The sequence below is a fragment of the Aminivibrio sp. genome, assembly GCF_016756745.1.
Taxonomy (GTDB): domain Bacteria; phylum Synergistota; class Synergistia; order Synergistales; family Aminobacteriaceae; genus Aminivibrio.
Genome location: NZ_JAESIH010000064.1, coordinates 1 through 55486 on the forward strand (window position 1 = coordinate 1; position 55486 = coordinate 55486).

At 61.8% G+C, this 55486-nt stretch carries 58 protein-coding genes, 2 pseudogenes and 1 riboswitch (1 of these 61 cut by a window edge); of the genes and pseudogenes, 14 read left to right on the forward strand and 46 right to left on the reverse strand.

Annotated elements, in window-relative coordinates:
- The 11 genes and pseudogenes from JMJ95_RS10935 to JMJ95_RS10985 form a co-directional block, all read right to left on the reverse strand.
- A pseudogene (locus JMJ95_RS10935) lies at positions 1–374 on the reverse strand (hypothetical protein); the annotation flags it as partial.
- A gap of 145 nt (positions 375–519) precedes the next feature.
- On the reverse strand, positions 520–2409 hold the full coding sequence (gene dnaK, locus JMJ95_RS10940) for a molecular chaperone DnaK (RefSeq protein WP_290685264.1): 1890 nt from the start codon (positions 2407–2409) through the stop codon (positions 520–522).
- 378 nt (positions 2410–2787) lie between these two features.
- The gene (gene phoU / locus JMJ95_RS10945; protein WP_290685266.1) at positions 2788–3540 is read right to left on the reverse strand and encodes a phosphate signaling complex protein PhoU; all 753 of its coding nucleotides are present in this window, start codon (positions 3538–3540) and stop codon (positions 2788–2790) included.
- 21 nt (positions 3541–3561) lie between these two features.
- Complete coding sequence (locus tag JMJ95_RS10950; RefSeq protein ID WP_290685267.1) at positions 3562–5160, reverse strand: Na/Pi symporter; 1599 nt, start codon at positions 5158–5160, stop codon at positions 3562–3564.
- The gene (locus JMJ95_RS10955; protein WP_290685269.1) at positions 5157–6650 is read right to left on the reverse strand and encodes a tripartite tricarboxylate transporter permease; all 1494 of its coding nucleotides are present in this window, start codon (positions 6648–6650) and stop codon (positions 5157–5159) included. The genes JMJ95_RS10950 and JMJ95_RS10955 overlap by 4 nt, the downstream gene beginning before the upstream one ends.
- A gap of 15 nt (positions 6651–6665) precedes the next feature.
- Positions 6666–7259: a tripartite tricarboxylate transporter TctB family protein gene (locus JMJ95_RS10960; protein ID WP_290685271.1), complete on the reverse strand. Its 594-nt coding sequence runs from the start codon at positions 7257–7259 to the stop codon at positions 6666–6668.
- An 84-nt stretch (positions 7260–7343) separates the two neighbouring features.
- A complete protein-coding gene (locus JMJ95_RS10965; RefSeq protein WP_290685273.1) occupies positions 7344–8300 on the reverse strand; it encodes a tripartite tricarboxylate transporter substrate binding protein in 957 nt (318 codons plus the stop codon).
- Positions 8301–8368: 68 nt separating this feature from the next.
- Positions 8369–9283: a Ppx/GppA phosphatase family protein gene (locus tag JMJ95_RS10970; RefSeq protein WP_290685274.1), complete on the reverse strand. Its 915-nt coding sequence runs from the start codon at positions 9281–9283 to the stop codon at positions 8369–8371.
- A 4-nt stretch (positions 9284–9287) separates the two neighbouring features.
- Positions 9288–9875: a hypothetical protein gene (locus JMJ95_RS10975; RefSeq protein ID WP_290685275.1), complete on the reverse strand. Its 588-nt coding sequence runs from the start codon at positions 9873–9875 to the stop codon at positions 9288–9290.
- 220 nt (positions 9876–10095) lie between these two features.
- A complete protein-coding gene (locus JMJ95_RS10980; protein ID WP_290685276.1) occupies positions 10096–10227 on the reverse strand; it encodes a hypothetical protein in 132 nt (43 codons plus the stop codon).
- A 130-nt stretch (positions 10228–10357) separates the two neighbouring features.
- Complete coding sequence (locus JMJ95_RS10985; protein ID WP_290685277.1) at positions 10358–10834, reverse strand: DinB family protein; 477 nt, start codon at positions 10832–10834, stop codon at positions 10358–10360.
- A gap of 234 nt (positions 10835–11068) precedes the next feature.
- On the opposite strand from JMJ95_RS10985, the gene JMJ95_RS10990 reads away from it, so the two are divergent.
- Genes JMJ95_RS10990 through JMJ95_RS11010 form a run of 5 tightly spaced genes read left to right on the forward strand, consistent with a single transcriptional unit; the run spans position 11069 to position 14259 of the window.
- Complete coding sequence (locus JMJ95_RS10990; RefSeq protein ID WP_290685279.1) at positions 11069–12073, forward strand: ABC transporter substrate-binding protein; 1005 nt, start codon at positions 11069–11071, stop codon at positions 12071–12073.
- The gene (locus JMJ95_RS10995) at positions 12074–13006 is read left to right on the forward strand and encodes a betaine/proline/choline family ABC transporter ATP-binding protein (protein WP_290685281.1); all 933 of its coding nucleotides are present in this window, start codon (positions 12074–12076) and stop codon (positions 13004–13006) included. It abuts the gene before it with no gap.
- Positions 12996–13847, forward strand: a complete 852-nt coding sequence (locus tag JMJ95_RS11000; RefSeq protein ID WP_290685283.1) for a proline/glycine betaine ABC transporter permease — start codon at positions 12996–12998, stop codon at positions 13845–13847. Before JMJ95_RS10995 ends, JMJ95_RS11000 begins: the two co-directional genes overlap by 11 nt.
- A gap of 8 nt (positions 13848–13855) precedes the next feature.
- Positions 13856–14086, forward strand: coding sequence for a hypothetical protein (locus JMJ95_RS11005; protein ID WP_290685285.1), 231 nt, complete (start codon positions 13856–13858; stop codon positions 14084–14086).
- Positions 14083–14259, forward strand: coding sequence for a hypothetical protein (locus tag JMJ95_RS11010; protein ID WP_290685286.1), 177 nt, complete (start codon positions 14083–14085; stop codon positions 14257–14259). The genes JMJ95_RS11005 and JMJ95_RS11010 overlap by 4 nt, the downstream gene beginning before the upstream one ends.
- Before the next feature lie 42 nt (positions 14260–14301).
- Here JMJ95_RS11010 and JMJ95_RS11015 read toward each other — a convergent pair whose 3' ends face one another.
- A complete protein-coding gene (locus tag JMJ95_RS11015) occupies positions 14302–15453 on the reverse strand; it encodes an iron-containing alcohol dehydrogenase (protein ID WP_290685287.1) in 1152 nt (383 codons plus the stop codon).
- A 499-nt stretch (positions 15454–15952) separates the two neighbouring features.
- Here JMJ95_RS11015 and JMJ95_RS11020 point away from each other — a divergent pair, with 499 nt between their 5' ends.
- A complete protein-coding gene (locus JMJ95_RS11020) occupies positions 15953–17239 on the forward strand; it encodes an FAD-dependent oxidoreductase (RefSeq protein WP_290685289.1) in 1287 nt (428 codons plus the stop codon).
- Between the two features lie 37 nt (positions 17240–17276).
- Here the strand turns inward: JMJ95_RS11020 and JMJ95_RS11025 are convergent, their stop codons facing one another.
- The 6 genes from JMJ95_RS11025 to JMJ95_RS11050 form a co-directional block, all read right to left on the reverse strand.
- Positions 17277–18797: a tripartite tricarboxylate transporter permease gene (locus JMJ95_RS11025; protein WP_290685290.1), complete on the reverse strand. Its 1521-nt coding sequence runs from the start codon at positions 18795–18797 to the stop codon at positions 17277–17279.
- A 12-nt stretch (positions 18798–18809) separates the two neighbouring features.
- Complete coding sequence (locus tag JMJ95_RS11030) at positions 18810–19274, reverse strand: tripartite tricarboxylate transporter TctB family protein (RefSeq protein WP_290685291.1); 465 nt, start codon at positions 19272–19274, stop codon at positions 18810–18812.
- 69 nt (positions 19275–19343) lie between these two features.
- Positions 19344–20390, reverse strand: coding sequence for a tripartite tricarboxylate transporter substrate binding protein (locus tag JMJ95_RS11035; RefSeq protein ID WP_290685292.1), 1047 nt, complete (start codon positions 20388–20390; stop codon positions 19344–19346).
- A 311-nt stretch (positions 20391–20701) separates the two neighbouring features.
- Positions 20702–21442 (reverse strand): acyl-ACP thioesterase domain-containing protein, encoded by a 741-nt coding sequence (locus JMJ95_RS11040; RefSeq protein ID WP_290685293.1) that lies wholly within the window; start codon positions 21440–21442, stop codon positions 20702–20704.
- 26 nt (positions 21443–21468) lie between these two features.
- Complete coding sequence (locus JMJ95_RS11045) at positions 21469–21672, reverse strand: hypothetical protein (protein WP_290685294.1); 204 nt, start codon at positions 21670–21672, stop codon at positions 21469–21471.
- A gap of 33 nt (positions 21673–21705) precedes the next feature.
- Positions 21706–22188, reverse strand: coding sequence for a ferritin family protein (locus JMJ95_RS11050; protein ID WP_290685295.1), 483 nt, complete (start codon positions 22186–22188; stop codon positions 21706–21708).
- Between the two features lie 132 nt (positions 22189–22320).
- Between JMJ95_RS11050 and JMJ95_RS11055 the strand changes: the two genes are divergently transcribed.
- Entirely contained in the window at positions 22321–22854 is a 534-nt protein-coding gene (locus tag JMJ95_RS11055) for a LysM domain-containing protein (protein ID WP_290685297.1), read from the forward strand.
- On the forward strand, positions 22818–23336 hold the full coding sequence (locus JMJ95_RS11060) for a murein hydrolase activator EnvC (protein ID WP_290685374.1): 519 nt from the start codon (positions 22818–22820) through the stop codon (positions 23334–23336). Before JMJ95_RS11055 ends, JMJ95_RS11060 begins: the two co-directional genes overlap by 37 nt.
- A 218-nt stretch (positions 23337–23554) precedes the next feature.
- Here JMJ95_RS11060 and JMJ95_RS11065 read toward each other — a convergent pair whose 3' ends face one another.
- Genes JMJ95_RS11065 through nuoE form a run of 7 tightly spaced genes read right to left on the reverse strand, consistent with a single transcriptional unit; the run spans position 23555 to position 30688 of the window.
- Positions 23555–24019 carry a hydrogenase maturation protease gene (locus JMJ95_RS11065; protein ID WP_290685299.1) on the reverse strand — a complete coding sequence of 155 codons (465 nt, stop codon included), beginning with the start codon at positions 24017–24019 and terminating at the stop codon, positions 23555–23557.
- Positions 24016–25449 (reverse strand): Ni/Fe hydrogenase subunit alpha, encoded by a 1434-nt coding sequence (locus tag JMJ95_RS11070; RefSeq protein WP_290685301.1) that lies wholly within the window; start codon positions 25447–25449, stop codon positions 24016–24018. The genes JMJ95_RS11065 and JMJ95_RS11070 overlap by 4 nt, the downstream gene beginning before the upstream one ends.
- A gap of 15 nt (positions 25450–25464) precedes the next feature.
- The gene (locus JMJ95_RS11075; RefSeq protein ID WP_290685303.1) at positions 25465–26004 is read right to left on the reverse strand and encodes an NADP oxidoreductase; all 540 of its coding nucleotides are present in this window, start codon (positions 26002–26004) and stop codon (positions 25465–25467) included.
- Between the two features lie 2 nt (positions 26005–26006).
- The gene (locus JMJ95_RS11080; RefSeq protein WP_290685305.1) at positions 26007–27995 is read right to left on the reverse strand and encodes a molybdopterin-dependent oxidoreductase; all 1989 of its coding nucleotides are present in this window, start codon (positions 27993–27995) and stop codon (positions 26007–26009) included.
- A gap of 18 nt (positions 27996–28013) precedes the next feature.
- Positions 28014–29801 (reverse strand): NADH-quinone oxidoreductase subunit NuoF, encoded by a 1788-nt coding sequence (gene nuoF / locus JMJ95_RS11085; protein ID WP_367153798.1) that lies wholly within the window; start codon positions 29799–29801, stop codon positions 28014–28016.
- Positions 29802–29824: 23 nt separating this feature from the next.
- The gene (locus JMJ95_RS11090; protein WP_290685307.1) at positions 29825–30199 is read right to left on the reverse strand and encodes a (2Fe-2S) ferredoxin domain-containing protein; all 375 of its coding nucleotides are present in this window, start codon (positions 30197–30199) and stop codon (positions 29825–29827) included.
- Positions 30200–30217: 18 nt separating this feature from the next.
- On the reverse strand, positions 30218–30688 hold the full coding sequence (gene nuoE / locus JMJ95_RS11095; RefSeq protein WP_290685309.1) for an NADH-quinone oxidoreductase subunit NuoE: 471 nt from the start codon (positions 30686–30688) through the stop codon (positions 30218–30220).
- A 545-nt stretch (positions 30689–31233) separates the two neighbouring features.
- Between nuoE and JMJ95_RS11100 the strand changes: the two genes are divergently transcribed.
- Complete coding sequence (locus JMJ95_RS11100) at positions 31234–32256, forward strand: molybdopterin-binding protein (RefSeq protein ID WP_290685311.1); 1023 nt, start codon at positions 31234–31236, stop codon at positions 32254–32256.
- The gene (locus JMJ95_RS11105; RefSeq protein WP_290685313.1) at positions 32253–32681 is read left to right on the forward strand and encodes a Fur family transcriptional regulator; all 429 of its coding nucleotides are present in this window, start codon (positions 32253–32255) and stop codon (positions 32679–32681) included. Before JMJ95_RS11100 ends, JMJ95_RS11105 begins: the two co-directional genes overlap by 4 nt.
- Here the strand turns inward: JMJ95_RS11105 and JMJ95_RS11110 are convergent.
- The 3 genes and pseudogenes from JMJ95_RS11110 to JMJ95_RS11120 all read right to left on the reverse strand — a co-directional run bounded on the left by JMJ95_RS11110 (position 32636) and on the right by JMJ95_RS11120 (position 34338).
- Positions 32636–33601: a 2-dehydropantoate 2-reductase gene (locus JMJ95_RS11110; protein WP_290685314.1), complete on the reverse strand. Its 966-nt coding sequence runs from the start codon at positions 33599–33601 to the stop codon at positions 32636–32638. The two genes, JMJ95_RS11105 and JMJ95_RS11110, sit on opposite strands and share 46 nt — an antisense overlap.
- A 35-nt stretch (positions 33602–33636) precedes the next feature.
- A pseudogene (locus JMJ95_RS11115) lies at positions 33637–34194 on the reverse strand (peptide-methionine (S)-S-oxide reductase MsrA); the annotation flags it as partial.
- 12 nt (positions 34195–34206) lie between these two features.
- Complete coding sequence (locus JMJ95_RS11120; protein WP_290685316.1) at positions 34207–34338, reverse strand: hypothetical protein; 132 nt, start codon at positions 34336–34338, stop codon at positions 34207–34209.
- A 311-nt stretch (positions 34339–34649) separates the two neighbouring features.
- Here JMJ95_RS11120 and JMJ95_RS11125 point away from each other — a divergent pair, with 311 nt between their 5' ends.
- Both JMJ95_RS11125 and JMJ95_RS11130 read left to right on the forward strand, forming a co-directional pair.
- Entirely contained in the window at positions 34650–35432 is a 783-nt protein-coding gene (locus JMJ95_RS11125) for an EFR1 family ferrodoxin (RefSeq protein WP_290685318.1), read from the forward strand.
- Between the two features lie 99 nt (positions 35433–35531).
- Positions 35532–35774, forward strand: a complete 243-nt coding sequence (locus JMJ95_RS11130) for a hypothetical protein (protein ID WP_290685320.1) — start codon at positions 35532–35534, stop codon at positions 35772–35774.
- A 35-nt stretch (positions 35775–35809) separates the two neighbouring features.
- On the opposite strand, the gene JMJ95_RS11135 is transcribed toward JMJ95_RS11130, so the two are convergent.
- On the reverse strand, positions 35810–36175 hold the full coding sequence (locus JMJ95_RS11135) for an MliC family protein (protein ID WP_290685322.1): 366 nt from the start codon (positions 36173–36175) through the stop codon (positions 35810–35812).
- A gap of 312 nt (positions 36176–36487) precedes the next feature.
- Here JMJ95_RS11135 and JMJ95_RS11140 point away from each other — a divergent pair, with 312 nt between their 5' ends.
- Both JMJ95_RS11140 and JMJ95_RS11145 read left to right on the forward strand, forming a co-directional pair.
- Positions 36488–36697, forward strand: a complete 210-nt coding sequence (locus tag JMJ95_RS11140) for a TOBE domain-containing protein (protein WP_290685324.1) — start codon at positions 36488–36490, stop codon at positions 36695–36697.
- Positions 36698–36798: 101 nt separating this feature from the next.
- Positions 36799–37143 carry a hypothetical protein gene (locus JMJ95_RS11145; RefSeq protein ID WP_290685325.1) on the forward strand — a complete coding sequence of 115 codons (345 nt, stop codon included), beginning with the start codon at positions 36799–36801 and terminating at the stop codon, positions 37141–37143.
- A 78-nt stretch (positions 37144–37221) separates the two neighbouring features.
- Here JMJ95_RS11145 and JMJ95_RS11150 read toward each other — a convergent pair whose 3' ends face one another.
- The 17 genes from JMJ95_RS11150 to JMJ95_RS11230 form a co-directional block, all read right to left on the reverse strand.
- On the reverse strand, positions 37222–38487 hold the full coding sequence (locus JMJ95_RS11150) for a hypothetical protein (protein ID WP_290685326.1): 1266 nt from the start codon (positions 38485–38487) through the stop codon (positions 37222–37224).
- A 369-nt stretch (positions 38488–38856) separates the two neighbouring features.
- A complete protein-coding gene (locus tag JMJ95_RS11155) occupies positions 38857–40161 on the reverse strand; it encodes a DVU_1553 family AMP-dependent CoA ligase (RefSeq protein WP_290685328.1) in 1305 nt (434 codons plus the stop codon).
- Positions 40158–40409 (reverse strand): hypothetical protein, encoded by a 252-nt coding sequence (locus JMJ95_RS11160; RefSeq protein WP_290685330.1) that lies wholly within the window; start codon positions 40407–40409, stop codon positions 40158–40160. Before JMJ95_RS11160 ends, JMJ95_RS11155 begins: the two co-directional genes overlap by 4 nt.
- 34 nt (positions 40410–40443) lie before the next feature.
- On the reverse strand, positions 40444–40905 hold the full coding sequence (locus tag JMJ95_RS11165; protein WP_290685332.1) for a DVU_1555 family C-GCAxxG-C-C protein: 462 nt from the start codon (positions 40903–40905) through the stop codon (positions 40444–40446).
- Complete coding sequence (locus tag JMJ95_RS11170; protein ID WP_290685333.1) at positions 40905–41120, reverse strand: DVU_1557 family redox protein; 216 nt, start codon at positions 41118–41120, stop codon at positions 40905–40907. The genes JMJ95_RS11165 and JMJ95_RS11170 overlap by 1 nt, the downstream gene beginning before the upstream one ends.
- Complete coding sequence (locus JMJ95_RS11175) at positions 41117–43393, reverse strand: pyridine nucleotide-disulfide oxidoreductase/dicluster-binding protein (RefSeq protein ID WP_290685335.1); 2277 nt, start codon at positions 43391–43393, stop codon at positions 41117–41119. The genes JMJ95_RS11170 and JMJ95_RS11175 overlap by 4 nt, the downstream gene beginning before the upstream one ends.
- A 60-nt stretch (positions 43394–43453) precedes the next feature.
- Entirely contained in the window at positions 43454–46180 is a 2727-nt protein-coding gene (locus JMJ95_RS11180) for a molybdopterin-dependent aldehyde oxidoreductase (protein ID WP_290685337.1), read from the reverse strand.
- Between the two features lie 215 nt (positions 46181–46395).
- Positions 46396–46514, reverse strand: a riboswitch (molybdenum cofactor riboswitch).
- Between the two features lie 75 nt (positions 46515–46589).
- A complete protein-coding gene (gspG, locus tag JMJ95_RS11185) occupies positions 46590–47021 on the reverse strand; it encodes a type II secretion system major pseudopilin GspG (protein WP_290685338.1) in 432 nt (143 codons plus the stop codon).
- 32 nt (positions 47022–47053) lie between these two features.
- Positions 47054–48205, reverse strand: a complete 1152-nt coding sequence (locus JMJ95_RS11190) for a type II secretion system F family protein (protein ID WP_290685339.1) — start codon at positions 48203–48205, stop codon at positions 47054–47056.
- Between the two features lie 3 nt (positions 48206–48208).
- On the reverse strand, positions 48209–49717 hold the full coding sequence (locus JMJ95_RS11195) for an ATPase, T2SS/T4P/T4SS family (RefSeq protein ID WP_290685341.1): 1509 nt from the start codon (positions 49715–49717) through the stop codon (positions 48209–48211).
- A 17-nt stretch (positions 49718–49734) separates the two neighbouring features.
- Complete coding sequence (gene gspD / locus JMJ95_RS11200; protein WP_290685342.1) at positions 49735–51675, reverse strand: type II secretion system secretin GspD; 1941 nt, start codon at positions 51673–51675, stop codon at positions 49735–49737.
- The gene (locus JMJ95_RS11205) at positions 51672–52049 is read right to left on the reverse strand and encodes a type II secretion system protein (protein WP_290685344.1); all 378 of its coding nucleotides are present in this window, start codon (positions 52047–52049) and stop codon (positions 51672–51674) included. Before JMJ95_RS11205 ends, gspD begins: the two co-directional genes overlap by 4 nt.
- Before the next feature lie 8 nt (positions 52050–52057).
- A complete protein-coding gene (gene gspC, locus JMJ95_RS11210; RefSeq protein ID WP_290685346.1) occupies positions 52058–52963 on the reverse strand; it encodes a type II secretion system protein GspC in 906 nt (301 codons plus the stop codon).
- A complete protein-coding gene (gene gspN, locus JMJ95_RS11215; RefSeq protein WP_290685348.1) occupies positions 52950–53570 on the reverse strand; it encodes a type II secretion system protein GspN in 621 nt (206 codons plus the stop codon). The genes gspC and gspN overlap by 14 nt, the downstream gene beginning before the upstream one ends.
- Complete coding sequence (gspM, locus tag JMJ95_RS11220) at positions 53567–54118, reverse strand: type II secretion system protein GspM (protein ID WP_290685350.1); 552 nt, start codon at positions 54116–54118, stop codon at positions 53567–53569. The genes gspN and gspM overlap by 4 nt, the downstream gene beginning before the upstream one ends.
- Positions 54115–55338, reverse strand: a complete 1224-nt coding sequence (gspL, locus tag JMJ95_RS11225) for a type II secretion system protein GspL (RefSeq protein ID WP_367153799.1) — start codon at positions 55336–55338, stop codon at positions 54115–54117. The genes gspM and gspL overlap by 4 nt, the downstream gene beginning before the upstream one ends.
- On the reverse strand, positions 55339–55486 hold the 3' portion of the coding sequence (locus tag JMJ95_RS11230) for a type II secretion system protein GspK (protein WP_290685352.1). Its footprint extends 788 nt past the window's final position; the window shows 148 of its 936 coding nt (coding positions 789–936); its start codon lies off the right edge, out of view; the stop codon is at positions 55339–55341.

A 55486-nucleotide genomic window follows, 5' to 3' on the forward strand; every position in this document is an offset into this window, starting at 1 on the left:
TCCACGGAGTAGACGTATTCCCATTCGGACCGCTGGTCCTCCAGGATCATTCGTTCTCCGAAGCGTTCCGACCACAGGGCGGCCAATTCCTCGGGCACCCTGTGGAACTCCGCCCCTTCCGGGAAAAGTTCGGGCAGGATCCCCTCCCAGTCGGCGGTCTCCCAGTTTCCCACGGGCGCCCAGAAGACGGGGGAGGGCCGGTTTATGCGGGGCCAGAACAGGTCGTGGGCCAGGGCAAGCTCGTACTGCCGTTCGTCGGACCAGGCCCAGATGTTGACGAACGTATAGTCCGACGTTTTGCCGGAACAGAGATCGAACAGGGCGGAATAATCATTCCGCATATCTATGGACAAAGGGGTAAAATTCAATGACATTTGGTCACCTCCGGAATTTTCCATACCAGTATAACCGCAAAAAAGCCTGCGGGCAATTTGCAGTTGCCCGCAGGCTTCTATCTATGAAAGACCGGCCCTGTGCCGGATTGGGAATCCGTCTCCCGTTAAGACGGCGTCAGACGCCTCAGCATCCGCCTCCGGACCCGTCGGTGAACTCGGCGTCCACCACTGTGTCGTCTTCCTTTGCCGACGACGCGGGCTGGGGTTCCGGCCCCTGGGCGGACGAGGACGACAGGATCTGGACCATCTGCTTCACGTCGGATGCGGCCACCTTCAGGGATTCGAGGGATGCATCGTTCCTGCCGAGAGCGGCCCTGCCCTCTTCCACCAGCGAACGGGCCCGCGCCTTTTCGTTTTCCGGCACATTCGCCCCGCTCTGCTCAAGCATCTTCTCGAGCTGGTAGACGGAGGACTCCAGGTCGTTCCGGGCTTCGGCAAGTTCCTTTTTCTTCCGGTCCTCGGCGGAATGTTCCTGGGCCTCCCGGATCATCCGCTCCACTTCCGCCTTGTCGAGGTTGGTGGACCCGTTGATGGTGATGCGCTGCTCCTTGCCGGTGTCGCGGTCCCTGGCGCTTACGCTCAGAATGCCGTTGGCGTCCACGTCGAAGGTGACTTCGATCTGGGGAATGCCCCGGGGCGCCTGACGTATCCCCTCGAGCTTGAAGTTGCCGAGGACCCTGTTGTCCGCCGCCATTTCCCGCTCTCCCTGGAGCACCACGATGTCCACTGCGGGCTGGTTGTCCGCCGCCGTGGAGAAAACCTCCGTCTTCTTGCACGGAATGGTGGCGTTTTTCTCGATGAGTTTCGTCATCACGCCGCCCATGGTCTCCACCCCCAGGGAAAGGGGGATCACGTCGAGGAGCAGCACGTCCTTCATTTCCCCGCTGATTATGCCGGCCTGAACGGCGGCGCCCACAGCCACCACTTCGTCGGGGTTCACCGACATATTCGGCTGCTTGCCGCCGGTAAGCTTCCGGACCAGATCCTGCACAGCGGGAATCCGTGTCGATCCGCCCACGAGAACCACCTCGTCGATATCCTTCTCCGTGAGCTTCGCGGCGGCAAGGGCATCCTTCACCGGCCCGACACATCGCTCCACCAGAGGAGCGGTGAGCTGGTCGAACTTTGCCCTGGTGACCGTCATGTTGAGGTGCTTCGGCCCGTTGGCATCGGCGGTGATGAAGGGCAGACTGATCTCCGTGGACGTGCGGGACGAAAGCTCGCACTTCGCCTTCTCGGCCCCCTCATAAAGCCGCTGGAGAGCCTGCTTGTCCTTCCGGAGGTCGATGCCGTTTTCCTTTCTGAACTCGTCGGCCACCCAGTCCACCAGGACCTTGTCGAAGTCGTCTCCTCCGAGATGGGTATCTCCCGACGTGGCCAGCACTTCCACCACACCGTCGCCGATGTCGAGAATGGACACGTCGAAGGTGCCTCCGCCGAGGTCAAAGACCATGATCTTCTGTTCTTTCTGCTTTTCGAGACCATAGGCAAGGGCCGCAGCCGTGGGCTCGTTTATGACCCGCAGCACGTTGAGCCCGGCGATGGTCCCGGCGTCTTTCGTGGCCTGCCTCTGGGCATCGTTGAAATAGGCCGGCACAGTGATGACCACGTCGGTGATCTTCTCTCCCAGGTACGCCGAGGCGTCGGTCACGAGCTTCTTCAGCACCAAGGCGCTGATCTCCTCGGGAGCGTACTCCTTCCCGTTCACGGAAAACCGTACGGCTCCGTTGGGTCCCTCGATAACCTTGTAGGGAACGATCTTCAGCTCCGACCCCACTTCGTTGTACTTCCTTCCGATGAACCGCTTCACCGAGAAGAGGGTCCCGTCCGGGTTGAGGGTGGCCTGCCGCTTTGCGAGCGAACCGACCAGCCTCTCCCCGTCCCTGGTAAAGGCCACCACCGAAGGGGTTGTCCTCCCTCCCTCGGCGTTGGCGATCACTTCCGGAGTGCCGCCCTCTATGACTGCAATGACTGAATTTGTTGTTCCAAGATCTATTCCGACCGCTTTCTTCATGGTGTCTCCCCCCTTGATTTACTGACTAATACTGACTAAAGAAATTATAGCGTTTTTTTCTCATCTGTCAATATTGGTCAGAAAACCTGAATCCGCACATCAGCGGGAGCGTCTCCGGAACTCGCTTGGGCGGGGGGTGCAGATTGTCGTCCGTGACAACAGCCCAAGCGAGTCCCGCGGCTCCCTGCGTTCGCCGGCTGCCTGCCTGTGAAACCGACATCCGTGTCGGTTTCTCTCGCCTCAGGCGCCCTCCCCCAGGGGCGAAGAGATTATCCCCTGGGGGAGGGCGAATTCACCTTTTGCCCGGCGACACTCCCTCTGCTTGAAAAATGAGCGGATTTAGGAAAAAAAAAAGACGCTCCTCTTTCGAGCGCGTCCTTACAGGGTTCCGGTCGTCGATTGGTCCTGTCGTCCATTTTTTCTGTTCTTTTCCCGTTCTTCCCTGCTCGGGAAATATTTGCCCTCCACTATGAAATAGACCCTCTCCGCGATGTTGATCACGTGGTCTCCCGCCCGTTCGAGGTGCCGGGCGGCCCACAGCTCCGCGGTCCACAGCTCCACCTCCTCGTGATTTTCCGCTGCCCCGGCGATAATCGATGCGAGGAATTCCTCGTAGCACTGGGCGTAAATCTCGTCCGCCTCGTCGTCCTGCTTCCAGAGGGCGGAGGCCGCTTCCCTGTCGCCGGTGCGGAAGGCCTCGAGGGCATGGCGGAACATGGAAAGAACGGTGTCGAGCATGGAAAGGATCCGGTCTTTCTTTGGAAAGGCGGCGGTATTCTTGAGCTTCAGGGCCTTTTCGGCGATATTCACGGCCTGATCGCCAATCCGTTCGAGGTCGGTGATGATTTTCAGGACGCCGAAAACGAAACAGAGCTCTTCCTTTCCGGGACTCCTCATGGCGATGGATCCCAAGCACTCCTGGTCCACCGTCTCCTCCAGCCTGTCGATAAAGTCGTCATTGAGGATGACTTTCCGGGCCAGGACAGCGTCATGGTTGAAAAGGGCATCCACCGCGTCCCGAAGGGCTTCGGCCGCCATCTCCCCCATCCGGATCACTGTGGTGACGATGCGCTCCCTGTCGGACGCGTAAAGAAACGCCTGAATGGATTTATTGTTTTTTCTGTTGGTCACTGGGTAACTCCACCTCCTGAACTACTTCCATACCGTACCTTCCCTGTAGGCCTCCCCCCTGGCGATCTCAAGGGAGGTCTTCACAAGCAGGAAAATCTGGGACAGGAAGTCGACGAGAGGAGCAAGCTCCCTGCGGTTAAGGGCGTCCGCGCCGAGGCGGAGCCGGATTCTCCTGTCCAGTTCCTCGAACTCACGTTCATATTTTCCGGCGACGGCGGCGAAATCCACGTCCGCCAGGGCAAAGGCCCTCAGAGCGAGCCGGATGTCCGTCATGGCCACCCTGGAAAGTTCGTTCCACGTATCCTGCCCGAGTTCCCTGGCGAGCTGGGCTCCCACCCCCGCTTCGGCAAGAAGCCGCAGTTCCCCGGAGAGAATTTTCGCCATCTGACGGAAGGATACCATAGAATAGGACACCGTGGAGTAGGTTTCCCGGAGGAGATCGTCGTCCGAGGGGATGTGTATGCCATACATGTACTCCTCACAGGCCTCCGAAAGCTCCCGGATGGCCCCGGGCAGTTCCTGGAAGGTCCTGTCCCCGTTCGGGGCTGACACGAAGAGAACCTGGCAGTACATTTCGATGTAGTTCGCAAGCCTGATCATCTCTTTCGAAAGCAGAAGGATGGCCAGGGACGGAATTTCAAGCAGATCCTCGTCGAGATAGACCGGGGCAGCCAGGCGCTCCCTCCCCGTCCTTTCGGCAATGGCGCCGGAAAATCGGGCCAGGGCATCGGCGAAGGGATAGAAGACGAGGGCATTGAAGAGGCTCACTCCCCCCTGGGCGAGAACAATCTTTCCGGCAAGCCCCCCCGCCGCTCCGGAGAGCAGGTTTTGGAGCCAGGGAAGGGCGGGCATAAGGATGAGGACACCGAGTACCTTGTAGACGAAGGTGCAGATTCCGAGCTTTCGGGCGTTCTGCTTGCCGGAAAGTCCCGCGATGAGCACCGTCACCGAGGAGCCGGCATGGGCGCCGAAAATCACCGGGAGGACCGCAGTCATGGGCATGGCGCCGGAGGTGGCAAGGGTCACCGCCAGGGCCATGACGGCGGAGCTGCTCTGCAGGACCGCCGTGGCCGCGAAGGCCGCCAGCCCCGTCAGGAGGCTGTTTGCCCCGGCGTTGGCGGCAAGCTCCGCGAATCCACGGGTGGAAAGGAGGGGCCCCACCCCGAGCTTGAGGACAAACATTCCCAGGAGCACCAGGGAGAGTCCCCGGAGCATGTTGCCGATCCTGTAGGTTTTCCCTCTCCCGAACCGGACCATGAGGAGGCTCGCCGCAAAGAGCAGGGGGGAGAAGGCGGCGATGTCGAGGCTGAGCAGGAAGGTCACGAAGGTGCCGCCCACGCTGGCCCCCATCATGACCACCACGGAGCCTGCAAAGGAGAGCATGCCCACGTCCACGAAGCCGATGGCGAAGGATGTGGCCACGGTGCTCCCCTGGGCCACGGCGGAGAGCAGCACGCCGAAGAGAAAGGCCAGGGGTTTTTTCCGGGTAAACCGTACCAGGAGGTCCTTGGATTTCCCCCCGAAGCCCGATCCGAAGGCTACCGAGGTCTCTTCCACACCGTAGAGGAAGAGGGCCAGGCCGCCGAGGATATTGATGTACGAAAAAAGATGGGAGCTCACAGCGTTCCCTTCCGGGCCGCCCTACGCTCCCGCAGCACGGGCACAGCCGCCGAGGCGAAGGCCAGAAGCAGCAGGGTCAGGGAAAGAGGCCTCTGCACGAAGAGGGAAAATCCTCCCATCATGAGGGTCGCCCTGAGGTTCTTCTCGATCATGGTGCCGAGGATCATTCCGAGAACCACCGGGGACACGGGGAACTTCGCCCGTGAGAGAAGCCATCCCACCAGGCCGAAAACGAGGCAGACCCCCACGTCGAACACGGAGGACCGCACAGCGTAGCTCCCGATGAAGGAAAAGGCGAAAATGAGGGGATACAGGAGCCTCTTCGGTATGAGGGCAGCCTTGATCCAGAGCCGGGCTCCCAGCAGCCCGAGGGCCAATATAAACACATTGGCCAGCAGGAGGCTGGAGAAAAGGGTATACACGATTTCAGGGTGCTTGGTGAAGAGTTCGGGCCCGGGCTGGAGGTTGTGGATCATGAGAGCACCGATGAGCACAGCCGCCGACGAGCTTCCGGGAATTCCCAGAGTCAGCAGGGGAACCAGCGCCCCACCCACGGAGGAGCTGTTGGACGCCTCCGCCGCCGCAACGCCTGCTGGAGCTCCCTGACCGAACTCGGCGGGATTTTTGCTCAGGCGCTTTTCCACGTCGTAGGCGATGAAGGAAGCTATGGTCCCGCCGGCACCCGGAAAGATTCCGATAACCGTTCCAAGAATTCCCGCCCGGAGCATGGAGTACTTGAGCTTCAGATAATCACGGAGAGTCGGCCAGGGCGACTTCCCCTTGTCGGGTACAAGTGGAGGACGGGCAATCTCCCCGGATTCAATGCCTGAGAAGACCTCGCTCAGGGCAAAGAGGCCGATGAGGACCGGGATAAAGGAAAAGCCGTCATACAGCCGAAGCACATCGAATGTGTACCGGCTGACGCCGCTGAGAGGGTCCAGGCCGATGGTGTTCAGCAGGAGTCCCAGCAGGACGGCGATGAAGGACTCGAGCCATCGCCCGCCCCCGAGGGAGGCGATGGTCGACAATCCAAGGATGCCCAGCGCAAAGTACTCCGCAGGCCAGAATTTCAGGGCAAACTTTGCCAGCGGTGCGGAAAAGAGGACGAGAATGGCAATACCGACGAACCCTCCCACTACCGAGGCGACGAGGGAAATACCAAGGGCCGTTCCCGCCTGGCCATTCCGGGTGAGGGGATATCCGTCGAAGGAAGTCACCACGGCCGACGGAGTCCCCGGTGTGTTGATCATCACCGCCGTGACGGACCCGCCGTAGTTCGCCGCCAGGTAGATGGCACAGAGCATGACGAGCCCCATGGACGGCGACATGCCGAAGGTGAAGGGCAAAAGAAGGGCAACCGCCATGGAAGGAGAGATCCCCGGCATGGCCCCGCCCAGAATGCCCACGACAACCCCTGCCGCGATTACGAGAAGGGGGATGGGCCCCATGAGGCTTTCCAGTCCCTCGAAAAGATGAGATATTGCGTCCATAAGAAAGCCCCCCTGTCAGAAAAAAAGCCCCAAAGGCAGGTCGAGGTTCAGCATCCGGTAAAAAACAACCCAGGAGAACAGCACCCATCCCCCGGCCAGGGAGAGGATTACAAAGAGCCGCTTTTCGCCGAGAAGAACGCAGAGCACAAGGAGCATGACACCTGAAGAGATGTAATACCCTACCACATCCATGCCCCAGAGGGAAAAGGCGACGACGATGGCGGCGACGAGAACCCGGCGGATGTCCCCGCTTTCCGGGTCTTTGGGAGCCCGTCCCTGGAGAGTCCTGCGAAGCTGATCGAAAGTGAAGAGGGCCAGTCCCGCAGACCAGAGCCTCGGCGCCGTCCGTGCGCTGCTCCCTACCGCCTCGATCTCCTCGAGACCGAAGGACAGAAAGAAAAAGACGAAAGAAAGATACAAAAGAGCGAGGCAAATGAGAATCCGGCCCCGGTACGGGGCGAAATGCCCCTTGCCTGCGGCAGACCACGCAATAGCCAGTACCGCGATCAACCCGGTGGCCCAGAGGAGCAGTCCTCTGCTTTCTGCAAGAAAAACGAGCATTTCTTCCACCTGTTTCCACCTCCCCGGGCAGTTTCGACTGCGGTCCATAGAACCGGCCTCCAGTAAAGAAAACGAGGCGCCGCCTTCACTGACGACGCCCCGGGGGCATCCCTCTTCGGCCTTCGAAAAGGCCTACTTGATCAGACCGTACTGCCTGAGGTAGTGAGTCGCGTCCTCGATGTCCTTCTTTACCTGGGCGGTGAACTCGGGACGGCCGTAGTCCACCACGTCGATGCCATCCTTCTCCAGGAATTCCCTCCACTCGGGATCGGCGGCCACTTTTTTCAGAAGGTCTTCCCACCAGGCCATGGCTTCTTCGGGGGACCCCTTCTTCATGGCAAAGCCCCGCCACATGGCCTCGTCTTCGAGCCCCTGTATTCCCAGTTCCGTGAAGATGGGAGCGTCCGGGAACTTCGGGGAACGCTCCTTGCGGGCAATGGCGACGATGGTAAAACCTTCCCGTCCGCCGATGTCGGCGGGGTTGCCCACGTACACCGCACCCTGGCCGCTGAGCAGGCCCATCATCGCTTCGGGCCCGGTGCTGTAGGGAATCCACTTTGCGGTCATCCCGGTCTTGTCCCACACCTTCATGGCCATGAGATGATCGTTGCCCCCTGCGGCGGGGCCGACCCATATCTGGGAACCCTTTTTCTCCTGGGCATCCTTGAAGACCGCTTCCCAGGTGTTGAGGGGGCTGTCCTTGGCGGCGATAAGGCATTCGGGGTCCTTCATGAGCATGGCGATCCATTCGAATCCCCAGATGAACTCGTCCACGCTTTTCTTGGAGGACAGCACCTTGGCGATGTTGGACGTGGTGGCGGCGAAGACGGTGTATCCGTCGGCGGGCTGCTCGAGCACCGCCTGCATCCCAACCAGCCCGCCTGCACCCTGCTTGTTTTCAACGACAAAGGTTGCATCTGTAAATTTCTTCGCTATGGAGACAAATTTCCTGCTGGTCACGTCCATGAGGCCTCCCGGCCCCACATAGTTCACGACCTTGATGGGCTTTTCAGGGTAGGCTGCGAAGGCGGCCGAGGCCCCGAGCACGGCGAGACTCGCGATGCACAGAACGGCAATGGTTCGTTTCATGAAAAAACACCTCCTGAGAGTTTTTTGGAATTTCCCTGCCCCCCATTCAATTTTCCGGGCGAATTCCCCTATTTGCTGAAAAGTTCGTAGATCAGCCCATGGCGGAGGCCTCTGTCGCTCACGGTGAACGATGAGGCGCCGAGCAGTTCAAGGATGGTACAGACGATGCATGTCCCGGCAAGGATAACATCAGCCCGCTTCGGCTGCAATCCCGTCACGCCTTTCCGCTCCTCCAGCGTCATGGAGGCGAACATGGCGGCCATGTCCTTCAGCTCCGCCAGGGTAAGGACCGACCCCTGGACCACATCGGGATCGTAGGATTCCATTTTGAACTTGATGGACGCCAGGCTCGTGACCGTTCCGCCCATGCCCACGATCATCTCGGGGGATCCGCTGACCCCTCCGCCGATGAGACTCGCGCGAATTTCCTTCACCGCCGCATCCACCGAGCCCGGGCGCACGGGATCGTCGGCGAGGAATTCCTCGGTGATTCGCACCGCTCCCAGGGGAACGCTGAATTTCCGGAGCATTTCCGCGCCCCTGCCGTAGACGAATTCGGTACTTCCCCCGCCCGTGTCGAAGGTGACGATCTCTCCCCCTGCGGGGGGAAGTCCGGAAAGAACGGCGAGATAAGACAGCCTCGCCTCTTCCTCGCCGGAAATGACTCTCACGTCGAGACCTGTGAGCTCCTTCACCCGTTTCACGAAAGCTTCCGCATTTTTGGCTGTCCGAAGGGCCATGGTGCCCACCACCACGGGGTCAGCGCCGAGCTCCCTGGCTTTTTCGGCGAAAGCCGCCACGGAGAGGGCGTTCCTTTCAAGGGCTTCCGGCGCGATCACCCCCGTCTCCCTGAGCCCCTCGCCGAGGCGGGCGATGTCGTTCTGGTCCAGCACAGTCTCAAGGGCCCCGTCCGCCTTTTTACGGGCGACGTGAAACTTGATGGAATTGGTGCCGACGTCTATGACTGCCTTCACGGTGTCCATGGAATCACGCCATCCCCACGGTCTTTTTCATCGCCTGGATATAGTTGATGTTGGGCAGGTCTTCCATTCCGAGCTCACGGACGGTCTTCATCACCACTTCGGGATCCTCGTGCTCCACGCAGATGGTCCTGAGTGCCACGCCGTCGAATTCTGTCTCGGCGATCTCGGTGACTGCCCCGTTGATGACGTAGATATGCCGCTTCTTCTTCACCTGGACGAGACGGAGATTCTGGTTGGGGCGGACTATTTCGTTCAGGAACTGATCGAAGGTATATTTCTTCCGTCCGAAAATGGGCTCGGGAACCTTGAAATAGCCGAAAACATTCTTCAGGTCCTCCACGGTGACGGGAAATCCGGCTTTCAGCACCGGGAACCACTGTTCGAGACCGTCAGCGTTCACTTCCTGCAGGGACTTGATGTCAAGAAGGTCGTCCCGGACCTTCACGTTCTCGTCGCTGTTCTTCGAGAGCACGTACACTTCTTCGCTCTCCTTGAAATTGCCCTGCTCGAACTTCCGTATCCTTTCCTCCGGTTCGTCGAATCCCGCCCCGAAGGTCCTCCATTCCCACCGCGCAATTATCGGCTTCGCCATGTTATTCCCTCCGTATTCTGGTGAAAGTGTGGTGCGAAGAATAAAAAAAACCGGGAAAGAGGAGCTTCCCCGGTAGAAGGTACACCTGTTGCATGTATGTGGGGCAAAACACCCTGAACGCATTAACAAAATGCGCAGAATATTCTGCTTTTTCAAGGTCCCCTTCGTCTCTACTATAGCCTCGATGAATTCGTTTTGTCAAGGCGCCGGTCAGTCAAGCCTAAATCCGCAGGCAGCGGGGAGCGTCACCGGTGCTCGCTTGGGACGCCGGGACCGAGGCGGCCGACACGAGGACCGCAAGCAGGCCGAGAGCATACCTGTCCGGGCCGAAGACACACAGGGGGTCGGTCATCATACTCCTCCTCTCCGTACATTTCCGTTCGCCTGCGGGCAGATAAGGAAAACCCCGGCCCAGCAGGACCGGGGTTCATCACACCAGGGCGGGTCTGCCCTCCGGAACAGGTCCCGCAGTCCGTCCGGGATCAGTAGACTCCCTTCAGGCCATGTTCCCGGAGCACCGAATCAAGGCAGCCGACATGGTACATAGTATGCCCGCACAGGGAGGCAAAAACAGCGCCGTTGCACGTTTCCGCCTTCTTCCGGGCCGTCATTCCCTCATGCCTGAGTGCAAGGGACTCGTCGTCGAGGGAAGCGATCCACTCGTCCGCCTTTTTCTTCATGGCGACGCCGAATTCCTTCACGGTCTCCTTCGATGGAGGCGCCGGGGGCACTTCGCTGAACATGGCCACGGCCCGTCCGAAGGGTTTTTCCACCATCTCCCCGTCCGGCGGGAGAAGGAAATAGTCCACGCAGAAGAAAGCATGGTACACCTGCTGCCAGAAAAAAAACCCGCCGCCCTTCCGGGTCCAGAGGTCGTCCGGGCATTCGTCGATCAGCCTGAAAAGAAACTCCATCCCCCGGTCATGATACCCCTTCAAACCGTTCACAATATTTCTCATATCTCAACCCCCCTTGAAAAAATAGCTCAGGAAACAAGTATACCCCCAACCCTGCCCAGCGCCTACCGGGAGAAAAAATATACAATGCAGAATTGTCTATCTTGACAAATTGTGCGCCTTGCGTTTTAATCAGATAACATCGCGTCCCCCGGTGGAAAAACAATTCTTTTTTTCTCTGCGGATGTCATTCCATTGCCAGCATCCAATACCACAATCCAACCAGGAGGTGTTTGCATGAAAATGCGAACCGCTATTGCGCTTATTCTTGCCGTATTTTGCCTGTTCACCGTTACTCCCGGAGCGGCAGCAGCCCGTCCCGTGACGCTGGTGGACTTCAGCTGGGACAGCGTCCAGGTCCACAACCGCATCGCCGCCTACATCATCGAGAAAGGATACGGCAAAGAGACGGACTTCATCTTCGCCGAGTCCCTTCCGGGAATGATGGGCATCGAGCGCGGAGATGCCGACTTCTCCATGGAAGGCTGGGTCGACAACCTTCTCGATTTCTGGGAGAAAGCAACTGCCGGCGGCAAAATGGTCAGCCTCGGGACGAACTTCCCCGACGCTCCCCAGGGCTGGTACGTTCCCACCTATATCATCAAGGGAGACGAAGCCCGGGGAATCAAGCCGGTCGCACCGGACCTGAAATCAGTGGCCGACCTTCCGAAGTACTGGGAACTCTTCAAGGATCCGGAAAACCCGAAGAAAGGCCGTCTTTTCAACGGACCGGCGGGCTGGAAGGTCACGTCCATCAACGAGATGAAAATCAGGGGCTATGGGCTCGACAAACAGTACGACGCCTTTTCCGCGGGCTCGGAGACCGCCCTCTCCACGGCCATCAAGAGGGCGTACGACCGGGGTCAGCCGATCCTGGCCTATTACTGGGAGCCTACGTGGGTCATGGGACTTCTTGACATGACCAGGCTCGAAGAGCCTCCCTACGATGAAAAGCTCTGGAACGACGAGAATCTGTACGCCTGCGCCATTCCTTCCGTCCGGGTCCTCGTGGTCGCCAACGCGAAGTTCGTGGAGGCCAACCCCGACATCGCGGCATTTCTGAAGAACTACGGAACGACCCTTGAGCAGAACAACAAGGTCCTCGCCTTCATGTTCGAGACGAAGGCCGATACGCGGCAGGCGGCCATCTGGTTCCTGCGGAACTTCGAGGATGTCTGGACATCCTGGGTCCCCTCCGACGTGGCCGAAAAAATCACCGCTGCGCTGAAGGAGGAGAAATAGTTGGACGCCCCATCGCAGCAGGACTTCAGCGCAGGCGCTGCGCCGGGCACTGAGGCCATTCTGATCCGGGACCTGTGGAAAATCTACACCCGGAAAAAGGGCATGACCGTCTCCTCGGCGGACGTGGAGAACGAAGAGCTCGTAGAGGAACTTGACAGGGGAGAGGACGCCGTCGTGGCGATGAAAAACGTTTCGCTGGAAATCAGGCAGGGCGAGACGTTCATCATCATGGGCCTTTCAGGCAGCGGCAAGTCGACCCTTATCCGGTGCCTGCTGCGTCTCGTGGAACCCACCTCCGGAGAAATCATCATCAACGGCGAGAACGTGACAGCCATGAACAAGCGGCAGCTCGTCAATTTCCGGAGAGAAAAAATCGCCATGGTCTTCCAGCACTACGGTCTGCTGCCCCACCGCACGGTCCTTCAGAACGTCACCTTCGGCCTGAAGCTCAGGGGAGAAGAGAAGGAAAGCAGAATGGGAAAGGCAGCGGACGCCATCGACAAGGTCGGCCTCAAGGGATGGGAGAAGTACTACCCCGCCTCCCTGAGCGGCGGCATGCGCCAGAGGGTGGGAATCGCCCGGGCGCTTGTCATGGACGCACCCATCCTGCTCATGGACGAGCCGTTCAGCGGTCTCGATCCCCTCATCCGGCGGGAACTGCAGGACGAGATGATCCATCTTCAGAAGGCGGTGCACAAGACCATCTTTTTCGTGACCCATGATCTTTCCGAGGCGCTCCGCATGGGAGACCGCATGGCCATCATGAAAAAGGGAGAGATCGTCCAGGTAGGGTCTCCCGACGAGGTCATAGCGAACCCGGCAGATGATTACGTCATGCGGTTCGTCAGCGACGAACGGGAACAGATGAGGCGGGCCGAGGAGGTCCTGGCCAGAAACAAGGCAGGAAAGGAGGGAGCATCCCATGTTTCCTGAAGCTTTTCGGTACCACGTGGCCGGCGCGGTCAATGACTTCATCGACAATCTCATCGAGGCCCACGCCCCCCTTTTCGATTCCATTTCCGACGGGATACTCTCGTTCCTCCTCGGAGTCAACTCGGTTCTCACGTTCATTCCGTGGTGGGCATACATAGCGGGTGTCTTTCTGATGAGCTGGTATTCCTCGAAAAAGCTCATTTCCTCCGTGATCCTGGCATCCCTGCCCTTTGTCATCGGCATGTTCGGTCTCTGGGCAATGGCGGTCGAAAGCCTTTCGGTTATCATCACCGCCGTTATCATGGCACTGATCATCGGGCTGCCCGTCGGCGTGCTCATGGCGGAAATGCGGCCGGTCGCCGCCGTTCTCCGGCCGCTTCTGGACGGAATGCAGACCATGCCGAGCTTTGTCTACCTTATACCGGCGATGATGCTCTTCGGCCTCGGCAAGGTCCCCGCCGTCCTCGCCACTCTTATCTATGCCCTTCCTCCCGTGATCAGGCTGACCGCCCTCGGGCTGAACCAGGTTCCCAAGCCCGTTGAGGAAGCGGCCCTGGCCTACGGCGCCACGCGCTGGCAGCTCATCAGGGAGGTGCGCCTTCCCCTCGCCATGCCGAGCATCCTGGCCGGCGTGAACCAGACCACAATGATGGCCCTGGCCATGGTCGTCATCTCCTCCATGATAGGCGCCCGGGGCCTCGGGCAGGAAGTCCTGCTCTCCATCAACCGCATCGACGTGGGAAGGGGGTTCGAAGCGGGCATGAGCGTGGTGTTCCTTGCCATCGTCATCGACCGCCTGACCCAGAACATGGCGAAGCGGTGGGAACCGCCCAAGAGGTAATTCCTGCCGTGGCGGAAAAACATCCGGGAACATCCGGCATGTTTGCTTTCCAGGGGAGCCTTCCCAGGCTCCCCGTTCTTCCTCTCGGGGAAACCCTCCGGAAATTTTTGGACAGGACGGCTCTTCTTCTTGACGCACAGGACCGGCATGAAGCGGAGGGGGCCGTTCTCTCCCTGAAAAAACAGCGACGGCGGACCCCCTCCCTCCCGGCACGGACAGGGCAGCGCCCCTCCGCATGAGCCGGTACAGAAACATGTTCGGCGCCACCGGAATTCCCGGCCTTTCAGGCGTCGGACTCGCATCGTGGCCGGAAAGCCGCCGCATCGCCGTCCTGTGCGGTAACGGGGGGCAATGGCCGGGTCGCCGAAGGACCACGAAAATCCTGAAGGGCGGCCTCCAGGGCCCACGGTAAAGGGATCGCGGAGCGGCCGGAACGGGGGAGACCGGCCGAGCCCTACACTGAGGTCAGCTTTCTCAGCACGGCGATGTAGTCGTCCTTTTTCATGATCTTCGGATTGTCGGGATTCGACGAGTTGGCCTCCGATTTCGCGGCGATTTCGTCGAAATCCTCTTCCCTGACGCCGAAAACCGAAAGGGAGGGCAGCTCAAGGTCCACGGCCATTCTCTTCACCTCTTCCACGGCCTTTTCCGCCCCCTCCCGGGGAGTGGAGAAAGCCTGGCCGAGACAGGCGGCAACCCGGGCATACCGGTCCACGCAGGCATCCATGGAAAACTCCATTATGGCCGGAAGGGCTATGGAATTGCAGGCCCCGTGAGGAGCGTCGTACATGGCGCCCAGAGCTTCGGCGAGACAGTGGACCGCCGCCACGTCGGAATGGCTGAAGGCCACTCCCGCAAGGAGGCTTCCGAGGAGCATCCCCTCCCGGGCCTCCATATCGGAACCGTCCTCCCAGGCCCTGCGGAGGTATCTGCCTATGAGTTCCATGGCCACGATGGCGGGAGCGTCGGAGAACGGCGTGGCAGCCCGGCAGGTATAGGCTTCGATGGCGTGGGTCAGGGCGTCCATCCCCGTGAATGCGGTGAGGCTCTTCGGCATGGTGGCCGTCATTTCAGGGTCGGCCAGAGCCGCCTTCGGGGCCAGCAGGGGGCTTTTGACGGTGAACTTGAATTTCGCCGCCGTGTCGGTGATGACGGAGCCGAAGGTCAGCTCGCTCGCCGTTCCCGCCGTGGTCGGCACGGCAATGATCGGAAGGGGGAGGGCGGAGGTTTTGAACCGTCCCTCGTATTCCCTGACTTTTCCGCCCGCCGCAGCCACGATGGCCACGGCCTTGGCGCAGTCAATGGGGCTGCCTCCCCCCACAGCCACGAGACAGTCCGCTCCCGTTTGGGACACTACGGCAGCCGCTGCATGGACGTTCCGGTCTTTCGGGTTGGGTTCCACGTCGAGAAACAGGTCCCAGGAAACGGACGCACGGTCAAGGCTCTCCGTGACGCGGTCGAGAAGTCCCGCCCCGCGGACTCCTTGGTCGGAGATGATCAGGACCCGCGTTCCGCCGATCCTTCCGACCTCCTCCCCTGTCCGGAGCGCCACCCCCCGGCCGAATTCCACCCTGGTGGGCATTTCATAGCTGAATGACGGAAACATGATTATTCATCCTTTCTTCCGGTAAATTTACCCGCTGACGGAACAGGGGGAACCCCGTCCAGCGGCGCCAGGTGTTCTTCCCCGCCCGTTTTGCCTCGTAGAATGGCTGTGTCGGCCCTCTTCATGAGCGTCTGCCCGTCGTCACCGGGGAACGCTTGGGCGGGGGGTGCAGACCTAAATCCGCTAATTTTTCAGGCAGAGGGAGTGTCGCCGGGCATAAGGTGAATTCGCCCCCCAGGGGCGAAGAGATCTCGCTCCGCGCTCCTTGCGGAGATATCCCCTGGGGGGCAGCGCCCGGGCCGAGCGATCCCCGGTAACGCTCTCGCTGCCTGCGGATTTAGGCACATGATCTGTTATCATAGTACAAAAAGCCGTTTCATGGAATTCATTTTTCTTATGAAACAGAAACCTTTCTCCCTTTCCGGGACCGGAATGTATCCCCTGTTCCCAAGCCGGGAAGGGTTGCAGAAAAAACGTCAACGAACGGAGAGAGATGCCCGTGAAAACAGTTTCCTCCACCCTGACCTGCGACATTCTCGTTCTCGGCGGCGGCTCCGCCGGAGCGGCGGCGGCATGGGCCGCGTCGGCCCCGGGAATTTCGGTCGTCCTGGCGGAAAAATCGGGACGTCTCGGCGGAACGGCCACCAACGGACTGGTGAGCACCCTCTGCGGGTGCTACTCTTCCATCGGGGAGCGGCGCAAGATCTCGGGGGGAGCCCGGGACGCCCTCGCCGGGGAACTGAAGTCCCTCGGAGGGCTGGACGAAGGTGTGAACCGGGATACCCACAGGAGCGACATCTGCGACCCTGAGCTTCTTGCCTGCGCCCTCGACAGGATGGTTCTCCGCACGGGGACGGATCTCCGCCTTTCGACCCTCGTCACCGGGGCCTCCTTCGACGGGGAAAGGCTCCTTTCCGTTGAAACGGTCAACACCGAGTCGGGCGAACGGACGGTCATTCTGCCCAAAATCGCTGTCGATGCAGCGGGAAAGGCCCTTCTCGCACCCTTTGCCCCCTCCGGCGCCGTTCTCTCCCCAGGCGGAGGGAAACTCCAGGCGGGAACCATGGTCTTCCGCATGGACGGCGTGGACGGAGAAACGGCCAGGACCGTCACCAAGGACCGGATCGCTTCCCTCATGGCTGAGGCCCGTGCGAAGGGCGACATCACCCAGGAGCGGGGCAACGGCGTTCTCACAGTCCTTCCCTGCGGCACGGCCGCCATAGTGAACGCAAACTGGGTCAGGGCCGACACCTCCATCTCCGGGGACGTCACCCGGGGACTGACGGGAGGAAGGGAGAAGGTCCTGGAAAACGCCCGGTTCTTCCGGAAATACGTTCCGGGATTTGAAAACGCCGTCCTGTCCTGCATCGCTCCCGCCCTTGGGGTCAGGGAAGCCTCGCGGACGGAATGCGCCTATACCCTGACGGAAGAGGACATCATGGAGGGTCGGCTTTTTTCCGACAGCGTCTGCGTGGGTTCCTGGCCCATGGAGTACCACGACTGGGAACGAAACAGCCTCGTCTACCGGTGGAGCGGAAAGGACTACACCATCCCCTACCGTTCCCTCCTCCCCAGGGGAATGGACAACGTCCTCGCCGCTGGAAGGAACATCTCCGTCACTCCTGCGGCCTACGCCTCCTCCCGGGTCATGGGACAGTGCCTCGCCACCGGTCACGCAGCGGGGACGGCAGCCCGGCTCGCTCTCCGTTCCGGCGGTCTCCCCCGGGAGCTCGACCGGGATCTTCTCAGGAAAACCCTTCTGGACGAAGGAGCCGTCCTGGAATAAATCGGGGCCGCCCGGGAGCGGCCCCGCGTACTTTCCGTCACCTGCCCGATCCGAAGACAGAAAGAAGACGGGAGGCTGCCGCGCCGACACGCTCCTTCACCGCCGGAACGGCGGCAAGGACGGAAAAAACCACCATGAGGGAAAGCACCACGCTGGAGGGACGGCCGAACAGCTCCAGGAAAACGTTGTCTCCGGCCATTGCCATGTTCACCGCCCTCCGGAGGTTCGAGTCCATCATCTCTCCCAGCACGAGGCCGAGCACCAGCGGTGCGGCCGGATATCCCCTGCCCCTCATCAGGAACCCCGCAAGGCCGAAGCAGAACATGAGCCCCACGTCGAACATGCTCGAGTTCACGGCGTAGGTTCCCACTACGCAGAGGACCGTCACCAGGGGCATGAGGATCCGCTTGGGGACCAGAACGATGCCCGAGAGGCGGGGAACCACCGTCATGCCCAGCACGAGCATGGCGAAACAGGCGAGAAAACCGGCGGCGAGCACCACGGAAAACAGTTCCGGCGTCCGGACGAACAGAAGGGGACCCGGCTGGAGGCCGTGGACGTAAAAAGCCGCCAGGATGACCGCCGTGACGGCATCCCCGGGAACGGCCAGAGTAAGCATGGGGATAAGGGCTCCGCCTATGCAGGCGTTGTTGGCCGCCTCGCTGGCGATGACCCCCTCAACCGCTCCCTCGCCGAAGGGCCGGGCGGGATTTTTCACCGACTTCCTGGCCTGGTCGTAGGCGATGATGGAGGCCACCGGCCCTCCCGCCCCGGGAAGGGCGCCGATGAAGGTCCCGATGACCGACGAGCGGAGCGACAAGGGCAGGTACCGGATCATTTCCCGGAAGGAATACCGCATTCTGCCCGCCTGTGCGGCGATGGCGTTCATGGTCCCCCGGGCGACCTGGTCGAGGACCTCGGCAAAACCGAAAAGACCGATGAGGGCGGCGATAAGGGGGATGCCTCCCTGCAGCTCGGTCAGGCCGAAGGAATACCGGGGCGCACCGGAAAAGGGGTCGATGCCCACCATGCTCAGCAGCAGTCCCAGAAGAGCGCAGATGCCTCCCTTGAGGTAATTCTTCGCCGTCAGCGTCCCGATGGTGGTGAGGCCGAAAAGGGCCAGGAGAAAATAGTCCATGGCCGTGAAGGAGAGGGCGAAGTCCGTTACGGGGCGGGCGACAAACATGAGCACCAGGAAACCGAATACGCTCCCCACAAAGGAATGGAACGTGGCCGCCCACAGGGCCAGGGCCGCCTCCCCTTTCCTCGCCATGGGATAGCCGTCGAGGGTGGTAACCACCGAGGAGGGGGCTCCGGGGATATTGATCAGGATGGCGGAAACAGCACCGGCGTAGACCCCCGACACGAACACCCCGAGAATGACGGCAAGGGCGTTTTTCACCGTCCAGGTAAAGGTTATGGAGACCAGCAGCGCCGTGGCCATGGTGACGGATAGCCCGGGAATGGCGCCTACGAACAGTCCGGCGAAGGCCCCGGCAAAAACCAGCATCACGAAGGTGAAGTCCACCTGGGAAATCACGGAGAGGAGGATGTCCATTTTCCCGGCCTCCTAGGGAAGGAGCACGTTCAGCCCGTGGCGGAACAGCAGGTAGATCACCGCCGGGGAAACGAGGGACAGGGCGGCCACAGCCCCCGGTCGCCGTTCCCCGACCAGCAGGCAGAAGAGGGCGAGGAATACGGCGCTCGCCGGCAGAAAGCCCGCCCGGGGCAGCGCCTGCGCATAGAGAAGGCACAGGAGAAAGGCCAGGGATGCCCTCACGGCGGAAACAGGAGCTCCCCCGTTCCGGGAAGGGCCTTCATCCCCGGCGCGGATCCTGAGGACGGCCTGGCCGATGAGCGCAAAAGAGAGCAGGGCAAGCCCCCCTGAAAGAATCAGGGGGAAGAGGGCTGGTGAAAGACTCCACTGTCCGCCATCGTGGACGGCAAAACCCTGCAGGCCGAAAACGGCGGCCACGGCGAGAAAAAAGACCCCGTGCCGGATATTTCCGGCCCAGGGAGAGCGGGCATTCGTCATCTTTTTCTTCTTCCTTTCATGGAACAGGGGCCCCTCCTTCCGAAGGGACCCCGAAGCGAACCTTTGACGCTACGGCCTGGGGATGCCGAACTCCGCAGGGCTCTTCTTCGCCACCCCGGCATCCTGGAGCACCCACCCGACCACGGAAGCCCACTTATCCCAGTAGGAGAGCATGTCCTTTCCCCTCACCGAGTCGAGCCCCACGTACCAGTTGTTCTCAAGGAACTCCTTCCACTTCGGGTCTGCCACGGCCTTCGACGCCGCTTCGGCGATCATGGCCGTCACGTCTTCCGGCGTCCCCTTCTTCACCATGAGGCAGTTGGGGTAATCCAGGGGCAGGAAGGATTCCATCTCCGGGATGGCCTCGGTGATGGGCGGAAGGTCGGGCAGGTAGGCACTCTTCTTTCTGTCGAAGACGGCCAGGGCCCGGAGCTTCCCGGAGGCGATATAATCCTTCACGGTCCCGATGTTGGGGGACGTGAAGTCCACCTGTCCCCCAAGCACCGCCAGGAGGGCATTATTGCCGCCGCCAAAGGGGGTGGCGGAAAAGTCAAGGTCGCCCTTCTGCATCATCAGAAGTGCCTGGACGTGGCCGCTTGCCCCGGCGCCGCTGTAGGAAAACCGCACCTTGCCGGGCCGGGCCCGGATGTCTTTCACCAAGTCCGCGAGGGTCTGGTAGGGAGACTCGGGGGCCACGGCGATGATCTTCTCGGAATGGCAGAGCAGCATGATGGGCTCGAAATCGTGAAACGAAAGCTTGCTCACGCCCATGATGCGGAACGTGGCCGGAGTCTCTGCGGAGAAGACGATGGTGTAGCCGTCGGCAGGCCTGGCGTAGGCATACTCGGTGCCTATGGCTCCCGAAGCTCCCGGGCGGTTGAGGATCACTACGGGAACTCCCAGGTACTTCTCGAACAGCGGGGCGAACACCCTGGCGGCTACGTCGGTCACGCCGCCCGCACCCCAGGGCACCACAAGGGTCACGCCTTTGGAGGGATACCCGTCCGCAAAGGCAGCCGGGGCAAGGAGGACAGACAGAACCAGGCAGGCAAGAACAGCACGTTTCCATTGTTTCAGCATCACACCACGTCCCTTCATTGTATTCCTGTCAAACATCCGGCAAACTTCTCCCCGCCCGCTCAGATGATTCCGCCGGACCCCGGCGAACAGGGAAGATTCAGACTTCCGGGCCGGGAGAATAGAGGAGATTATACCATCCATTGACCCCTTTGCAAATGCGCCCTGGTAAAGGGTCTGGGCATGAAAGCCGTGAACTTTTCATACAAAACGCATGACAATAAAATGAACACATCTTTACATTTTTTACACCATCCCTGAAAAGTTCCCTGTGCCGCCACGACATGGCGAACCGGAAATGCGCCATGGCCGGTCGGCGAACCCCGCCCCAAATAAAATCACTCCTTTTTTCAAAAGGGAGTCTTTTTCCACAGGGTGAGGAACCGGGCCTTCTCGTCTCCCTCGGGGCCGACGATGGAATGAATGTAGGACATTTCCGCTTCTGATGATTCATGCCGGGCAGTCCGGACCAGGATGTTCCCCCGACCCTCCGTTGGCCGGAGGTATTCGGCGTCAACCCGCACGAGGGAACAGTCTTTCGCGGTCTCCTCGGGCACCGCCTCGGCGGCCCAGGAAAAGTAGACCGCGTTGTTCACGTGGTTGTTTCGGTCCAGGTCCCACCGGCGGACGGAAAAGGGGCGCTCGTCCTCCCAGTCTTCCGTGGAAGGCAGATCCGGAAATTCCACCGTCACCGGGCGGCTCTCCTCCACGTAGCGGGGGGTGGTGTGGCGGTCAAGCCTGAGAGGGCGCCCCCGCTCCAGGTCGATGAGGATCCAGCTCGTTTCCGCCGAGGCCACCGGTCCTTTTTCATCGGTCACCGAAAAGGCCCGGAGGGAATGGAGATTTCTCCGGGGTTCGTGCCAGGTCTTCACCGTAAGGGTGCTTCCGTACTCCGGGTACCGCTCCACGGTGACCCGGTACCTTCGCATAACCCAGCTCACTCCCTTCGGGAGCAGGTCCGACACGGTCATGGCCATGCGGTGGGTGTCTCGGTCCGCCATGTCCTGGAGGATGTCGAGCAGCACCGGGAGCTTCATGCGGCCGTCGGGGCCTATGCCGGCGTAAGGAATGGAATAGGACGCTTCGAACATGGGATCATCTCTTTCCGCTGAGAGTGTTATTCGATATCTTTGAGGTTTCCGTCGTCAAAGGTATGGTACCCCGGCCGGCTCATGGTCTTCGCGACCCTGGCCTCGGGGTTGAGGAACGGCATGGCGAGCCTGGGGTTCTTCTTTCCGGTGCGGCCCCTGATGAGCAGCCTGTAGAGGTTTCCCTGGGCAAAAGTTTGCGCGAACCGGGAATCCTTCACTTCCGCCTTCACGGAATCCTCCCCGAACCGGAAGGCCGCCCCGGGCTAGACCTCTCCCTTTCGCTCCCGCCACCTCTGGAGGGCATCGGTGAGAGACTGGAAATGGCCGATCTCCTCCCTGATCAGGAGATCCACCGCCTCGACGTCCATTTTCTGCGCCAGGGTATCCTTCACCGCCGTGTAGAAAAAGACGGAGTTCTTTTCCACAGTGATGGCCTTTTCAAGGATGTCGCCGTAGGTGTCCCGTTTCTCCATCTCCGCTTCCGGGGTGAAGATACGGTCCCCTGTCAGCATCCGGAGATAGTCGTCCTTTTCCTCCGTCATCTCTCCGGGTTCGGCGGAGGGCAGACCGTCCTGGATTTTCCGGAAGCGCAGGGCATGAACCTGTTCCATGGACGCCAGTCCCGAGAGCAGTTTTTCCCCTTCCCCCGAAAACCGGGTGGCCGCTTCGGAATAAAACCGGGCTCCCTTCTCCTCCAGGAGGATAGCCGCGCCGAATACGTCAGCCGATGAAAGCGCAACGCTCATGTCATTCTCCCCTTTCGTTTCTCTCGTTCCTTTCCCGGTTTTTCACCGGAAAACACTACGGTACGTACGAACATTATACCCGTACCCTCTTCGGGGAAGCTATAATGGAAAAAACACAGCGGAGGATACGGCATGAAACTCTTTCTTCTCGTCATGATATTGCTGTCCGCTCCCGGGGCGGAGGGCGCGGAACAGCCCTTTTTTGTCCATGAGGCAGCACCGGGTGAAACCCTTGCGGCCATCGCGGGCCGGTACGGCGCCTTGCCGGGGGACATCGCCTCGGCCAACGGACTGGCCGGGGAGGAAAAACTGCCTCCCCCCGGAACGGTCATGCTCATTCCAGGATCGCCGGAGTACGTGCTCACCACCCTCTACGAGGCAAAGCGGAGGGGTCTCGGCGGCCGGCCAAAACCCCGATACGGCGGTGAATTCCTTGCCTCCCCGGCACTCACCCCTTCCGGGGGGCAGGCAATAGACCTGAAGGTTCCTCCCCCCGCTGAAGAAAAGAGGACAGAAACCGCGGCGAAAACCGGGGAAGCGGCAGGCGAGGGAACCCGGGAGGGGAAATATAGGGGAAATATACGGTCACGTCAGGGGACACCCTCTACCGGATCGCGAAAAACGCGGGCATTCCCCTTGCACGCCTTATGGAAGCAAACGGCCTGAACGAAGACTCCGTCATCCGGGCCGGGGACGTTCTGGCCCTTCCGCGGGCAAAGACCCCGGCGGAAAACTCCGGGCAGACCAGACAGAAGGAGGCCGCTCCTCCCTCTGCGGCGCAAACCGGCTTCCATCCCCTATGGCCCCTCCGCACCGAGGCAGCGGGGAAGAGAACCGCCCGGGGATCCGGCCTTTTCGAGGCCGCGGCTCCGGGAACGGCGGTCTATGCTCCCGCCTCGGGGACGGTCCTCCACAGCGGCTGGATGAAGGAATACGGCAACGCCGTCTTCATCCGCCACGGCGACGAATTTGCCACTTTCTGCGGCGGCCTGGGGATTTTCTACGTGATCCCCGGGCAGTCCGTAACACCGGAGACAAAGATAGGGCTTGTGGGGGAGGGTGCCGATCCGGGGCTGACGTTCCACCTGCTCCGGAAAGGGAAAACGGTGGACCCGGCCCCCTTTCTGGTCACACCAACAGGGAAGTAACCGGGCGGGAGCGGGCGGCCCCCCTCCTCCAATATCCTTTTCCTGACCTGACCTGACCCGGCCGGCTTCCTTCAGACCCTGCCTTGCGGCAGACACCCTTGCCTTGAGCTGACACCTGCTGCGCCTTCAGTGTTCCGGACTTAGGGCCTATAGATATGAACCATGCCGGGCGCACCAGAAAAAAACCCCCGGCTTCCGCCGGGGGTATGAACCGCCTGTCATTTCGATTTTCCGGCCCTCATCCATTCTTCGAAAGCGGCAAGGGCGCTGTTCATCCGTTCATTGCATTCGGCGGTAAGCCCTTCGCCGAAATCGAAGGATTCCCCCTCCACGCTGACGAGCACCGACCGGGGCACTTTTCCTCCTATCCTGGCCGCAAGGGCGAGAATCCACTCCGGGCCGACCGAGTGGATGTTGAGTCCCTCGAAGGCCGGGTCGGGGGAAATCTCCCGGATGTCGTATCCCTTCCCGCTCCCTGTACCGGGCACCCGGGCATCGGCGAAGACCAGCAGGTCATACTGCCCGAACTCCTCCGCCATCTCGGGCAGGAGCTGGTGCTCCAGCCGGACCTCCGCCTCTCCGCCAAGGGAGACGATCATCTCCGCTGCGGCCGGGGCGAGAAGATGCCCCACACCGTCGTCGGTCCGGAAGGGGTTGCCGCAGCCGCAGACGAGAGCCCTCACTCCTTTATGACCGTCCTCACCACGTCGCCGCGGCTGTTCCGCACTTCGAGCTTCAGGGGCATCTTCCCGACGGCGTGGGTAGAGCAGGAGAGGCACGGATCGTAGCAACGGATCACATGCTCCATGCGGTTCAGCGCCCCTTCCTTCACGTCGGGACCGGTGATGTAGTCCCTGGCCACCTGCTCCACGCCGCGGTTCATGGCATAGTTGTTGTGTCCCGTGGCCACGATGAGGTTCACCCGTTCGATGGCTCCCTTGTCGTCCACCATGTAGTGGTGAATGAGGGTTCCCCGGGGGGCTTCCACCACGCCGATGCCCTCCCGGTTCGTGACGTTCCCGGTGATCCTCAGATCGCTGCCGAGGACGTCCGGGTCGTTCAGGAGCTCCTCGAGGCGCTCCATGGAATAGAGTATCTCGATGAGCCTGGCATAGTGGTAGTAGAGGGTGTAATGGACCATGCCGTCGTCGGTGGACTTCCTGAAAGCCGCCAGCTCAGCCGATGCCTCCGGTGTGGAGATGTCGTCGCAGGCGTTGATTCGTCCCAGGGGTCCCACCCGGTAGGATCCCTGGGGGAAGCCCAGAGGCCTGTAAAAGGGGAACTTCAGGTAGCTCCACTCTTCCACGTGTTCTCCGATATGGGTACAGTACTCGCTGTCGTCGAACTCGTCGGTGATCCGTCCCCGGGGGCTCTTGAGCCTGATGCGGCCGTCGTAGAGCTCCAGGTTCCCGTCCTTCACGAGGCCCAGATAGGACGTCTCGATGGTGGCGAACCGGGCGGCCAGTTCCGCGTTCTCCGCCAGGTAGTTCTTCACCAGGTCGAGGGCCTTCCGGAGGTCTTCCTTCAGCTTCGGCAGGGCGGCGAGCATGCCGTCCCTCTCCTCCGGCCGGAGGCTGCGGTTCACCCCTCCGGGGATGCTGTGCCACGGGTGGATCTTCTTGCCGCCCAGGGTCTTTATGATCTCCTGGCCGTACTTTCTCATGCCGATGCCCGCCATGGCGAGATCGGGGTATTCCTGGGCCAGTCCGGCAACGTTCCGGATGGCGGGGTCCGCGTCGAACCCGAAGAGCAGGTCCGGACTGGACAGGTGGAAGAAGGAGAGGGCATGAGACTGGATGAACTGCCCCATGTGCATAACCTCCCGGAGTTTTGCCGCCGTGGGCGTGATGGTCACGCCGAGAATGGCGTCGCAGGCCTTGGCGGAGGCGAGGTGATGGCTCACGGGGCAGATACCGCAGATGCGGGGGGTGATCACCGGCATTTCCCGGAAATCCCTGCCCTTCGAGAAGATCTCGAACCCCCTGTACTGGGTCACGTGGAAGCGGGCCCTGTCGACAGCGCCGTCGTCCGTCAAATCCACTGTGATTTTGCCGTGGCCTTCGATGCGGGTGACAGGATTCACCACAATGGTGTTTTTCTTCGTATTTTCCATGACTCGTTTCCTCCGCTAGTCGTAGCGCATGATATCGGTGGGAACGGTGGGAATTCGTCCCTCCAGTATCTCGCTGAAGACGTAATAGATGGTGTCCGCGTCGGGCGGGCAGCCGGGAACGTAGACATCCACCTTCACGGCCCGGTCCACGGGGATCGCCTGGGGCAGAAGCGCCGGGAGATCCTGCCGGGGAAGTACGCCGTCGGGGTTCACCGTGCTGGCTGTGTCCACGTAGCCTTCCTTGAGCACCTGCTCGGCAGGCATAAAATTCCGCATGCAGTTGATTCCGCCGAAGACGGCGCAGTCTCCCCAGGCGATGAGGATCTTGCACCGCTCCCTCAGCTCCTTCGCGAGATGAAGTTCTTCCTCGTTGCCGAGGGCGCCCTCGATGACCCCCACCTCAACCTCGGGAAAGATCTTGATATCGGTGATGGGCGTGGCGGTGAGCTCCACCTTGCCGAGGAGATCCACTATCCGTTCATCGATGTCGAGAAAGGACATATGGCAGCCCGCGCAGGCTTCAAGCCAGACGGACGCTAGTTTCGGCTTCGCCATGGTCATCGTACCTCCTTCAGCGAGACGATCCTGGCCGCAGCGGACGGGGACTTCGCCTCGTAGACGTTTTCGCAGGGAGCGGCCGAAGCGGGCCGGAGTTCAAGTCCGAGCTTGCCGGCCAGCTCATTCATGATAACGGACAAACCCTTCAGGTTGCCCTTGGGAGGCACGATCATGTTCATTCTGCGCCGCTCTCCCTCCAGGGTGCAGTAGTGCCCGCTTCGCTCGAACCATGCCGGGGCGGGAAGGAGCACGTCGGCCATGTTCACCAGGGGATGGACCATGAAGGGAGTGTGCACCACCACGAATCGCGCCCTGGTCATGGCCTCCAGCGACCGCTTGTCCTCGTCCACCATGCCGGTGGAGAGCACGTAGAGGAAATCGAGCTCGCCGTTGCTGAGCCAGTCGCTCTCGCCGATGACCGTGTTGAGGGCCCCCAGGCAGTTTCCGCCCCTGAGCATGGGCACCACGCCGAGGCCGTCGTCGAAGAAGGCCTTCGAGGCAACCGCCAGGTTCAGGGCCTCCGTGACGAGGGCGGGATGTTCCGCAAGGCCCGAGCCGACGATGAATACGGGCTTTTTCGCTTCCCGGAGGATTCTGGCGGCTTCGCTCACCCCGGGGTCCTTCGGTTCATTTCCGCCTTCAACGGCCTCCCTCAAGGAGACCAGCACCTTCTCCATTTCGTCGGGGAGGGCCGCCCGGATATCCCCGTCGGTGATCCCGTCGAAGGGGTTCTTCCCGGAGGAGAGGTTGACAAGTTTCGCCCGCTCGATAATGGTGGAGACCCTGATATAGCTCGCCACCACCGGGGCCTCCTCCTGGGGGTTCGCCCCGATGACGACAATGGCGTCGCTCTCGAGGATGTTGTGCGCCCCGGTGAAGGGCCGTATTCCCTGGTCGGCGAAGGGCTGGAACCCCTTCACGAATCCGCGGAGCAGATTGCCGTAGAATCCGTCCACTTTCTCCATTTTCATGGTGTCCCTGAAGAAAGAGGAGACCACGGAGAGCTCTTCGTCGGTGGACAGCTCCGAGAGGAGGGCGCCTGCCCTGTTGGCCTTCGATGCCGGCTCGAGCTTCGATGCGATGAGATCCAGCGCCTCCTCCCAGGAAGCCTCCCTGAAGGAAGAACCGGTACGGATCATGGGAACAGTGAGGCGGTCCCGTTCGGTAGATTTCGGCAGTCCCCAGCGCCCCTTGTGGCAGAGCTGACCGCCGTCGGGGCTGTTCGCCGAGAGGCCCTCAACCCGCGCTACGCTTCCCGTGCGGACATAGGCCTTGATCCTGCACCCAAGGGAGCAGAGCGGACAGATGCTCTCCACCTGGTCGTCGCAGTCGTTCCGCCGTCCCCGGTAGACAAAGTCCCGAAGGGTGATGGTTCCCGTGGGACAGACCTGGGCGCAGGCGCCGCAGGAAACGCAGGTGTCGCTCTCGCCGAGCATCTTCCCGAGATCGGCGGTGATGTTGGTTCCCCATCCCCGTTTTTCGAGGTCGAGGGTATGGGCCCCGACTTTCTCGGCGCAGACCCTGATGCACCTCAGGCAGAGGATGCACCGGTTGTGGTCCATCTGGATGTTCGGGTCGGTGGCATCGTTGTGGAACGGCTCGTACAGGAAGGGGTATCGCACGTTGTCCATGCCGTGCTCGATGGCGAGCCGCTGGAGTTCGCAGTCCCCCGTCTGGGAGCAGAACATGCAGAAGTGGTTCCTTCCCGCGAAGAGAAGTTCCAGGATCTGCAGGCGGTAGTGTTTCAGTTTTTCCGTCTTCGTATGAATTTTCATTCCGTTCTCCGCCGGTGTGGTGCAGGCGGTGAGGAGCTTGGGGTTCCCCTCAACCTCCACGACGCACATGCGGCACGAACCGATGGGCGTCAGTCCCTCCATCCAGCAGAGGGTCGGAATGTAGATGTCGTTTCTCCTGGCGACCTGGAGAATGGTATCTCCCTTCGCCGCCATGCATTCGACTCCGTCGATGACGAGCGTGATATCACTCATGTCGATCCTCCTCAGGAACTACTTCTTCTCGATAGCGCCGAAGGGGCACTTCTCGAAGCAGGTGCCGCAACGGATGCACCGGTCGGTCTCAATGTGGTACCCGGAGTTCCGGTCGCCCGGGATACACTTGACGGGACAATTCCTGGCGCAGATACCGCACTTTTTGCATGCCTCCCGGATGATCCTGTATTCCAGCAGGGCCGCGCAGGCTCCGGCAGGGCACTTTCGATCCCGGATATGGGCAACGTACTCGTCCCGGAAGTACCGGAGCGTGGTGAGCACCGGGTTGGGAGCCGTCTGGCCCAGGCCGCAGAGGGACATGTCCTTCACCATGTGGGCGAGCCCCTCGAGGGTGTCCAGGTCCTCCATGGTCCCCTTCCCCTTGGTGATCTTCTCGAGGAGCAGCAGCATGTGCTTGGTGCCTTCCCGGCATGGAACGCACTTGCCGCAGGATTCTTTCTGGGTGAACTCAAGGAAGAACTTGGCCACGTCCACCATGCAGGTGGTCTCGTCCATGACCACGAGGCCGCCGGACCCCATGATGGCCCCCAGGGCGGTGAGGCTTTCGTAGCTCACCGGCGTATCCAGGTGTTCCTCGGTGAGGCATCCTCCGCTGGGACCGCCGATCTGGACCGCCTTGAACTTTTTGTCATCCAGTATGCCGCCGCCGATGTCGAAGATGATCTCCCGGAGGGTGATACCCATGGGCACTTCCACGAGACCGGTGTGCTTGATCTTTCCCGTGAGGGCGAAGACTTTCGTCCCCTTGGATTTGTCCGTTCCCTTGGAGGCGTACCATGCTCCGCCGTTTCTGAGGATCGGGGGAACGTTGGCCCATGTTTCCACGTTGTTGATATTCGTGGGGCACCCCCAGAGGCCGGAATTGGCCGGGAACGGAGGCCGCGGGCGGGGCATTCCCCTCCGGCCCTCGATGGAGGCCATGAGGGCCGTCTCCTCGCCGCAGACGAAGGCTCCCGCCCCTTCCTTGACGTGAAGGGTGAAGGAGAAGCCGCTTCCCATAATGTTCTCCCCCAGAAGGCCGTAATTTTCAGCCTGGGCCATGGCCGTCTTCAGCCGCTGGATGGCCAGGGGATACTCCGCCCGGCAGTAGATGTAGCCTTCGTCGGCACCCATGGCATAAGCGCCGAGCATCATGCCCTCGATGACGCAGTGGGGGTCGCCCTCGAGGATGGACCGGTCCATGAAGGCCCCGGGGTCTCCTTCGTCGGCGTTGCAGATGACGTACTTTTTATCGCCTTTGGCGGAGGCGCAGAAGCTCCACTTCAGTCCCGTGGGGAATCCGCCGCCGCCCCGCCCCCGGAGGCCGGAGGCCTTCACTTCGTCGATCACCTGGGCTGGCGTCATGGAAGAAAGGGCTTTCCCGAGGGCCTCGTAGCCCCCCCGGGCGATGTATTCCTCTATGTTGTCCGGGTTGATGTAGCCGCAGTTCCCCAGGGCGATGCGGTGCTGCTTGCCGTAGAATGGAATATCCTTGTAGCGGGGGATGGAGGGCATATCCTCGGAGCCTGAGTACATGAGCCGCTGCACCGGGCGTCCCTTGTAGATGTGCTCCTCCACGATCTCCGCCACGTCCGATTTCTGGACCCGGCAGTAGAAGGTCCCCTCGGGATAGACCACCACGATGGGCCCCATTTCGCACATCCCATGGCATCCCGTGGGCACCACGAGCACTTCGTCGGAGAGTCCCCTGTCCCTGATGGCGTTCCTGAAAGACTCCGTCACGTCCCGGGCTCCGCTCGAGACGCATCCCGTGCCTCCGCAGATTAGGACATGGGAACGATAGATAGGCATAATTTCTCCTCCCTCCCCTAGTCGGCCCGGCCGATGGCGAGCTTCTCCACGACCCGGCCGTTCACCACGTGCTCCGCTATGATGGTGGGAACATCTTCCGGCTTCACCCGGCCGTAGGTCACCCTCTGCCCTCCCCGGATCACGTCGAGCAGGGGTTCGTCCTGGCACATGCCGATGCATCCGGTGGTCTGGACCGCCACGTTGTCGATGTTCCTCCTGGCCAGCTCCGCCATCACCTCGGAGAGGACGTCTCTGGCCCCGGCGGCGATGCCGCAGGTACCCATGCCCACGATAATCATCGTTTCTCCGCCGGACCTGGCGGACGAAAGGTCCCGGGACGATTCCCTCAGTTTTCTCAGATCGTCGAGATTCCTGATTTTCATTTGCGTCATGGCGTTATCCTCCGCTTTCTACTCGAACTTGTCGAGGATGCCCTTCACCATGTCGGGAGTCAGGCGGCCGAACGTCTGGGTGTCGATCATCATCACCGGCGCGAGACCACATGCGCCGAGACAGGCCACCGGCTCTATGGTGAACCGCAGGTCCTCGGTGGTCTGATTCTCCTCCACACCCGTAATTTCCTTCACGCTGTCCAGTATCTTCAGGCTCCCCCGGACATGACAGGCTGTTCCCCGGCAGACCCGCACCACATGACGCCCTCTGGGCTTGAGATGAAACTGGGCGTAAAACGTGGCTACCCCGTAGATTTCCGAGGAAGGTATTTTCAGTTCCCTGGAAATAGTATCCAGGGCATCCGTCGGAAGATACCCCACCTGTTCCTGAACGGCCTGCAATATGGGAATAAGTCCTCCCTTGCCGTTTCGCCAGGGCTCGACGATTTTCCTGGTCTTTTCGCGGATCTCTTCAACGCTGAAAGCCATGATTCCCCTCCTTTTCCCTTTCATTCCGCCTTTGCAGGCATTGTGCATACAGTAACAATTGAGATGATAATAACATAATCCTCCTTTCCATTCAACACAAACAAAACTCCCTAAATCCGCTAATTTTTCAGGCAGAGGGAATGTCGCCGGGCACAGCGCCCGGGCCGAGAAACCGACACGGATGTCGGTTTCAGGTGCAGTTGTCAAGGATGACAATCTGCACCCCCCGCCCAAGCGTTCCCCGGTGACACTCCCCGCTGCCTGCGGATTTAGGGAGATCTTACTCTGCGCTCTTTGCGGGGGGATCCCCCGGGGGAGGGCGCCTGCCGGCGAACGCAGGGAGCCCGCGGGACACGCCTGGGCAGTTGTCACGGACGACAATCCGCACCCCCCCCCGTGACGCTCCCACTGGGGTGCGGATTCAGGTGTCTTGTGACACAAACAAACAGAACTGTATACTCCATACATTCTGCATCCATGCTATAATGCCGCTGTGACCATGTTCCATTCATTCAAAGCAGTATAAAGGCGGGGGAGTTTTTTCCATGGCAAAAATCAGCTATGTTCACGTGGAAAGCGCGCTCGGCATGGCCCTTTCCCACGATATGACCCAGATCGACGTAAAAACCGGATACAAGGGCGCCCGGTTCAAAAAAGGGCATATTCTCCGGCAGGAGGACGTTCGCCTGCTGAAGTCCATGGGGAAGGAGTCCATCTCCGTTCTTGAGCTGGACGAAGGAGATGTCCACGAGGACGATGCCGCGTCGAGGCTGGCCGAACGTCTCAGCGGCGAGGGGATATCGTCGGAGGCGCCGGAGGAGGGGAAGGTGGCCCTTTCAGCCCTCTGGAACGGTCTCCTGGTCTACGACGAGGAGAGCATCCACAGGATCAACGAAGACCCTGACTGGATCGTCGCCACGGCGGCGAACAAAGTTCCCGTGAAAAAGGGCGAGCTGGTGGCAGGTGTACGGATTGTCCCCCTCGTCATGAGGGAAGAACAGGTCCGTCAGGGAGAGGACGCCGTCCTGCCCCTGACGGTATTCCCCTTCGTCCCCCTGAAGACAGCCCTGGTCACTACAGGGAAGGAACTGGCCGAGGGGAGAATCCGGGACGGCTTTGCCCCGAAGCTCCAGAAGAAGCTGGCAGGGTACGGGGCAACTCTTCAGTGGCAGACGGTGGTGGGGGACGAAAGAGAAGAGATCGCCGCCGCAATCACGGCCTACATTGAACAGGGAGCAGAGTTGGTGATCGCCACAGGAGGCATGAGCGTGGACCCGGACGACCGGACCGCCGGGGCCATCGCCTCGGTGGCGGAAGAAGTCCGGTTCAAAGGTGTTCCCACAGTCCCGGGCGCCCATCTCATGCTCGCCCTGAGGGGCGAGGCAAAGATCGTGGGAGCCCCTGCCTGCGTGGTCCACGACGAGTGGACAAGCCTCGACCCCCTGCTGAACCGCCTCTTCGCGGGCCTCATTCCGACGGCCGCGGAAGTGCGGCGGTGGGGCGTGGGCGGGATGTGCAGAAAATGCAGGGAGTGTAACTATCCCGTCTGCGTTTTCGCGGCCCGATGAAAGATCCGGGAGACCTTCTCAGGGAAAGGGGAATACGTCCCACGGAACTCCGGAAAGCCGTGCTTCGCGTTCTTTTCGAAGCCGGAAGTCCCCTTTCGTGGAAAGATACGTTCACCCGCTTCACGGAGAAGCGGGTGAATAAGGTGTCGCTGTACAGAACCCTGTCGCTGCTCGAGGAGAAGGGGCTGATCCACAAGATCCTCGGCACCGACGGGGCATGGCACTACTGCGCCCACCTCCCCGAAGGGAACAGATGCCCGGGAAACCACCCCCACTTTCTCTGCCTGGCCTGCGGCCGGATGATCTGCCTGGACGACCAGCCTCTTCCCACGGTATGGGTTCCCGAAGGATGCGTCGTGGAGGGGAAGCAGCTCCTCGCCTACGGGCGCTGCCCCTCCTGTTCGGTAACGCAGCCGCATGGGTGATCCGCCCTCATCCGCAGGGCGTCGTACACGCCCCGGGTGAGGTGAACATCTCCTCCGAGACGCTCTCCCTCCTTGACGACAAACCCCAGTAAGGTTTCGATCTCCGTCCGGCGCCCCTTTTCACAGTCGAGCTGCATGGATGATTTCGTGTCCGGCGGGAAAGCCACTCCCTTGGCAAGGGAAAGCTCCACTATGTCCGGCGGGAGGGATACTCCCTTGAGCACCGCAAGGGACTGGATCTCCCTCATCATCCCCTCGAGCATGGGCTGGCTGTCCTGCCCCGCGAGAACTTCGCCGAAGGTTCTTCCGAAGAGGGACGTCACCCCGGCGAAGGGGGCCATGAAGATGAACTTCGTCCAGACGGCCTCGTTCACGTCCTCCACAAGGGCGGCGTCTATTCCCGCCTTCCTGAGCATCTCCTCCACGGGCAGGAACTGTTTTCTGGCTCCCGACACGGGGCCGAATAAGAGCTTCCTGCTGCCCCCGGTCTGGCGGACAACCCCGGGCCCCTCGATCCGGGCGGAGATGTAGACGCAGCCGTTGAGCATCCGGCACGGCGGCAGGGCTTCCGACAGCACTTCAGGGCTGGTCACCCCGTTCAGCAGGGGAAGAACCGCCGTATCCGGCCCTACCAGGGGAACAGCCGTCCGGGCGGCCGCCCGGAGATCGTACCCCTTGACCGCAAAGACCACGAGGTCGGCCGTCCCTATTTCCGCAGGATCGTCGGTGGCCAGAAAGGGACGTGCGAAGAACTCCTCGTCCTGGGCCAGCACCTTCAGCCCCTTGTCCTTGATCGCCCGGAGGTGCTCTCCCCTGGCGAGAAACATCACCTGGTGCTCTTCACCGCCCTCGAATGCCCGGGCCGCCTTGCCGCCGTAATACCCGCCCACGCCGCCGAGCCCGACAAATACAATCTTCATCCTCTTTCTTCCCCTCCCCTTCCTGATGATGCTTCCTATCGCACCCTGGTACGGAGTCTTTTCTTCCCCTCCTCCGAAAGGCCGAGCAGGGGAAGAAACTTCTCCAGTGTCTCCTTCGATCCCAGTCCCGCAAGAATTCCGTTGACCTTCGCAGCGGAGGGGGAATCCACGAAACCGTCCCGTTCCGGGTACATATCCCCGTATTCCCTCATGAGGATAAAATCCCTGCGAAGATAGTATTTCTGGTGGTACCCTTCAGCCATGTAAAAACGGGACACGGGCTCCACAGCCGTGAAGACCCTGCCGACGGCGGCCTCGATCCTTGCGGCTGACCGTTCCGCTGTTTTCCGCTGCTCTTCGTCCGCCGTAAAAATGACGGACCGGTACTGGACGGACCATGGACGGGCCGCAGGATTGTGGCTCTCCCAGAAGACGTCCAGAAGCTGTTCATAGGAGATTTTTTCCGGGTCGTAATCGACCTGGACTGTCTCCGTGTGATCTCCGATGTCATCGTAGGTGGGATCCGCCGTCGTTCCCCCGGCATATCCCACCCGGGTGCGCACCACTCCGTCGAGAAGCCCGAACCGGGCATCAGGCCCCCAGAATCACCCGAGGGCGAAGGCGGCTGTCCGGAGATCCGCGGGAATCTGCCGGTCCAGGGGAGGGATCTCCCCTGCCCAGGCCCGTCCGGCAAAAAACACCGTTGCAGCGGCAAGTACGACTTCAATCATTTTCATTCTCTCCACCTCCCGAAAAATTTCCTTGTCATTATTATTTTACACTACAGTCATCTTTCTTTCCCGGACGGATCCTAAATCCGCAGGTTTTTCAGGCAGAGGGAGTGTCGCCGGGCACAGCGCCCGGGCCGAGAAACCGACACGGATGTCGGTTTCAGGTGCAGTTGTCAAGGACGACAATCTGCACCGGCGGCCCAAGCGAGCACCGGTGACACTCCCGCTGCCTGCGGATTTAGGCGGATTATGTCCGACGGGCTTCCCTGCTGTACAATAAAATGAAAGGCCCAACCGAAGGAGGCGCTTCATCGGTCATGAAGGAATCGTCAGTGGACTTCTACTTTTTCAGCGGAACGGGAAACACCCTGCTTGCGGCCCGGGCCGTGGCCGGAAGGCTCAGGGAAGGAGGGAAAAGGGTCCGGCTCCGCCGTATGGAAAAGGGGTTCGTTCCCTTCCAGGATGACGGCACCGCCCTCGGAATCGCCGTCACCGTGGCCATGTTTTCCACGTACCCCTTCGCTTGGGAATTCCTCGAGAAGCTCCCCGACGGCGGGGGCCGGGGCGCGTTCCTTGTCTCGACCATGGGACAAACGTCCGGCGGACTCCGCCCCGCAATGAAAAAACTCTTTACCTCGAAACACTACACCCCCCTGGGGGCACGGGAATTCGTCATGCCGTCAAACTACAACAACACGACCATCCCCGTTGCCGCAAACAGGGAAAAAATCGAAACGATGGAGAGGGACGCCGCCCTGTTTGCGGAATCTCTCCTGGAGGGAAGAGCCGTCTGGGAGGGGGGCAATATCCTCTCTCCCCTGTTCTACCGACTTTCCCGCAGGCAGTGGCCATGGAGGCTCATGAGGAAAAAGTATCCCCTCACCGTGGACAGGGGAAAGTGCATCAAGTGCGGGAAGTGCGCCAGGCTCTGCCCGGCAAAAAACATCCGCATGGCGGAGTACCCGGAATTCCTGGACCACTGCGTCTCCTGCCAGCGGTGCGTGGCTTTCTGTCCCCCGATGGCCATAGGCGTGCAGGGCAAAAACTACCGGCAGTACCGTTCGGTGGAGTACGGCGATCTTGTCTCGGAGAATCTTTGAAAAGGAGGGGACGGAGTGACCAGGAGAAAACTCAAGCTCTACATGGAAAAACCCATGGGGTCGGTCTGCTGAAGCAACTTCCTGTACGGGGAGGAGGAAATGAAATCCTTTCCGCAGGCGGCCGCCCGTGAGGCGGCAGGGGCTCTTCTGGTGAAGATACGGGAGCGATACGGGGAGTCCATGGAAGTCAACATCTACGATCCCCGCTGCTGTTTCTGGTTTTTCGACCTCATCCGGTTCAACATCCGGGCGGAACCCACGTGGATCCTCGACGGGAAGCTTCTCTGGAGGGGGATCCCCTCCTGGGACGAGCTCCGGGAAAAAATTGACGGGTCCCGTTAAGGGACCCGTTTTTTTCCGTATCAGGGGATTTCTCCTCAGGGCAAGACCCTGCACTCCCCGCAGAGCTCCTTCCATTCCCCGTTTTCGTCCCGGATCTCGGCCCTGGCCTCGTCGCCCTTGATCCACCAGAGCAGTTCGCCGTCGTCGGTGTACCGGGCGCCCGAGCCCGAGATCACCTGGGGCAGGGTGTACTCCCGGCCGTCGGGGAAAAGAATCTTCACGAACCGGAGGCTCTCGTCGGACAGACTGTAGTACCGCGCCACCAACCGGTCTCCGTTTGCGCAGACATAGGTGACCGGCTCCCCGCCGGTGACCGTTATGGGCTGGTTCCCTGAGGCCGGCCCGGACAGCGCACAAACAACGAACAATAGGACGCACAGGATCCCCCTTACGGCTTTCACGATACTCTTCCTCCTCTGCATTCTTCCCTTTTCTTTCCGGGCCTAAATCCGCAGGTTTTTCAGGCAGAGGGAGTGTCGCCGGGCACAGCGCCCGGGCCGAGAAACCGACACGGATGTCGGTTTCAGGTGCAGTTGTCAAGGACGACAATCTGCACCGGCGGCCCAAGTGAGCACTGGTGACACTCCCCGCTGCCTGCGGATTTAGGCCGGGATTATTCCGTTGCAAAAAATCATATCATCGTCATAATGAAAGGGGAAGATGCCGGTTCATCCCTACATCCGGCACCGACACGAAAAAGGAGGGTGAAAAGAATGAAGCTGAGCGCCCGGAACCAGATACGGGGTACGGTTACCGCAGTGAAGGAAGGGACCGTGGAGGCCCAGGTGACCATCGATATCGGCGGAGGACAGACCATGGTGTCGGTGATCACCATGGACTCCCTCGTCAATCTTGGAATCAAGGCCGGATCGCAGGTCTACGCAGTAGTCAAGGCAGACAGCGTCATGCTGGCCGTGGACTGATCCATACCGGGAAATTCCGCGTGAAATCACGGGGACCGTCATCGTCGCCGATGGTCGGTCTCTTTTTTTATGTGGAAAGGCGGAATAGCGGTGACCGGGACGTGATAGAGGAAACCCTCCCCGCGGAACAGGTCGTGGGCAAAAGGATATCCCACGACCTCATTCTCATCGGCCCGGAGACGGGCTTCAAGGCCGCCCGGACTAACGGCATAGGGATTCCGTCGCTGCTGCGCGGCCATCCGGCCTTTCCGCCCGGCGGCGCCTGCCGCATCTGTCCTATGGAGGTTGCCCCCGGTCTGCTCGAAGTCCGGCCGAAGGCGCCCCCCGCCATCCGTCCCGTCAGCGGTGAGGCCTGCCCGTCGTACCACCGCCCCGTCTGCCGGGGATACCGGGTGTTACTGAATCCTATTTCAGGGAACTCAGGGGCGTCAGGGACAAGTAAGTAAACGGTCATATCACCCCGGCAGAAGAGGGCGGTCCGGCATACTTGCCTGACCGCCCTCTTTCGTTTCCGCGCGGTGCCCTTATTTCACCAGGGTCTCGATAAACTGGCCGAGGTAGCCGGCAAGGATGACCGAGCCGATGGTGACTGTTGTGAATCCGCCCACGAGCATCTTGGGGAGAAGGTGGCTCATGCAGTATTCTTTCTCTTTCGAGTCCGCGCAGCCCGCCGTGGTGACCTCGTCGGTGATGATGAAGGTTGCCGGGAAGCCGAAGAGGCAGGTGACGGCGATGGCCGTCGCCATGGGCCACGAGTAGCCAAGGAGCTTCGAGGTGAAGAAGGTGGAAATGACGATTCCGACGATGGCGACGCCGAAGCAGACCACCAGCGGGTAGACCAGGGAACGCACAAGTTCCGGAGTGGCCTGGGGAAGGCTGACCCAGATGAAGATAAGGCAGAAAAACATGGCGTAGCCCATGGCGTTGGCCTTGTCCAGGACCTTGTGCTCCAGGAAGCCGGTTTCATAGAACACGATGCCCATGATCAGGGCCATGACGAACTTATGGAGCTGGAGGTAAGGGAGCCCGGCGCTGATGACCATGGCGTTGTAGTGCTGGGCCGCGAGGAGGGCCACCCATCCGACAATGGCCGTCTTGGCGAGAAGAACGAAGGGGGTCTGTATGGGCTTGGGGAACGCCGGGAAAAGCCGGATGCTCGGTATCTCGGGGTCGCTCTTGGAAGCGCTCCCCGTTTTGACTTCCCGGGCTTCGCCGCTGCGGAACCCGGCGAGGAGGCGTTTTGTCTCCGACTTCAGACAGAGAGATGCGATGGGAAGACCGACGAAATTCTGGAGCACCAGCAGAAGGGTGGCGAACACGGCAAGGTGCTCGAAGCCCACTTTCTTCGCGGCCTCCGACACGATGATGGTAGCCACGATGCCGCCTGAAATGGGGCCGGCCGCGGTGAGGGCCATTTCACGGCCGAGGATGGGGCCGGCGATGAAGAAGAGACCTATCGAAAGGGCCACGAGGCCGACAAAGGCTATGATGACCGTCTTCCACTCCTGCCTGATGTCCTTCAGCTTCATGAGCGTGCCCATGTGGACCAGAATGACGGGAAGACTTACCGCAGCGAAGGTCATTGTTCCGGTGGTCTGGAAGATGGTCTTGGGGAAACCGTACCAGAACCCGAAAAGGAAGACGAAGCCGGTGACAAAAATCATGGAGAAGACAGCTTTTGTCTTGAAGGACACGATATCGCCGATGGCGTAGCATATCATGACGAGCATCAGCAAGCCCGTCGCCACATCGGCGGCATTGGTCAAACCTAAATGTTCGAAAAAGTTCATTCTCTCCCTCCTGTTTCTCAAAAAAAGGTCGTCGCGAAAAAAGCACTCCGCTTCTCCGGGCGCTTCCGGAGAATTCCCGCCCGTGCAAGCCTCTTATACCTGGACCACCTCCATGGGCTTCAGAGTATTCTCCAGCCCGCCGTTCCGGTTCGACCGATCCATGTCCCCTGGCCTCATCCGGGTGGAAACGGTCATCCCCCCATACGGCGCCTCTCCTCCTCTCCCGTCAGGTTCAACTGCAGAATCGAAAATGCAAAAACAACGACGAGCAATTCTATCACAGTTCACCCTTTCGGGGGAATCTCGAGATTCCCCATGGGGAGATCCGGGGCGGAGACCGACGGAACAGGAAACGGGCGGCCTGAACGTTCACCCGGTCCTGAGCGGAAGACTTTCCGGAAGGACCAGGCGCTTTGCCGGGGCCATATCGACATTCTGCGGGGGGATGAGGCGAAATTCAGTCCCCGGAGGAAGTCTCCCCAGACAGGGGAGGGACCGGAGTTTTTCTCCGGCAGCCCGCTCCAGGTTTTCAGGAAGCGACGTCGTTCCCTCCGGCAGGACGGGAACCTCGAGCAGAAAAACAGGGGAAAGACCTCTCATCCTGACCTCGTACCCGCCGAGCCACGGGAGGGAGAACAGGGCTTCATCCAGGTCCGCCAGTGGGACAAAACCGCCGGGAAGGTCAAGACCGTTCCCGTACCTGCCCCTGACGATGATTCTGCGGAGGAAGGAGCCGCAGGAGCAGTCTCCGTGGAGGTACCGCCCCCGGTCGCCGGTGCGGTACCTCAGGAGGGCGGTTCCTTCCGCGTGGAGGGGTGTGCAGACTATTTCCCCTTCTTCTTCGCCCTGAAGAGGAGCCCCCGTACCGGGGGAGACGATCTCGAAGAAGAAGCCGTCCTCCATGACGTGCATTCCCGGCCCGTGGCCGCACGAGAGGGCGCCGCCGTATCCCGTCTCGGTGAGGCCGTAGTGCCGGAAGGCGGTGCATCCCCAGGCCTTCTCCACCGCCGATGCGAGGCTGTCGGAGGCATAATCGGAGCAGAGCAGGACCGACGACAGGCACTTTCCAAGAGGCGACAGAGGGTGCCTCGCCAGCCTGAGTGCCTGGGAAGGAAGGGCCACGAGGCAGTCCGGCCTCAGCCGGGCAATGATATCAAGGGTGCCGCCTGCGTCGGGGCAGGAGCAGAGCACCCCCTCCATTTCAGGGGCGAGTCCCCGGATGAGCAGGTTCCCCACGCTCCCGGGGCGCTCTCCGGGAAGAAGGATGAGCACCCTGCTCCCTCTGGGCACAAGGACTGTCATGCCTTCCGCGAAGATGCTCCGGGTCTTGGCCAGGTCCCGTTCCGTGAAGAATACCCGCTTCGGCGTCCCCGTGGTGCCGGAGCTGCGGGCGGTCACTATGCGGGCGATCTCGTCCTGGGGAACCGCCGGGAAGGCCATGGGATTTCCGGAAATGTCCCCAGGGGCAGTGAAGGGGAGGTCCCGGTATTCCTCCAGAGAACGGGGGAATCCTTCCGGGAAGGAAGCAAGCCGGTTCCGGTAGAAGGGACTGTTCCGCCGGGCATGATCCACGGCCGCCCGGAGCGCCGAGAGGCGGTATTCGTCCAGGGATTCGCGGTCCGTCCTTCCTCCCGTCTTCCGGGCGGTTCGGCCGTCGAAGGGGAAAGGAGTCACGGGGCGTTTCCGTACAGGGAACGGCCTACCCTGGAAGCGGCGGTGAAGGCACAGAAGGGGAATAACGTCCCGCCGGCCGCCACGGCCTTGATGGGACATCGACGGAGCCGTTCCGTATCTATCGTCCATCCATCCTGGAAGGCCATGGCCGTCACGGTGAAGAGACGGCGCCTCCATGAGGGCCCGTCTCCGAATACACCGTCTTCCCAGCCCCCGTCCTCGGGGATGGTCCACCTTGAGGGAGACATTCGGGGCAGAGGGTCGCGGTTTCTCCCGGCAGGGTCACTCGGGCAAGGGTCTCCCTTCAAGGCTGTCGATCCCGTTTTCTTCAAGGATGTTCATCGCCTTCATCCACACCGACCGGACGAGCATGGGGCACCGGGGTTTTCCGAAGGCTTCCAGGATATCCGCGCACCGGACACTTCCCCCGGGAAGGCCTGCCTCCGCACGGAACCATTCCGTGAGATCCATGAGCATGGCACGGAACTGGGGGTGCTCCCCTTCTCCCCGCCGCCCCTTCCCGGCGTAGAAACCGAGCAGGCAAGCCCCTCCGAGGAGGGCGCCGCAGGTCTCGCTCCCTTCGGCCACCCCCTTTGAAATGCCTCCCAGGGCACGGAGAAGGTCCGGGTTCTCTCTTCCCGTCCTCTCCAGGGCCAGGAGGAGCAGTATCTGGCTGCAGTGGTACCCCTCCGCCGACAGGGAGGCCAGCCGCATCTGAAAATCGTCCATTTCGAAGGGTTCCATCACTTGTCCTCCAGTATTTTTTCCACCTCGAGCATCTTGCCCGTGGCGAGTTCCTCGGGGACGAAGAGCATGCCGCAGGACGGACACGCCGGAAGCTCAATGGCAAAGACGCTCCCCAAATAGGTAATGTCCGTTTTCTTCAGCTCGAGAGCGCACCCGCAGGAGGCGCACCGGTACTCTCCGTACTTTTCAAAGGACTTGATCAGCTCATTCATGGCGCCCCCTCCTCCCTTCCCTTCACTTCCATCCTGTGGCTCCACGCGCTGAACACTTCGAAGGTTCCGTCTTCCCGGGGCCGGTAGACCACCCAATAGGTCACGGCCGCCGGTTTCAGCCCGGCGATGAACGTTCCGTCAGGCCGGGCGATCTTCCGTCCCGATACCTCCCCGTTCCGGATGACCCGGCGCACCGTGCCCGCAAGGATGCGGCGGGACTCGAGCAATTTCTCCGTTCCTTTGTCCATAACGAGGGACAGGGCATCCCGATCCGCCTCCATCTTCTCTTCCTCCTTCCACAGGTATTTCCGCAGGTCCCGGACCAGAGCCGCCCGGTTCTCCCTCTGGTCCGACCAGGACACGGGCGGAAGGTCCCCGGGATCCCCGTCGGACGGAGGGAAGAACAGGTCAAGAAGGTGCATCGTCCTCTTTCCCGTCCTGGCGAAGAGGTCCCGGCACATGGCGCAGTAGACGAGGAAATCGGAGGGCGATTCCCCGCACCGCTCCTTCGCCGTTTCCGCCGCAAGAGCGGGGTTAGCGCACTCCTGCAGCCCTCCGAAGCCGCAGCAGGACGTGAGCTCCCCCGTCAGGGGCAGCTCCTCCGCCGGAACCTTCGTACGGGACACCAGGTCACGCACCGCCGCCCGCACCTCAGGCAGTTCCGCCGCCGTGCAGGGATCGTGAAGCGCCGCAGGGACTGAACGTATTGGGGCAGTCTCCGGTACGCCCTTTTCCTGCAGGACAGACCAGAGGGAGACGGCCCGGATTTCGGGCAGTTCTTTCCGGAAGACCTCCAGACAGCTCGTGCAAGCGGCGATCACCACGGGAGAGCCCATGGAGCGCCACTGGTCGAGAAACTCTTTCCCTGCCTTCTCCAGTTCCTTCCGGCAGCCGGCCCATCGCGCCGGGGCGCCGCAACACCGGAGCCAGAACCCCACTTCGCCGCCGAGAACCTTCCTGAGGTGTCCGTAGACGGATTCCGTGGTCCGGGGAGAAATCCCGGCAAGGCGGCATCCAGGGAAGAAGAGAAAGGCGCTCCTGCTATGGCCTGGTTCATGACGCAGAAGGGACGCTTCGGGAGAATTCCCGAAGGCCATATCCTCCAGGGCGAAATCATGGGCGGAGGGGGGCATCTTCTGCTGCGACACCATCTCCTGCCGGGCCGTGAGGCACAGATCCCTCATGGAGAAGCCGCCGGGACAGATCCGTTCGCACCGCCCGCACAGGGTGCAGGAGTTGATCATGCCGTTGGCGAGCCTCGTTCCCTGGATCACCGAGAGGTTATTGTAAATCTCCCGGGCGTACTTTTTCGGGTATCCCCCGTATTTCTGAAGGAATACACAGGACTTCACGCATTCCATGCACTCGCAGAGCAGGCAGCGCCCGGCCTCCCGGACTGCCTCGTCCCGGGTATACCCCTTGGGCGGAACCGGCACGGGAGGCGCGGGTTCAATCCCTTCGATATTCGTGAAAAGCCTTGTCGCATAGGGTCCCTCCTTCTCCCGGGAGGACGTGAGGGAGGCTCCCTGGAGGAACCGCTCCGCCGATTTCATCCCCCGGCGTCCTGCGGCGGCCCTGAAAATGAAGGAAGGGGTGTTCCCTCCCGCGAAGACCCCCGGCACGGCCGTTTCAAGGCTGACGGGATCCTCCCGTTCCATGAGCTCCGGGAAGGAGCGGCACAGGGGGTCGTCCAGGCCCGCATAGACTGCATCGAACCTGCCGGCCAGTCCTTCGGGGGTGACGGAAGCATCCCAGGGAAGGAAGAGAACGCCGAGATTCTCCATCCATTCGAGCTCCTCCTCCACCATCTCCTCCGTGAGGACCGGCGAGAGGGAGAGGAGCTCCCGTCCGCCGGTCTCCCCCCGGAACACGGTAACGGAATAACCTTTCCCCGCGCCGTCCAGGGCCGCCGTGAGGGAGCTGATGCCGCCGCCCAGGACCGCCGCGGTGCGTCCCGTCTTCGGGACCAGGATCCGGGGCCTGCGAAAAGGCCCCTCGTCGGCGCAGAACCGCTCCAGCGCCCCAAGCTCCACGGCGCCTCCCTTCTCTTGCCGGAGACACGCCTCCCGGCAGGGGCCGTCGCATATCCGGGAGAGAATCCCTGGGAGAGGAAGGGTTTTCTGGATGATCTTCCTCCCCTCGTCGAACCGTCCCTTCGCCGCGGCCTCGCAGAGGGCTCTGCCGTCGAGGTGGAGGGGACAGGCTGCCCGGCATCCGGGGGGCTCTTCCTGGACGCACCTGTTTTCGAATTCCACGAGCGTCTTCTTTTCCATGACGGAACCTCCGTGAATAAAGGGGGAAGGGATAATTTTCCCTTCCCCCGCTATGGGACACTACTCCTTTTTCAGCGCCGCCAGGACCTTCTCGGGGTAGGCGGGAAGCTTCGTGATCCTCACCCCGCAGGCATTATAGATGCCGTTGATGATGGAGGCATGGGGACTCGTGAGGGGAAGCTCGCCGATGCCGGCCGCGCCGTGGGGGCCGTCGGCCCTGGGCTCCTCGAAGTAGATGACCTCGATGTCGTCGGGGATGTCCTTGATGTAGGGGAACCCGGCACCGGGCATGGTGGAATGCTTCTCGATGTCCTCGAATTCCTCGGAGAGGGCGAGGCCGATGCCCTGGGCAATGCCGCCGTAGTTCTGGCCGTCCACCACGAGACGGTTGTTGATCTTCCCGCAGTCGCACATGAGAGTCATGCGGTCCACGGCTGTCTTGCCCGTCTCCGTGTCCACGGTCACCTCGGCCATGAACACGCCGTACATGTAGATCACGAAGGGTTTGCCCTGACTGTTTTCGTCGCACACCGTCCCATCCACGGCGGACCACTTTCCGGCGAATGACGTGGGTTTTCCGGCGGCCTTCAGCTCATCATAGGTCATATAGCCGCCGCCGGGTTTCGCGGTCTCCTTGAGCAGGGTCTCGCAGGCCACCCTGATGGCGTTGCCCGTCATGACCTGGGACCGGGAACCGCCCGCAGGGCCGGAATTGGGGCATTTCGCCGTGTTGGGCCACGTGAAGCGGAGCTTGTCGGGGGCGATGCCCAGGGGCCGCAACGCCTCGTGGGCCGTGCCGATGGCGCCGATGTCGGCTCCCTGGCCGTGGTCTTCCCAGGCGGAGCAGACGGTGATGGTCCCGTCGGGGTTCATGTCCACCCGGGCTTCGGAACCGTCGGGGCCGTCGAGCCCGCAGCCGTACACGCCCACCGAGAGGCCGACGCCTTTCTTGTAGCGGGCCGTGGAGCCTTCGGCGGCTCTCTTCTTCGCGAGTTCGTACTTCGGCCGGAGCGCCTCGAGCATCTTCGGCAGGGAATAGGATTCGGGGGCCTGTCCCGTGGGGGTGGTGCTTCCCGGCCGGTAGGCGTTCTTCAGGCGGATCTCCAGCGGATCCATGCCGAGCTTCTCAGCCAGCTCGTCCATAAGGACTTCGGAGGAGAAAAGGGACTGGGGGGAACCGTAGGCCCGGAAGGCCGATCCCCAGACATGGTTGGTACACACCGTCCGGCCTTCGCCCCTGATGTTGGGAATGTCGTATCCCGCACCCATGAACTGGGTGCCCCGCAGGGTCAGCAGATCGCCGAACTCGGAATAGGGACCGTGGTCCACGGAATAGTCGGTCTCCATGGCGAGGAGTTTTCCTTCCCTGTCGGCGGCGAACTTCATGTTGACGAAGAAGGGGGAGCGCTTTCCCGTGTACTGCTGCTGCTGCTTCCAGGTGTAGTTCAGAGCGACGGGGTGACCCGTGGCCAGTGCGGCGGCGCCCACGAGGGCTTCCATGGTGGGGCTGAACTTGTAGCCGAAGGTGCCTCCCGCCGGATTGGTCACGAGGACCAGCTTCTCAGGCTCAACGCCGAGGCCTGGGGCGATCATGGCCAGGTGGAGATGGACGCCGATGGACTTGGAATGGATCACCAGGCGCCCCTCGTTGTCCAGGTAGGCGAATCCCACGTCAGGCTCGATGGGCATGTGGGGCTGCCTTCCCACGTAGAAGTCGTCCTCCACGGTGACCACGTCGGAGCGGGCGAAGATGGGGGCCGTTTCTTCCCCTTTCTTTATCTTCTGGGTGAAATACACGTTTGGCGTGCCGGGATGGATTTCGATGGCGTCTTCCGCCATGGCGGCGGGAGCGCTCATGTAGGCCGGAAGGACCTCCAGATCGAGTTTCACCTTCTCGGCAGCGGCGGCGGCGTTCTTGTAGTTGTCGGCGCAGACGATGGCTACGGCGTCGCCGTACTGGAAAATCTTCTCGTCGCATAGGATGGGACGGTCCCATCCGTCGCCCTTGTTCGTGGGGAAGGTGATGAGGCCGGTAATCCTGTTTTTCCCCCTGATGTCCTTGTGGGTGACGATCTTGTAGACGCCGGGCATCTTCTCCGCCTCGGATGTGTCGATACCCTTTATGTTGGCGTGGGAAACCTTCGCCTGGACGAGGGCCGCGTGGAGGGTTTTCTTCGGCATCTTGAGGATCAGGTCCGCGCCGTAGTCCAGGGTCCCGGTAACCTTGGCGACGGCGGTGGGACGGGGGTACTTGCTGCCCCAGATCCGCCCGTCCTCCGGAAGGACGAAATCGAGCTCCTTCTCGTCCATCTCTCCCCGGAGCACCTTAGCGGCATCCATGACGGCGTCGACGATGGGCTTGTACCCGGTGCACCGGCAGGCGTTCCTGTTGGCCTGGAACCAGTCCCGGACTTCTTCCCGGTTCGGGTTGGGGTTTGTGTCGAGAAGGGCCTTGGCGGAGACGATGAATCCCGGAGTGCAGAAGCCGCACTGGGCGGCGCCGTGCCTGATCCAGGCCTTCTGGATGGGGTGGAGCTTCCCGGGGGCGCCGATGCCCTCGATGGTGGTGATGTCGGCTCTTTCAGGAAGCCTGGACATTTTGTACACGCAGGAACGGGTATACTTGCCGTCGATGATCACGCCGCAGGAGCCGCAATGCCCCTGGCCGCATCCGATCTTGGTCCCGGTCAGCCCGAGCTGTTCCCTGAGCACTGAGGCAAGGGTGCTGTCATCCTCCACTATGATGTTCCGTTCAACACCGTTGACAAAAAAGACTTTCTGAATCATCCTGTTCCCAGCTCCTTCCGTTCATCGGCAGGGGGCAGGGCGGCAGAGTTCCGGACCTGTGCGCGGCCATGCGACGGGGACCGAAACCGCCGCCCCTTTCCTATTCACAATACCCTTCGCGCAGGGATCTCCGCATGATTTCCGCTGTACCAATCCCTCCCTTCATCGTGTGCTGAAAAAAAAGCCGTCCTCCAGACATGAGGACGGCTTCGCCGTTTGCAAGAAAGCGTCCTCCTTGCCAAAGGGGAGGCGCGCCTGTTTCCGGGCGCACCCTAACGGTCGCTGTCCGTGGGGTTTATCCTTTAGGGCAGGCGACTCGGAGGAAAAGATCGATATTCTCAGAAAGAAATTTCAAAAAAACACTAACTAGTCTGACCCATTTTATACCAGGAAGAGTCTCCGGACAAGCCTATTCCCAGTTGGTTATGTCCTTCCCCGGGCCGTCCCCTCCCTCTTCACCGTCGGCACCCAGGGAGAACAGGTCGTATTCTCCGTGGTCGCCGGGACACCGGTAGACGAAGGGGCTTCCCCAGGGGTCCACCGGGAGCTTCCGCAGGTAGCCTCCCTCCCGGTACTTCCTCGGCTCGGGAGGAATGGAGGGTTTCGTCACCAGGGCTTCCAGCCCCTGGGCCGTGGAGGGATACAAACTGCTGTCGAGCCGGTACATCTCCAGGGCCTGCTCGATCTCCCGGATCTGCACAGCCGCCGCGGTTCTCTTGGCATCCTCGCCCCGGCCAACCACCCTGGGCACCACGAGGGCCGCCAGCAGGCCGAGGATAACCACTACCACGAGCACTTCCACCAGCGTAAAGCCTATCCGTTTCCGCTGCCTTTTCCTCATTGCGCAACCTCCGTTTCAGTTCTGCCCGCCCGTCACCCCGCGAGACTGGACAGGTCAAATATGGGTAAGAGGACGGCGATGACGACGAAGCCCACCGCCAGTCCGAGGAACAGCACCAGGAGGGGTTCGGCGAGGGTGGCGGCCTTTTCCATGCCGTCCCGGGCCTCTTCCCAGTTCATCTCCGCCACCTGGCCGATGGCGCCGGGCAGGTCGCCGCCCTGTTCGCCGATCCTGATGATGTACACCGTCTCCTCGGGGAAGGTGCCAAGCCGCTCCAGGGCCCGGTCGAACCGGAACCCCTCCTTCACGAGCCGGGCGGCCTCCACCCACCGCTCCGGCCGTGAGTCCATGGAGGAAGCCATGCTGAGGGCCTGCACCAGGGGGATCCCGGCGGAGAGCAGGGTCTTCAGGTGGGACATCACCAGGGAAAGGGCGATGTTCTCCCGGATGCGCCGGAAAAAGGGAAGGTTGACGGACCATTTTCTCTTCCTCGCCAGGAAAAAAAACCCGAGCAGAACAAGGACCAGCACCGGCCACCACTCCCGGAGAAACGCCGCCGTACCCAGGAGAATCCTCGTGGGGAGGGGCAGGGCCCGGCCCATGTCGGCGAACAGTTCGGCGAGCCGGGGCACCACGTAGGTGAGCAGGAAGAGAACCACGGCGAAGCCGATGACCGTCATGGCCAGCGGATAGGTGAGGGCGGACCGGATCTTCCGCCATTGCCTCTCCTGCATAGAATACAGCGCCGCGGCCTGCTCCAGGACACCGGGAAGGGCCGACGTCCTTTCGCCCGATTCCACGATCCTCAGGAGGTCTTCCCGGAAGAGCCCCGTCTCCTCCATGACGGCGGAGAGACGCTTTCCTCCCTGCACGCCTTCGTGGAGATGAAGACAGGCATCGGCCACCCGCCGGTCCGACGAGTGGCGGCCCAGGAACTTCAAGGCTTCCGCGAGGGGAACCCCCCGCTTCAGGTAGGAGGAAAGTCCCCGGCAGAACAGGGCATGGTAGGAGAGGCCGAACCCCCTTCTCCGCCCGGTTTTCCGCCCCGTTGCCTCGGCGATGTCCACCGCCGTGAGTCCCTGGGCGGCGAGCAGTTCCCCCGCCCTGAGGGAGGACGGGGCATCCACCGTTCCTTTCCTCACCGTTCCGGTTTCATCGTAGGCCGTGTAGCGAAAGGCCGGCACGGTTTACCCCTCTTCCCCGGAGGGACTGAATTCCCCGGCGGAGACCACCCGGAGCAGCTCCTCGGGGGAGGTCCGCCCTTGCCGCAGGGCATCGAGTCCCAGCTCCCAGAGGGTCCGGAACCCCTTCATCCGGGCGGCGGCCCGTATTTTCTGTGTGGGAAAGCCTGCCGACACCATTTCCCGGAGTTCGTCATCGAGAATGAACTGTTCGTACAGCCCCACCCGCCCCCGGTACCCCGTGCCCATGCAGTGGTCGCATCCTCTGCCCCGGAAGACCTCCGTCAGTCCCTCCCTGCGGAAGAGAGCCGGCGCTTCGGCCCGGTACGAGCACCGTGGGCAGAGCGTCCGGACAAGGCGCTGGGCCACGGCGCCGAGAAGGGACCCGGCAGCGAGATAGGGCTCGACCCCCATGTCGGTGAGGCGGACCACCGCCGAGACGGAGTCGTTGGTGTGGAGGGTGGAGAGGACCAGGTGGCCGGTGAGGGATGCCTGGACGCCGATGTGGGCCGTCTCGTAGTCCCTCATCTCGCCGATCATGATGATGTCCGGGTCCTGCCTGAGGATGGACCGGAGGGCGGCGGGGAAGGTGACCCCCGCCTTTTCGTTCACCTGGATCTGGCCTACTCCTTCCAGGTCATACTCGATCGGGTCCTCCACGGTGATGATGTTCACCTCGGGCTTCGCCAGGGCCTGGAGGATGGCGTAGAGGGTGGTGGTCTTGCCGGAGCCCGTGGGGCCCGTGAAGAGGACAAGCCCGTGGGGATTCCCGATAAGGACGTTCATAGTCTCCCTGGAGGAGGCGTCCATGCCGAGATCCTCCAGGCTGAGAAGCCCCGAGCCCTTGTCCAGCAGGCGGAGGGCGAGCCGTTCGCCGTGCTGCACCGGAATGGAGCTGACCCGGATGTCCACCGCCCGGTTCCCCACGGTGATGCCGATCCGGCCGTCCTGGGGGGCGAGGCGCTCGGCGATGTCCATCCGCGCCATGACCTTCACCCTGCTCGTCAGAGGCGCCTGGAGGTTTCGGGGAAGGCGGAGCCGGTCGTGGAGGACCCCGTCCACCCGGAAGCGCACGAGAACCTCGTTCTCGAAGGGTTCCACGTGGATGTCCGTGGCCCGGACCTTCAGGGCCTCCCTCAGAAGGCCGTTCACCAGCTTGATGACCGGGACGTCCACCGAGTCGCTCTGCACGTCTTCCCGAAGGAGCCCGTCGTCGTCGTCGATGCCTGCCACGGCCGAGAGAGTGTCGTCTCCGATGCCCCCTCTCAGGTCGTACAGGCGGCCCCAAAGGCGCTCCAGGTCTTCCCGCCGGTGGAGCTCCCACGCCGCCTCCCGCCCGAAGGACGCCGCAAGGACCTGGGCGGCGGGGAAGCATTCCGGCGAGGCCAGGGCGACGACAAGCCGCTCTCCGTCGTCCCGGAGGGGCAGGATGCCTGCGTTCTTCAGGGCGTCGAGGCTGACCTTCCCCCGGATGAGGGGGGCGATTTCTTCTCCGTCGGGAAGCCGTGGGACCATTCTTTCGTCTCCTTCCGTCATTTCGACTGCTGCTTCACCGACTCCCGGTACTCCTTCTCGAGCCGCTTCCAGAGCTTCTCCTCGGGAGCGCTCATGCCGTGGTCGCCGGAGACGATCTCCCTGGTGATCTGCTCCGCCTCGCCCGGGGTCTCAAGGATGTAAGGAGTCAGAAAGATCATGAGCTCGATCTTCTCCCGCTGCTTCACCGACCGGGTGAAAAGCCCGCCGATGAGGGGGATGTAGGAGATGCCGGGGACCCTGCTCCGGAGGCTCTTTTCCACTTCCTTGATGAGCCCTCCCAGGACCACCGTGTTGCCTGAGCTCACCATGACGCTGGTCTTGATCTTCCGCTTGCCCGTTACAGGGGTCTCGGCGGTCATGGCGGTGAGCACGTCCTCCACCACCTGCTCCACTTCCAGGGCCACAAGGTTGCCGCTTCGGATGGAAGGAGTGACGTTGAGGATGAGCCCGGTGTCCTTGTACTCGTAGCTGCTCTGAACCGCGTTCGGGTTGGATACGTCCGAAAGCTTCCCCTTGAGCTGGGGGATGACCTGCCCTACCTGGAGCTCGCTGGGGAGGTTGTCCGTGCACATGAGGCGGGGCATGGAGAGTACGTTCACCGCGTCGAACTTCTTGAGCAGGTCGATGTAGGCGTAAACCAGCCCCATGCCCTTGTAATTTGTCCTCGTCCCGTAGGTTCCGTCGTCTCTTCTGTATTCCTCCTCGGTGCGGGAAAGGTTCTGGAACCAGTCGATGATCGTCCCCGGAACACCAGCGCCCCCAGTGTTCAGCTGCCCGGCGAGGACCGCGTCCCCCGTGACGGACCCGCCCCAGGTGGCCCAATCGACGCCGGCGTTGTTCAGCTTCGTCAGGTTCACCTCGGCGATGAGGCCCCGGAGGAGCACCTGGCGGGGCAAGGTGTCGATCTTCCGGATGATCTCCACCAGGGACTGGAAATGGTGGGGCGGCGCGGCAAAGATGAGGCTGTTGGACGGGATGTCGGGCACCACGGTGGTGGGAATCTTCCCTTCGGGCGTAGCAGCCTGGGACGCTTGGGCGGACAGGATCTTCGACAGCTGCTCCGCCACCACCTTGGCATCGGCGTTCTCGAGCTTGTACACGTGGAATTCCCCCGACTTGGGGGTAACGTCCAGGTCCGCGATGAGCTTCAGCGCCCGGTTGATGTACCGCTCCTCCCCGGCGAGGACGATCTGGTTGCCCGGGGCGTCGGGGAGAACGGTGAGCCCGAAGACCGGGCTTCCCGGAACTTTCGCCAGGTTGGCCAGGTGGGCGGCGATGATCTCGGGGGAGGCTTTCGTGATTTTCACCGTCCGGGACTTGAAGATTTTGTCGGCCCTGTCCAGGGTCCGGATGAGGTCCACCGCCCTGTTCACGTCGGTGGCCCTGCCGGTGAGGAGGATATCGTTCCCCCGGCCCACAGGCAGCACGGTGACCATGCGGCCCGAGGCCTGGCTCACGGCGGCGGCGATGAAGTCGGCGGTGACGTAGTCCAGGGGGACCACCTGGGAGACCGTCTGCTCACCCTCCCCCGGGCCCATCCGCCCGGTGCGGACGTCCGGCTCCGCCGAGCTTCCCGGCTGGAGGGGCACCACCTTGCTGAACCCGGCGCCCTGCTGCAGGGTGTAGCCGTTCATCTCCAGCACCGAGATGAACACCTGCCTGGCTTCCTTCAGGGGAAAGGGCTTCGGGGATATGACCGAGATGGACCCCTTCACCCCGGGGGTGAGGACGAGATTTTCGTTCAGCAGCTCCGCCATGAACCGGATGAACTTCACCATGTCCACGTCCTGGAAGTTGAACTGGGCGTTCCCCGAAGCCCTCATTCTCCGGGCCGATTCCACGAGGGCGAATTCGTCGTCCTGGGGGGGAGTCCGGGCCTGAGCCCCCGGTGCGAAACAGAACAGGATAAGTGCCAAAATCAGTAGTTTCCGGATCATTGTTTTTCCCCCCTTGAAATCACGCGGTCAGGAACATAAAGAACCACTGCCTCACCCCCCGCTGCTGCGGCGGGTCGTATGACGACTTTCCCGCAGGAATAGCCGGGAGGCAGGCCGTCCTGCCCCGGAAAATCGAATCTGCCGGTCTCCCAGGAGATTCCGTTCTCCCGGCCCCGGCTCTCCAGCTTTCCGCTGACCGCCCGAAGCCAGAAGTTCCTCGAGAGGGCGAGCCGTTCCCGTCCGGCGCGGACCTCCCCGAGGGCGCGGACGGAGAGAACGGCCAGCCTCATGCTGCCGGCGGCCACGAGACCCAGGACCGCCACGGCCACGAGCGTCTCGACAAGGGTGAAGCCCCGTTTCCTTCCCCGTCCCATGGGGTCCTTCACCGGATGGTGTACTTCAGGGAAACGGGAGCGCCGCCCCTGAGGACCTGCACGTCGAAGGCACTTCCTCCCATGAGGGAGTTGATGACGTTCACCACGTCCCCCATGTTCCGGATCTCCAGCCCGTTGACCGACTGGATCACGTCGCCCTTCTCCACCCCCACGGACTTCAGGAAGCTGTTCCTGTCCACCCACTGCACTTCCACGCCCAATGTCCTGTCGCCGTCGAATTTCGGCCTGAGCCGGAATTTTTTCATCTCGTCCAGGGGATTCATGAGCAGGTTGTCCACCGTTTCCCTGGGAATTGACCCCTGCTGCCCGGGCCGGGCCGCCGTGACTCCCGGGCCGGGCATGTTCAGAACCGGAGGAGAAGACGGCGGCGCGGACGCCCTGGAGGACGTGTGGCCGCTGTACCGGAGGAAGACGTTCACCACCGTTCCGCCTTTTCTGAGGACCACCCTGTCCTCGCCGACCTCGCTCAGTTCATAGCCCTTCACCTGCCGGCCCTGGAGAAAGACGGACTGTTTCCCCCCCTCGTCGATCCAGACCGCGATCCCCGGCAACGTACCGGCGAGGCGGATGCCCTCCAGCTCGTACAGCTCACTCACGGTGATTTCCGTCTCCTGCGCCTTCGCCGAAGCCGCCGCGGGAGAGGGCGGGGGCGCCCCGAAGGGGTCCCCGGCGGCAAAATCCCCCAGGGACGGGGCCTGCTCTTTTTCCGCCGGAAGCGGAGACAGCGCTCCTCTGCCCGATATTTTTCCAGTCTCTTCCACGGACAGGAGAAACAGCCGTTCCTCCACCATTCCGGCCGCCCAGTATCCTGCCATGGCGGAGAAAAGGGCCGCCCCGAGAAGGGGAAGGACCAACCGCGCTCCTCCCCGGAGAAGGTCGTCAATTCGTGCCATGGGGGTTTCTTCCTCCCCTCTTCAGGATCCAGGTTCCGGGTTTTTCCTGCCTCAGGTGAAGGAGGGGCCGGAGGAGTTCCATCAGGGCCGCCCGCTCTCCTCCGATGGCGAGATCGGCCTCATCAAGGGCAAAACCCCTGGATGAAAGGACCGCCGTCCCGGAAACGTCAAGCTCCCCGGAAGTCCTGAATTCCAGCACCTCGATTCTTTCGGACCGAAAGACCAGCCTGGCCTCGACCGCAGCGAGAAAGAGGGGCTGCTCCCCCGGAAGGGGAAGATTCACCGATACCCTCTCGAGCCGGAGCCCGGCCGCCGGGGCAAGAGCGGCCACGGTGTCCGACGGCGAAAAGACGACCGTCACCCGGCCGGCCTCTCCTGAGAGGAGAGGGGACCGGAGCCGGACATTGAGGAGTACCGCCCCTGGAGGAAGGCGTCCCTCTGCGGATACTGAAGAAGCGTCAAGAAAAAAACCCTTTTCCGACGCTGCCCGGACGGCCCTGCTCCAGGCCGCCTCCGTTCCTGCCCCGAAGGGGAAGAATGCCAGGAAGGACGCCCCGAACACCGCCGCCGAGAAAAGGAGAAACAGGACCGCCCTTCCGGCTTTCATGGCCCCTGCCTCCCGAGAAGGAGCACCGCGGTGATGGTCCGCCCCGGGGCCCCTTCCGGCGAAGGGCTCCGGACCGCCCGGAGGTCGGCGGAGAAGGAATAGATGCCCCTCCGCTCCGTCTCCTGGAGGAAACGGGCCAGGCTCTCCGAGGACAGGCCCTCCAGCGTCACGGAGACGGCGCTGCCACCCCCCCGTCCCGTGGTGCTGCTCAGGCTCAGCATGTTCGACCGGAGGCCGAGAGAGGCCACGGCGTTGGAAACGGCGGTGAGGAGATCCTCCTCGCCGTCGGCGGGAAGGGGAATCCGTCCTGTCCCCGCTGCCTGCCGGAGCACCCGGTATTCCCCGATCACTGCGGCAAGGTCGTCAAACCGTTTTTTCTGGAGCTCTCTCCTCGCCCGAAGGTCCCTGCCGTCGCTCCAGAGGGAGAAGGCCGCCCCCCAGGCGAGAAGGGCCAGGAGCAGCAGGAGAAGGGTCCGGTGCTCCACCCCGGGACCGCTGTCGTCCTTTCCCAGGAGGGAGGGCAAGGAGGCGGACAGGAAGCGTTTCACGGCTTTTCCCTCCTCAGGGACAGGGAAAATCTCAATCCTCCGCCCGGGATCTGCTGGATGTCCCCCAGAGATGCCCTGAACCCCCGGGAATCGGCCGCCGTCCGGAGGGCCTGGATGGCTTCCATTGTCCGGGCCGTCCCTGTCAGCTCGGCACTCTCGCCGGTGTAGCGCATCCGGTCGAGGACCGGGAAGCCGGATTTCCTCCCCCCGTCTCCGCCGGTCCACACCCTTCCGAGATGACCGAGAAAGAGGGAGAGAGAACTGTCGTCCCCTCCGCTTCCCCGAAGTTCCGCCAGCTTGCCCCGTGCCTGGGAGAGAGGGTCCACGATTCGCTCCGACGGACCGGCGATCTCCCGGTAGAGGGCCGCCGCCTCGGCTGAAAGCCTCTCCAGGGAAGAACGGACCTGCAGGGAAAGGGAGAACTGAACGGCGCAAAAGACCGCCCCGAGAAAAGCGGCGGCGGCGGAAAAGTTCCTGAGGACCCGGGCCGTTCTCTCCCGGGCGAGAGTGGCTTTCAGGGCGGGCCGGGAAATGTTCACGGAAAGAAAGGCCGGGAAACGGGCCGCAGTCTGTCGGGCTGCCTCAAGGAGCTCGCCGGGGGATGTCCCTGTCCAGACCGAAGCGGCAAGATCCTCGCGGCCGGAAGCAAGGGCGAATTCTCTGCAGAGACGAACATCCCTGTCCATGCCGTCCCCCTCTTCAGGACCCGGTGCTCCGTCTTCCTCACTGCCGCACCTGCAGAAGAGGGGAACGCCTCCGGCAAATACCGCCGAGGCGGTAACACCCATCCCGCGGAAAACGGTGATCCCTTCGCCGTCCACCATGGAAGCCAGGGCCAGGGGGAGGGGCCAGCAGATGTTTCCCCGCAGGGGAACCCCGTCCCCGTCTCCGGGTACCTCGGAGGCCGCCACACACCATGCGGCTCCCTCGGCTCCTCCGCCTCCGACGCCGGAGATCCACGGGATGATGTCCACGGCCTCCTCCCCGGAAAGCAGCGGGCTGAATCTGAGGGAGAGGGCGCCGCGCACGTCCTTCAGCGAGCGGAAGGGAAAGGAAAAAGGGTGCGCCGAGAGGGTACGGAAGGGGTACAGGACAAGGGCGCCCCGGGAAGGAATGCTGTTCCCGGCACTCTTTTCTCCGGAAGGGTTGCCGCCGTTTTCAAGGAGGCGAAATCCGTCCCTGGTCTTGAGGAAAAACGAGGAAATCTGCCGTCTGGTAATTTACGGTTCCTCCCATCGGACCGTGTCGGTCACCGCGCCTTTTCGTTCCAGTATAACCTCCAGCGGGGTCTTTTGACCATCGGCAAACTCAACGAGAAAGGACACCCTGAAATGGCTGCTCGTAAAGGAGATCACGTTCATGAGCCGC

What these genes read in the sequence shown, in the direction of transcription:
- dnaK (WP_290685264.1), bottom strand. Translation starts at nt 2,409, where the DNA reads ATGAAGAAAGCGGTCGGAATAGATCTTGGAACAACAAATTCAGTCATT.
- JMJ95_RS10955 (WP_290685269.1), bottom strand. Translation starts at nt 6,650, where the DNA reads ATGGACGCAATATCTCATCTTTTCGAGGGACTGGAAAGCCTCATGGGG.
- JMJ95_RS10960 (WP_290685271.1), bottom strand. Translation starts at nt 7,259, where the DNA reads ATGGACCGCAGTCGAAACTGCCCGGGGAGGTGGAAACAGGTGGAAGAA.
- JMJ95_RS10965 (WP_290685273.1), bottom strand. Translation starts at nt 8,300, where the DNA reads ATGAAACGAACCATTGCCGTTCTGTGCATCGCGAGTCTCGCCGTGCTC.
- JMJ95_RS10970 (WP_290685274.1), bottom strand. Translation starts at nt 9,283, where the DNA reads ATGGACACCGTGAAGGCAGTCATAGACGTCGGCACCAATTCCATCAAG.
- JMJ95_RS10975 (WP_290685275.1), bottom strand. Translation starts at nt 9,875, where the DNA reads ATGGCGAAGCCGATAATTGCGCGGTGGGAATGGAGGACCTTCGGGGCG.
- JMJ95_RS10980 (WP_290685276.1), bottom strand. Translation starts at nt 10,227, where the DNA reads ATGACCGACCCCCTGTGTGTCTTCGGCCCGGACAGGTATGCTCTCGGC.
- JMJ95_RS10985 (WP_290685277.1), bottom strand. Translation starts at nt 10,834, where the DNA reads ATGAGAAATATTGTGAACGGTTTGAAGGGGTATCATGACCGGGGGATG.
- JMJ95_RS10990 (WP_290685279.1), top strand. Translation starts at nt 11,069, where the DNA reads ATGAAAATGCGAACCGCTATTGCGCTTATTCTTGCCGTATTTTGCCTG.
- JMJ95_RS11000 (WP_290685283.1), top strand. Translation starts at nt 12,996, where the DNA reads ATGTTTCCTGAAGCTTTTCGGTACCACGTGGCCGGCGCGGTCAATGAC.
- JMJ95_RS11010 (WP_290685286.1), top strand. Translation starts at nt 14,083, where the DNA reads ATGAGCCGGTACAGAAACATGTTCGGCGCCACCGGAATTCCCGGCCTT.
- JMJ95_RS11015 (WP_290685287.1), bottom strand. Translation starts at nt 15,453, where the DNA reads ATGTTTCCGTCATTCAGCTATGAAATGCCCACCAGGGTGGAATTCGGC.
- JMJ95_RS11025 (WP_290685290.1), bottom strand. Translation starts at nt 18,797, where the DNA reads ATGGACATCCTCCTCTCCGTGATTTCCCAGGTGGACTTCACCTTCGTG.
- JMJ95_RS11030 (WP_290685291.1), bottom strand. Translation starts at nt 19,274, where the DNA reads ATGACGAATGCCCGCTCTCCCTGGGCCGGAAATATCCGGCACGGGGTC.
- JMJ95_RS11035 (WP_290685292.1), bottom strand. Translation starts at nt 20,390, where the DNA reads ATGTTTGACAGGAATACAATGAAGGGACGTGGTGTGATGCTGAAACAA.
- JMJ95_RS11040 (WP_290685293.1), bottom strand. Translation starts at nt 21,442, where the DNA reads ATGTTCGAAGCGTCCTATTCCATTCCTTACGCCGGCATAGGCCCCGAC.
- JMJ95_RS11050 (WP_290685295.1), bottom strand. Translation starts at nt 22,188, where the DNA reads ATGAGCGTTGCGCTTTCATCGGCTGACGTATTCGGCGCGGCTATCCTC.
- JMJ95_RS11055 (WP_290685297.1), top strand. Translation starts at nt 22,321, where the DNA reads ATGAAACTCTTTCTTCTCGTCATGATATTGCTGTCCGCTCCCGGGGCG.
- JMJ95_RS11070 (WP_290685301.1), bottom strand. Translation starts at nt 25,449, where the DNA reads ATGGAAAATACGAAGAAAAACACCATTGTGGTGAATCCTGTCACCCGC.
- JMJ95_RS11075 (WP_290685303.1), bottom strand. Translation starts at nt 26,004, where the DNA reads ATGGCGAAGCCGAAACTAGCGTCCGTCTGGCTTGAAGCCTGCGCGGGC.
- JMJ95_RS11080 (WP_290685305.1), bottom strand. Translation starts at nt 27,995, where the DNA reads ATGAGTGATATCACGCTCGTCATCGACGGAGTCGAATGCATGGCGGCG.
- JMJ95_RS11090 (WP_290685307.1), bottom strand. Translation starts at nt 30,199, where the DNA reads ATGACGCAAATGAAAATCAGGAATCTCGACGATCTGAGAAAACTGAGG.
- nuoE (WP_290685309.1), bottom strand. Translation starts at nt 30,688, where the DNA reads ATGGCTTTCAGCGTTGAAGAGATCCGCGAAAAGACCAGGAAAATCGTC.
- JMJ95_RS11100 (WP_290685311.1), top strand. Translation starts at nt 31,234, where the DNA reads ATGGCAAAAATCAGCTATGTTCACGTGGAAAGCGCGCTCGGCATGGCC.
- JMJ95_RS11105 (WP_290685313.1), top strand. Translation starts at nt 32,253, where the DNA reads ATGAAAGATCCGGGAGACCTTCTCAGGGAAAGGGGAATACGTCCCACG.
- JMJ95_RS11110 (WP_290685314.1), bottom strand. Translation starts at nt 33,601, where the DNA reads ATGAAGATTGTATTTGTCGGGCTCGGCGGCGTGGGCGGGTATTACGGC.
- JMJ95_RS11120 (WP_290685316.1), bottom strand. Translation starts at nt 34,338, where the DNA reads ATGAAAATGATTGAAGTCGTACTTGCCGCTGCAACGGTGTTTTTTGCC.
- JMJ95_RS11125 (WP_290685318.1), top strand. Translation starts at nt 34,650, where the DNA reads ATGAAGGAATCGTCAGTGGACTTCTACTTTTTCAGCGGAACGGGAAAC.
- JMJ95_RS11130 (WP_290685320.1), top strand. Translation starts at nt 35,532, where the DNA reads ATGAAATCCTTTCCGCAGGCGGCCGCCCGTGAGGCGGCAGGGGCTCTT.
- JMJ95_RS11140 (WP_290685324.1), top strand. Translation starts at nt 36,488, where the DNA reads ATGAAGCTGAGCGCCCGGAACCAGATACGGGGTACGGTTACCGCAGTG.
- JMJ95_RS11150 (WP_290685326.1), bottom strand. Translation starts at nt 38,487, where the DNA reads ATGAACTTTTTCGAACATTTAGGTTTGACCAATGCCGCCGATGTGGCG.
- JMJ95_RS11160 (WP_290685330.1), bottom strand. Translation starts at nt 40,409, where the DNA reads ATGTCTCCCTCAAGGTGGACCATCCCCGAGGACGGGGGCTGGGAAGAC.
- JMJ95_RS11165 (WP_290685332.1), bottom strand. Translation starts at nt 40,905, where the DNA reads ATGGAACCCTTCGAAATGGACGATTTTCAGATGCGGCTGGCCTCCCTG.
- JMJ95_RS11170 (WP_290685333.1), bottom strand. Translation starts at nt 41,120, where the DNA reads ATGAATGAGCTGATCAAGTCCTTTGAAAAGTACGGAGAGTACCGGTGC.
- JMJ95_RS11175 (WP_290685335.1), bottom strand. Translation starts at nt 43,393, where the DNA reads ATGGAAAAGAAGACGCTCGTGGAATTCGAAAACAGGTGCGTCCAGGAA.
- JMJ95_RS11180 (WP_290685337.1), bottom strand. Translation starts at nt 46,180, where the DNA reads ATGATTCAGAAAGTCTTTTTTGTCAACGGTGTTGAACGGAACATCATA.
- gspG (WP_290685338.1), bottom strand. Translation starts at nt 47,021, where the DNA reads ATGAGGAAAAGGCAGCGGAAACGGATAGGCTTTACGCTGGTGGAAGTG.
- JMJ95_RS11195 (WP_290685341.1), bottom strand. Translation starts at nt 49,717, where the DNA reads ATGGTCCCACGGCTTCCCGACGGAGAAGAAATCGCCCCCCTCATCCGG.
- gspD (WP_290685342.1), bottom strand. Translation starts at nt 51,675, where the DNA reads ATGATCCGGAAACTACTGATTTTGGCACTTATCCTGTTCTGTTTCGCA.
- JMJ95_RS11205 (WP_290685344.1), bottom strand. Translation starts at nt 52,049, where the DNA reads ATGGGACGGGGAAGGAAACGGGGCTTCACCCTTGTCGAGACGCTCGTG.
- gspC (WP_290685346.1), bottom strand. Translation starts at nt 52,963, where the DNA reads ATGGCACGAATTGACGACCTTCTCCGGGGAGGAGCGCGGTTGGTCCTT.
- gspN (WP_290685348.1), bottom strand. Translation starts at nt 53,570, where the DNA reads ATGAAAGCCGGAAGGGCGGTCCTGTTTCTCCTTTTCTCGGCGGCGGTG.